Raw genomic sequence first — 57671 nt, 5'->3', positions numbered from 1 at the left:
GGTATCTGCTTTTCTCTTCATAACGGTTTGTTTGTTCAGGGGGATAGAGAAATCTGGGAGAGGAGAAGGATGGTGGCAATTACCAGTGTAATCAGGGTGACGATCGCGCCGGTTGCAATCCATTCAGCAAATTTGAGTGACTGACCGGTCGCTTTTTCATAAGCACCAACGGCGACCAGATTGGCACTGGAGCCAATCATCGTCAGGTTGCCGCCGTAGCAACCCCCAAGTAAGAGGCTCCACCAGAGGATTGAAGCGTGCGGCAGACCAATCTGCACCAGAGTTTTGACAATCGGTACAAGAGCCGCAACGATGGGCATATTGTCAACAAAACCGGAGCTAATACCGGAAAACCAAAGCATCAAAATAAGACTGGAACCGGTTAAACCCGAAGAGCCCAACCAGTGGGTTATGGGCAATTTTTCCGCAACTTTGAGGATGAGATAACCCAACTTGGTGGTGACTCCGGTGTGTTCAAGACAGGCGGCGTTGGCAAAGAGAAACATAAAGAAAAGGATTGTCCACCAGTCAACACCGCGTTCAATCAAAATTTTTCCTCGTTCCTGTTCAGTAAATAAGACAAAGGCAAGCGCGGCAAGCGGGGCGGCGATGAGCATTGTCCCTTCACCAAGGTGGAGCCAGGTTTCAATCCGCGCGTGCAGGACGATGAGCAGAATCACCGCTATGAAGACAAAGATGCCGAACCGCACCTCTGCCGGGTCCGCTTCAACGGTGAATGCTGAGGAGATACTCTCTTTGGGTTTAGACAAACGATGGCGGAAGAGTAAAAGACAGAGAACTATCGTTACGATGCCAGCGATTAAGGATACCGGCGTTGCCCAGCGCAGAAAGTTTTCAAATGTGAGGCCGCCAGCAAAGGCAATATAGACACCAATTGGATTGCCTACTAGGGTTAATGCCGAGCCGACATTGGTGGCAAAGACCAGGGCAAGCAGATATGGTAAAGGAGAACTTTTGGTGCGGCGCGCGATTTCCAGTGCCAGTCCAAAGGTTACAAGAATACCAGACACTTCCCCAGCAAATCCCGAAAGGACGATTGAGAAAAGCATTAGTACGATAAGCATCAGCGCCGGTGAGTTTCCGACATGCTGGGCAACACGAGCAACAACTGTTCGGAATACGCCGATATTTTCTAACCATTTTATTAAAGCCATCATCGCCATAATGAAGATGACGGTGGGAATGGACATATATTCCACCGCACTTTCAATGTCCATCACTTTCATTAACAGGAGCAATGCGATGCTTGTTGCCGCCAGTGCCACGCGGTAGCGCCAGAAGAATATCGTGCCGAGAATCATACCAAGGAAGATGGCGGCGGTGAGCGCCTCGCGCGTGAGCCAGGGTTCATAATTAAACCTGGTGTAACCCAGTTTTTCGTAAATGCCGGTTGCGGGTAGTGTTAGTGCGGGAAATAAAAACCGGCTAATAATGTAAGTGACGATAATCGCCCCCACAAGAATAAATGCGTTCTTGTATTGGGCAAAAAATCCCGGGGTCGGTTCCTGAAGAAGAAGTTTTATTAAATCCGGGACATCTCTTGCTTTGAGTAGTTTTTGGCGCAGGTGAGGTTGCGCAACAATGTGGCTGATTTCGGCAAGGAGTTTTAGATATTCGGGTCGCTGATTTTCTTGGGCAACGATAAGACAGATTAGTTTCACCGGCTGGGAGTCGATGGCGTGCCAGTTCACACCTTTGCGTACCCGGATGAAGGCAAAGAGTGGCGCTGATAAGTTACCCGGAATTATTGCATGGGGTAAGGCAACACCGTGACCGATGCCGGTTGAGCCTGCCTCTTCCCGCTGGGCAAGTGCCGAAATTGCTGTTGCCGGCTCGACACCAAATTTGGTTAGTTTCTCGGCGACAAAAGCGAATAGTTCAACCGGTGAATCGGCCCGCTCCAGGTCGAAAACAAGTTCCGGTTTCAGGTAACTGGCAATCAGGGACATTTTAAGGGTTGCTCATCAGCAGCAGAGGACAGGGTAGGTTAGGCAGGAGTTCTTCCGGTAATCTGTAGTCAAAGTTTTCGAGAATACTGGTAGGGAGAATAACAAGGTCGCAGCGGGTGGAGTTGGCAAGAAACTGAAGATTATCAAGTGTGCCCAGCTGGGCAACAACCGATGCTTTGATACCGGATTTTTTAAACTCATCTTCAAGACGGTAGATGTCCTGCCAGCAACGGCGTTCATGCTCTTCTTTTCGTACCGCCTGGCGGGTTTCTCCTTCATTACGCGGGGGCGGACATTCTGCGACCGGGCTGACCGCAGAAAGGAGTACGGTGCTTTGATGCTGGCGGGCGAGTTCCAGCACCGAATGTTTTTCTTCCTGTTTCTCACTGATGATGTAAAGAATCCGCTCAAACATTTTATTTTTCTCCTTTTTATTTATGGCGCCATTGGAATTTGGATAAAGAGAGCAACGGTTGCGACGAGGAGGGCAGCGACCGTAACGATTGCGCCGACCTTAATCCATTCGCCAAAACGGATATGCCGACCGCTTGCCCGTTCAAACGCACCAACCGCAACAAGGTTGGCGGTTGAACCAATTACCGTCAGATTGCCGCCGAAGCAGCCGCCAAACAGCAAAGCCCACCAGAGGATTGAGGCATGGGGTAGTCCGAATCGGGTCAGGTCTTTGACAACAGGGGCGAGGGCAGCAACGATGGGCAAATTGTCAACAAAACCGGAAGTGATTCCCGAAAACCAGAGGAGCAGGGCGACGCTCGGTACGGTCATTTCCCTACCCGGGACATTAGTGCCGGCGACCGATTCAGAAAAACGCAACACCAGATAACCCAATTTTGTTGTAACACCGGTATATTCGAGACAGGCAGCGGTGGCAAAGAGAAACATAAAATATAAAAGTGTCCACCAGTCAATCCCTCTTTCGACGAGAACCCTGCCCTTTTCTTGCTCGTAAAAAACCACAAAACCGGTCACTGCCAGCGCAACCGCAACCAGTGCGGTACCATCACCCAGTCCGAGCCAGATTTCGAGCCGACGGTGCAGGGCGATCAAAATAACGGTGACAATAAATGTGATGATACCGGTGCGGAGTTTTGCCCGGTCAATGGTGCCCGTTGACTTTTCCAGTTCTTCGGGGTCAATTTCATATCGGGTACCAAAGAAGTGGCGCCGATAGAGCAAGAGGCAGAGCAGGGCAACAATTACCGCGGTGATTGCCGAAACCGGCGTTGCCCACCGGAAAAAGTCTTCAAAACTTAATCCCCCGGCAAAGGCGATATAGACGCCAATCGGGTTACCAACCAGCGTTAACGCCGAACCAACATTGGTGGCAAAAACGAGAGAAAGGAGAAAGGGCACAAGCGGTGCGCGGGTGCGCCGGGAAATCTCCAGCGCCAGACCGAAGGTGACAAGGATTGCCGACACCTCATCGGCAAAACCGCCCAGCAGTACCGAAAAACCCATCAGTAATAGCAGTAAAAGCCATGGTACACCTTTGACCTTTTCCACCGCTTTGACAACAACAAAACGGAAGACACCGATATTCTGGAGCCAGCGGACAATTACCATCATTGCCATTATGAACAGAATGGTCGGAATCGACATAAACTTTACCGTGTGCTCCAGGTCCATAACTCCGACGATGAGTAAGATACCCAGTGCGGCGGCAGCAATTGCGACGCGGAAGCGCCAGAAAAGCAGTGTGCCAAAAATCATTGCCAGGAAAAGGGTGATGGTCAGTTTCTGCCGGAAGAGCCACTCGGGATTGTTGAAATGTAGATATCCCAGTTCCCGGTAAATGCCGGATTCAGGCAGGCGGATGAGAGGTAAAACAATGCTTGCGCCGATGAAGACGAGTGCCACCAACCCAAAGAAAAATAACAGGCGGCGGTTGCGTTTGAAAAACCCCTGATGGGGTGGCTGGGAAATAATCTGCGAAGCGGTCTGAGCATTTTTCGCTTTCAGAGCGGCGGCGCGGATGTGGGGGGTATTTAAGGAACGAGCGACCTCTGCCAGCAGGGCAAGGTAGAGATTGCGGTCTTTCTCGGGTGCAACCAAAAGGACGATTAACTGTACCGGTGCGTGGTCAATTGCCTGCCATTCAAGCGGATCCTCAAGACGAAATACAACTACCGCTGGTTTCAGTACATTGGAGCTGATGACATGGGGCAGGGCAATGCCGATGCCCACACCGGTTGAGCCGAGTGTTTCCCGCTCTTTTAGCTCCTGAACCAGAGCCGTGGCGTTGGCGACAACTCCGGCTTCAGCCAGCCGTGCGGCGGCAAGGCGGAAAATTTCGTCCTGGTTGGTGGTGCCGGTTATGTCCAGCGCCAGGTTGTGAAAGAAAAACCGCTTGAGGTTAATCACCTGTTATAGTCCTTTTAACTGTAAGAGATAAAATTTTAGAAAAAAATCTCAACAGCGTCAAATTCAGGAAGCGAGTTTCAGACAACATCAGGTAAGGGAAAATAGGATATTCTGTCTGTTCAGTTGGCCAGGTGGTTATTCAGCAGCAGCGACCAGAAGTTTTTGAAGGCGGGTCTGTAAGCCGGGTTCTGTACCCATAAAGGGTGACGGTCATTTATCTGGAACGCACGGTTGCCCGCCGTCTCAAGCGACCTACCCGGGAATCATCTGGACCGGGCCAGTCCGATTCCCAATTTGGTCTTGCACCAGACAGGGTTTACCCATCCGCTGTGTCACCACAACGGATAGTGCGCTCTTACCGCACTATTTCACCCTTACCCTGCATCAAAAGTGCAGGGCGGTGTCGTTTCTGTGGCACTCTCCGTCTCCAGCCGGTCACCCAACTGGAGCCTCGCGGTTAGCGAGTGTCCTGCCCTGCGGTGCCCGGACTTTCCTCTCCTGAAATCAGGAGCGACCGTCCGACCCGCCTTCATTTAATTATAATAAGAGCCGGGGAAGATTGCAATGGGTAGATAAAGATGAGTTAAGGGGCTGGACAGATGAAGTTTAGAGGATAAAATGTCTGGTGTGAAACGGGCTTTTTTGTCTCTGTTGTTTGCGGGTGTAGTTTTTGCTGAGCCGGTGCGGATTGGACTGGCGCTTTCCGGTGGCGCGGCTCTGGGGCTCGCTCATATCGGCGTATTGAAGGTCTTAGAAGAGGAAGGGATAGGGTTTGTTGGCATTGCCGGCAACAGTATGGGCTCTTTGGTTGGTGGGGTTTATGCGGCGGGTTACAGTGCCACACAGATTGAAAGTATTGCCTTGAACGCAGATTGGAACCGGCTTTTCTCTTCGCAGCCGAATTTTGGTGCCCTGTATCTACCGGAGCGGCAACAGGCGCAACGGTATGTGGTGCAGTTGCGGCAGCGGAATTTTGTGCCGTATTTGCCGAGCGGTCTGGTGCCTTTGCAAAATGTGGAGTTTCTGCTTAATCGGTTACTGGCGGACATTGAGTTCCATACCGGCTATGATTTTGACAGTCTGCCGATTCCCTATCGGGCGGTGGCGGTCGATTGGAAGGCGGGAAAGAAGGTAGTTTTGCGCCAGGGAAGACTGGAGCAGGCGATTCGAGCCAGTATTGCGATTCCGGGTGTTTTTGCACCGGAGGTGATTAACGGGGTAGAACTGGTTGATGGAGGTGTAATGGAGTATCTGCCGGTTGAGCCGGTGCTCGAGTTTAACCCGGATTTTGTAATTGCGGTATTGACGATGCGGCGCAGTGAGGCACAGGAGGCGTCGCTAATTGATGTGGCTTCAAAGAGTGTAGATTTAATGGGGTTCAGTCGGGTGGAGGAGGAGAAGAAACTTGCCGATGTGGTGATTGAGCCTGATGTTTCCAGGTTTTTGCACTCGGACTTTGCCCGGGCAAAAGAGTTGATTGCCGCGGGCGAATCCGCGGCGCGGGCGGCGCTGCCTTTGATAAGAGAGAAGTTGCAGGGGCGGACTCCGGTGGTGATGAAGCGGGCGGTTAAGGTTAAGGCGGTTCCTGTGGTAAAGGCGGTACGGTTTGAAGGGGTAAAACGGACCCGGGAGTCGCTTTTGCGCCGCGAAGTGCGGACCAGAGCGGGTATGCGGCTGGATTTCAACATCCTGCTTTCTGACCTGGAGCGGTTGTTTAACAGTTCGTTGTTTGAGGATGTAAATTACCGGCTGGAGTTTGCGGGTAGCGACAGTGTTGATGTGGTGTTCGAATTGAGCGAGAAGCCCTATGGGTTTTATCTGCTCGGTTTGCGGTACGACAGTTACGACAATGTGGTGGTAGGTGCCGAAGTGGGAGAGGGGAACCTGTGGGGGACAGGTGCGATGGCACGGGCAGCAGAGGTGCTGGGTAATCCTTATGAGTTGCGTCTGGGGTTAACCGGGACAAAGGTGTTTAATCTGCCTTTTGGCTATCGTTTTGACCTGTTTTTAGGCCGGGAGAGCCGCAACTGGTGGCAAGCCGGCACATTTTCTTCCAGTTATTTTGTTTACTACACTGGTGCAATTGTTACCGCGGGCTACATTCTGGGCCGAAACGGGTTTTTCAATTTTGGCTTCCAAGGAGAAAGGGTTGCTTACGCCGGGGCGGTTGTTGACAGTTTGAAACCGGAGCAGGTGATTGGTCCGACCTTTACCCTTGAGTTCAACAGTCAGGATGATATCTATCTACCGCGGCGCGGGCTCGCCTACAATTTGAATTTATTTTACAGTTATCCGCGGTTGAAAAGTAGCCGGGAGTATATCAGGCTTGATTGGAACGGTGAGCAGGTAGTGCCGATTTTTTCTTTTCTGGGATTACGGCTTTACGGCGGGCTGGGTTTTGCTCTGGGCGATATGGGGTTTGCCAGTTATTTTCGCAACCGGCCCGAACTGGTGGGTTTCGCACCGGATGAGTGGACAACCGAGCAAAGGCTGTATCTGGGGGGTGGTTTGCGATTTAAGTTGCTTGATTTTTCCCGACAGGGTAATTATCCCCTGTATCTGGAGCTTATGGCAAATGGCGCAACATTTTCTCCGCCTGAGACACTAATTTTGAGGAGAAAAGAGGTACTGGATATGTTGCACTGGGGAGCGGGTGTCGGGATACTGACCAATACGCCGCTCGGTCCGGCAAAGGCGATTATCGGGCTGGGTAATTTTCTGAAACCGACACCGCACCCGGGCGGTGTGCGAATTTTTGTCTCACTGGGTCGGGAGTTTCGTTATCAGCGATAGGTGTTCTGTCCGGGGCAGGCACGGACACACAGCCCACAGATAAACTGATGAACAAAGTGCTGGCGCTGGAACTCCTTTAACTTTTCAAAGCAGGCGCGGTGGTCAAACTCGGCGGGATTTTCCTTTATCGCCTGTGCCGGACAGACTTCTACACACCGGTAACAGCTGCCGCAATCCTGTTTCAATGGTGCACCAGGGTCAAGGGGCAGGTCGGTGAGAACGGTTACCAGTCTTACCTGCGCACCGAATTCGGGCGTAATTAGGAGGTTGTTTCTGCCCAGCCAGCCCAGGCCCGCAGCGAGCGCAACCCGTTTGTGAGAGAGATGAGCGCGCTGATTTTCCCAGTCAACAATCTGGGAGGCGGGTATGGGCAGGGCGTTGTAACCGGACTGTTGCAGACGCCAGACCAGTTCCAGTGCAATCCGGTCCAGGGCGAAGTTCAACTGCCGATAGTGGTGTTCGTAAAGAATGTTAGGATGGTCGGTTAAGGTTGCAAGAACTTCCGAAGATAGTGGGACCGCGAGGGATATGGCAAAAGGGAGACGGGTGAATGTTTCCGGTGTTAAGGCGACATCGCTGGTGTTGATATCTTTCATTTCCGCAACACCGAAGGCGACAACGCCCCGGTTGCGACAGAACGACTCCAGTTCGGTGCGGAGTTGGATTAGACTCATTTTTTCCCCCTTAGAAATACGGTTAAAGCAAAGATTGCTGCCGGGGTTATACCCGGAATAAGTTGCGCCTGTGCCAGTGATTGGGGACGGATGCGCGCCAGTTTTTCGCGCAGTTCTGTAGAAAGTCCTGGCACCGCGGAGTAGTCAAGATTAGCCGGAATTCGAACCTTCTCCAGTTCCTGAAACTCGGCGACCTGACGCCGGGTGCGGTTGATATACCCTTCATACTTCACCTCCAGTTCGACTAAATCCTGAACCGATTTTGCGATTGCCGGCGCTGCGGGCACGATGGTTTGCAGGTATTCATAGGTGATTTCCGGGCGGCGCAGCAGTTCAATTGCGCTGGTAGTTTCATTAAGCGGGCTGGTGCCCAGTTTTTTCAGACGCCGGTTAATTTCGGGTGACGGTTTGACCCGGGCGGTTTTCAGCCAGTTGATGGTGGTGTGAAACTGCTGGTTTTTTTCTTCAATGAGCCGGTAGCGCTCAGCCGGCAGCAAGCCCAGTTCAAACCCTTTGGGCCCGAGCCGTAAATCGGCATTGTCTTCCCGCAAAAGGAGCCGGTATTCAACCCGGGCGGTAAACATGCGGTACGGTTCATCGGTGCCCCGGGTTACAAGGTCGTCAATCAGAACGCCGATATAACCTTCGGAACGCGATATGGTAAATGGCGGTTTGTCTTTAACCCGCAAAGCGGCGTTGATACCGGCAATGAGCCCCTGAACCGCGGCTTCTTCATAACCGGTAGTGCCATTGATTTGACCCGCAAAGTAGAGGTTTTTAATCAAGCGAGTTTCGAGGGTCGGATACAACTGAGTCGGGTCCGCGTAGTCATGTTCAATCGCATAGCCCGGCCGCATCATCCGGCAATTTTCCAGTCCGGAAATGGAGTGAAGCATCTTTTCCTGAATTTCGACCGGCAGACTGGTGGAGATGCCATTGGGATAACATTCGATGGTGTTCACCCCTTCGGGTTCCAGAAAGATATGGTGCCGTTCCCGTTCTGGGAATTTTACAACCTTGTCTTCGATGGAAGGGCAGTAACGGACACCCTTGCCTTTGATGATGCCGGTGTAGAGCGGTGAATGCTTCAGCCCCGACTTCACGATGCGATGGGTTTTGGGTGTGGTGTAGGTGATGTAACAGGCGGCACGGTTTTTCAGCGGCTCATCAGTCCAGAAGGAAAATGGCTGTGGCGGTTCGTCGCCGGGTTGCTCTGGCAACTTCTTCAGGTTAACAGTGCGAATGTCGATACGCGGGGGTGTGCCGGTCTTAAATCGACCAAGGCGAAACCCGAGCTGACGCAGGTTTTCACTCAAAAGATTGGCGGGCGCTTCGCCCAGCCTACCCGCCGGGAAATGGGTTAAGCCGATGTGGACAAGGCCGGATAAAAATGTGCCGGGTGCGAGGATAACCGCTTTGCTGTAAAATTTTTCGCCGATTTCGGTTTCAACGCCGCAAACCGTTTTGCCCCGGGTGAGAATACGCTGTGCCATACCCTGACGAATGGTCAGTCCTTCGATTTTTTCCAGTTGAGCGCGCATCAACTGCCGGTACAACTGACGGTCAACCTGAACCCGTGAAGAGCGTACGGCCCTGCCTTTGCTCGTGTTCAACTGCCGGAAGTGGATTCCTGCCTGGTCGGTGATGAGTGCCATCTGCCCACCAAGGGCGTCAAGTTCCTTGACCAGCTGTCCTTTACCGATGCCACCGACCGCGGGATTGCACGACATCAACGCGACGGTGTCAAGGTTCTGGGTTAAAAGAAGGGTGTTACAGCCCATCCGGGCGCAGGCAAGCGCCGCTTCACAACCGGCATGACCACCACCAATAACAATTACATCAAAGCGCTCGGGTTTCATTTTGAAAAATTGTAAATCGGCGGGCGGTGATGTCAAAAGAAGAAGTGGCAAAATGCGGTGATTTTGCTATAATTAGATTGGTGAGGGAGAATTTACAGCTGCTGATTATTGTCGGCATCGCTTTACTGCTAATTTTGATGGCGGCGGAAGAGTCAAAGAGGGTGTTTCCTGAACCGGCATTTATCGCAGCGGCACGTGCCAAGATTGAGCAGCAGGTTGAAACTGTTGATACGATGGAACTTGATGAAGGTTGGGAAGAAGCCGAAGAAGAGCGGTTACTGGAAAACCTGCCCTCGGAACAGTTTAGTGAATGGGAGCAAATTTTCCCGGCAGATTCGCTTGTCAACATTTCCCGAATCCGGCGGATAATCGAACGGCTGTTCGCCACGCCCTAACGGCTGTTAACCCACCGCCAAAACGATGGTTAAGTTCTCTTAGCCACTCTGCTCTGTAATTCACCTTTGCTCTTACACTTCCCTTCAAGGGAGGGGAGCTTAATTACACATCCAATCAAATCTGAAGGCACCCTCGGGAACAGAACCGGAAACAGAATTCAGGACAGCACTAAAGACCGGTTAGCAGAATATTGGGTTAATTGTTAGTAAAAGGGTTAATTAGACGGTTTCAGGTAGAACCCTGTTGATTATCAATAAGATAGCACCAAAAGGTGCGAGTTCGGCTACCGCGCTATCAGGCTTCCGCGATATCACGCTATGTGCGATGAAAGGGGTGTATAAGACTATCCCAGGAATTACCCCCGGACTGTTGGGGGAACGGTTTTTTGTCACTTCTCCTTGTTTTTTCGTATATTAAAAATAGGGGCATTATCGCTGTGCCTGCACCGGCAAATACCGGCAACTTGACAGGACAGGTTTTTGATGTAATATTGTTGTGGCGTAAAACTATGATGACGAGCCTACTCTACTCTACTCTACTCTACTCTACTCGTTCTATCCTGTGATTTCTGGTTTTACAACAAATCCGGTGAGGTTATCGGTGGCAGGGTGCGCCTCCAGTCCAGAATTGGGCTGGAGGTTCAAATCAATTAATGCGGCAATTAGGGATAAACAAAGAAAGGAGGTTGAAAAATGAGAAACTTTAAAGCCGCATTAGCAACAGTTGCACTCTGCCTGTGCTTTGGAGGCATAGCAATAGCGGATGTTTACTATTATCTTTACGAATACACCATCAACACTGACAATGCCGCCATCATAATTGAGGTTGAAACCAACAATCCCTCTTCTCCAGGGGCAGAATTTACCGCAGTTACCGCCGAACAACTTCATCAGAAAGGATATCAAACTCCGAGCGAATATGAAGCGAGTGCTGATGTTATTGACAAGGATGGTTTCATCGACTGGACTGCAAGTTCCTGGATAAACAAAGGCTATAAAAATGGTAACGCTACCAAATGGGTTGTCTGCGGTTCGCGTACAGGAAGGAACTTTTTACAAGGTCCGGGCACATTATTTGTTGCCTGTTCAACTTTTTCTATCAGTTATTCTCCTCCTCCACCTCATAGGGCTCTTGCGTTTACAAAGGAACACCCCACTTACGGTTATTACACGAACCTCACATTCTACCATGAATATTCTGCTACAAAGGGATACGGCTGGGAACAAAAAGGGCGTCACCACATAGGAAACCCGAATGATATGAGGTACACACGAGCATACGTTTACTGGTGATGGCTCATTCGTAATTGGTATTGAAATCGTGGGCACTCGGTATTGTGCCGGGTGCCCACAGGAATAAAGGAGGAAAGATGATTAAAAGTTTTTGCAAAGGTTCGGGGTGGAGAAAGTTGTTTTCGCCGTGGTTATGGGGAGTGTTGGGATGGGTTTCTGTTTATAGCCAGGAAATTTTGTGGCTCAGAAGGTTTGACCGGGGGGCAGGAGTAGATGATTATTGCGGCAGGATGATTTTCGACCATGATAACAATTTGCTACTTACCGGTGGTTCCTGGAGTCTTGCTACTGGTTCGGATATGTTGCTTATCAAGTACACATCCAGCGGTGATACCATCTGGACACGCTACTATGACGGTGGTGAAAATGAACAAGGATATGACATCGCTTTAGACCACGATGGCAATATTATAGTTGCGGGTTATTGCAGTAATGACACAATTGAGTCACAGTGTCTATTGGTAAAATTTTCTCCTGAAGGTAATTTCCTCTGGGAGAGAAAGTACCGGCATTGGGATATGGACATGTATACTGGTGTTGTTATTGATGATGAAAATAATATCATAGTTTCTGTTTGGAGTTATACTTATTCGGGAGGTGGTCGTTACATCGGTTTAATCCAGAAGTACGATGCAATGGGAAGCCTTATCTGGAGCAGACCGTACAACTGGGTCTCCGATTTTTACGCCATAGCCAAATTGCCAGTAGGGGGTTTTATTGTTACCGGTACCGATACTACAAGGAGGCCAATGCTCACGGTGCGGTTGGATTCTTTGGGTGACACCATCTGGACGAGAAGAGACACCGTTAGTGGATTCAGTTTGGGTGCAGGGGGCGACATCGCCCTTGACTCTTCGGGCAACATTATTGTTGTGGGTTATCTTAGCCATGTGCTTGATTATAATCTGGCAGTTGTTAAATATACTCTAAATGGCGATACGGTCTGGACTAGAGAGTTAAACTTCACACCCAATGATTGGGCAGGCGGAGTGGCAACTGATGTGATAGGGAATATCTTTGTTTCGGGCAATAGTGGAATGGCTATGGATTCTATTGACGGCGTTTTAGTAAAATACACCGAAAGCGGTGACACCCTGTGGGCAACATTTTATGATGGAGGGTATGATGATAGGTTTTTCCCAGTGGTAGTGGATACCGATGGTAACCCTATTGTCAGTGGCTCCTCACATAACGGCACGGACTATGACATCGTAACGATTAAATATCAGAGTACACCAGGAATTAAAGAACTTTTTACTACCGGTGTTACACCACAATTAAATGTTTCACCCAACCCGGCAAAAGGAACGGTTAGCCTGAAATTACCTTATCCTGTGGCGGAGGTGCGGATTTACGATGTGTCCGGAAAGTTGCAGCGGGTGATTCCTTTAAGGGTATCAAAAGGTGCGGCTAATACGCAGAATGTAAAAATTTCCCTTAATGGACTCGCCACGGGCACATATTTCATCGAGGCGGGCGGCAAGACTGCAAAACTGGTGGTGAGAAAATAAGAGTGTTTGATGAATGAAAGGCAATAGATGGAATGGGTAATATCAAGACCCTTTTAATTCCCCTTGTTGTAATCCTGGGGTCATTAGTAGTTCCGTTTCATCTGCTGAACATGCAGAATATCTCGGTGCCGGAATTACCAAGAGCGGCGTAAGAATCTTTACAACAATTTCCGATTATCAAGGCGAGGTTCTGAGAATTACCCACAAGGACGATTACATCGGTCCGGATGTCGAGTTTCTTTATCAGCCATTAAACTGGCTGTATTTCCGGATTATGTTAGGCGAACTCCAATTCTTTACTGCCGGTGGTGGTGCTTTTGCCATTGCGGCGCAACCTGGGGTTGATATCTTTGTTGAGCCCCAGCCGCGCTGGCGATTCGCACCTTATCTTCTGGGTGGCATCTCCTTTACCGGTTACTGGGGAACGCAGGGAACACCTGACCCAAGGTTCAACGAATTTATGAAGATAACTCCGGTTTACGATATGTACAGCGGTTTTGGTCTTCGGTATAAACTCAACAAGCGGCTTAAAATTTTTCTTGAGGCGCACATATTAAATGCGTTCACTGTTTTCACCTACATCCCTGCCCGAAATGCACCACAAGCGCTGACTATTTCAGGCATCGGGCCTGTGCCGGCGCGGATTGGTGTTCGCTACAACCTGCGCGGAAAGTAGCAAAGAGGTACCTTAACTTTTTTAGCGCAGCGCCAAGGCTAACGCGATATTCTTTAATCAGCCCGATGCGTCCTCAAATAATATCTTCAGAACTTTAACTTGACTCAAAAATCAGGCGGTATAGAATGAATTTTAATGAAGGCAAATGTTGCGACGCTGGTCTTGGTTTGGGTTGTTCTTTTTTCTTCGGGGTATGCGATTTTTGAAGATGATGGTTCTGGGGTGCGTGCCGAAGGTATGGGGGGTGCTTTCTGGGCGCTGGCTGATGACATCAGTGCGATCGATTTTAATCCCGCGGGTCTGGCGCAGGTGAAGGAACGGCAGTTTCAGGGGTTTTATAAGTTGCTTTACAGCGGGGTTGATGTTGGTTTGCACACGGTTTACGCCGGCATTGGCATACCCATTAAACGGTTAGGAACTTTTGGTTTTCGGGTTCAGGAGACCGGTTTTTCCCTGCAATCACAGCGGTCAATAAAACTGGCGCACGGTTTTGAACTGGCAGAAGGAATCTTTTTTGGTTACGGGCTCAACGGTTACAACCTGTATCAAAAGGATTACGGTCAGGGCTGGACTGCAGGTCTGGATCTGGGGATGTTTGCCCGGGTGCACCGGTTCTGGAGCGCGGGTTTTTGTGTCCACAATATAAATTTACCCAAGATTGGCGAGTCGGAACTTCCCCGGGTTCTGGCGTTTGGACTGGGTTTTTCACCGACCCCAGGGATTCATTCAACCATCGGGTTTTCCAAAGAGCCGGGTATACGGACCAGGATTGCCTTAGGTCAGGAGTTTGAAATTATCCCCCAATATCTGACGCTGCGCGCCGGCGCCAGTACTGAGCCGGTTAGTTTTTCTTTCGGTCTGGGCAGTGGCGTGGAGCGGGTCCGGGTTGATTATGCGCTCAAGACCCATCCGGTTTTACCCTTGACGCACAACTTCGGGGTGCTGGTGAAATTTTAGCACTGATGGTCTGGGTTTTCATTGTCCTGATTGCTTCTTTTACGCCCGACCGGCAACTGGACATCAACAACGCCCGCCTTGACGAAATCCGGCAGTTACCGGTGGATTCAATTACGGCGCAAAAGATTTATGAGTATCTCCAGTTGTACGGGCGATTGAACAGCATTTATGACCTTTTGCAGATACCCGGCATCACACCCGAGAAATTGAAGGAGTTGAAACCTTTAATTTACATCAGCCGGCGCGACTGGGAAGAGCGTCAGGAGGAGAACCTGCTGCGCATTCAGCGCCGACTGGCAAGTGAGGATGGTCCGAGTAAAGCGGTTGTTGAAGACTGGCAGGACCTTTTGGTTGACCCGTTGAACATCAATCGGGCAACGGTTGACGACCTGTTGCGGCTGGAGAATGTGTCGCTCTTAGATGCGGTGGCGGTTGTTAAGTATTTAAAAGGGGGCGGTAAGATTGAGAGCCGGCGCGACCTTGCCAGCAGGGTTGATGGGTTGTCAACTTATGGTTATCGGGGGATGCGTAATTATGTAAGTTTTACTGACCGTGCGCCGCGTGACCGATGGGGTGGTAACTACCGGATAAAGTTTGCGACCGACCCGGGTCTGGATGGGATTGTTGAACCCGGCGACTTTGCCGCAGCGCTTAAAACACTTGCCACTGATACGGCAGTATTCCGGCAGGCGGGATATACTGATGAGGAGATGGAGTTTTTCCGGCAGCAACTCAATGTGGAAAGTTCCTATCGTTATCAAATGAGAAATGAGGCGACAGCAAGCCACCGGTTGCGGTTACGCCTGGGGGAGAAGTTGCGTCTGGCGGGTTGGCTGGGACAGAACTTTTATGAGCCCAAAGCGATAAGTGATGTGAAGGGTTATCTGACGGTTGATGGGTTAGGACCCCTGGAAAGGTTGATGGTTGGTGATTACCGGCTGGCACTGGGTCAGGGGATTTTGCTTGACAACAATTCCGAACTTTTACCCCGGGTTGCCAGTCGAACCGAAGGGCTTTTTGGTGATTTGAATGAAAATCGGGGTTTTGGTATGCGGGGCGTTGCGGGCAATGTTCGTCTGGGCAGAGCCGGGTTTCTGGGGTTTTTCTCCCGGGCAAACCGGGATGCGATTGTCAATCCGGATAGTACCGTGAACTGGTTCATTGTTTCCAATCCGCGCTACTCCACTTTTAAGGACGCTTTGCAGGAAACGAGCACCGGTGGTAGTTTCAGGTTCGATTTATCGGGATTGGGCTTTTTGCCAGTTGGAACAAGAATCGGTACATCGGTTCTGTCCAGCCGGATGAGCAGAAATTTTCAGCCTGCGGCACGATTCCTTGACCTGCCCGGTGATGCGGAAATACTTGATGACCCCAATTACCTGCGGCTGGATACGGGCAGAACAAGGCTGTTTTATGGCGCCGACTTCCGAACCGCGATTGAAAACTTCTCCCTTGAGGGCGAGTTTGCCCAACAACAGCGCGGGGGCAACGCTTATTTAATTAAGGCGCGCACCCAGTACGACTATCTTTATGTCAATGTCCTTTACCGTCGTTACGATGTGAACTATGTCAATCATTACAATCGCGGTTATTGCGAGGAGTTGCGGTTTGAAAATACAACACTGGAGAAGCCTTATCGGTTAATTGACCCGGCTTTTGCCGCTTTGCAGGACTTTCCGATGCCCAAGGCGGAAGAGGGTGTGATGGTTGAGACCCGGTATCAGATTTCGCGCGCGGTAACCATTACCCGGGCTTATCTTGACCTCTGGCGCAACCTTGCCTGGGGTAGTGACAACTGCCGGTTTCAAGCCGAGGTGGAGTATCGGCCGGTTTTCGGCGTGCGGCTGCGGTTTAAGCAGAAGGTCCAGTTACGGGAAAATCCGAAACAGGCGGTGCCAACCCATTCACTTTCCCTGGAGTCAACCCTGCGGGCGATGCTTGCGCTTTCCAACTGGGACTATCTGACAACCGAGGTGCGTTCGGGTCGAACGGTGCTAACGCCGAGTCTGGAGTACAACGATGAGGCGAGTATCAATGGCGACTTTATTGCGGTGCAGTGGGAGCACAACTTCTCTTCCAGTTTCAGCGGGGAACTGGGCGTTGCGACCTGGCGCAGTGCTGGAATGTCGGAGTGGCTGTTTGAGGACAATACCATTGAGTTTGTTGATGGGCAGGGGTTTAAGTGGTATCTGGCTCTGACCGACCAGATTTCTGAACACCTGCTCTTTTATCTGAAGTTCCGGCACAAAATCAGCGACTTTCCTCATACCGGACTTGCGAACAATGAGGGAGTTCATTATGGCGACGGCACGCCGGTTTCCGATTTTGTCAGCCGGGAAAGCCGGTTCAGTGTCAGTTTGCAGTTAGACTTTTTATGGTAGGGGGTGAAGATTGATGAAAATAAATCGTTGGCGCTGGTTTTTCGTTGCGGTTTCGGCAATGGTGCTGGTCGGTTTTGCCGCACCCTCAATTCCAGTGCGGGACTATTTTGGTGAATGGTTAAACCCGGTTCCTGAGGAAGTTTTCCAGAATCCGGCAGATTTAGCAGGGGTGGGTGAATTTTCTAACTACCGCCGGCTCAATGTCAACTGGGGTTTGAGGTGTGTGTCAGAGCAGCGGGTGCGCTATGTGTACGACCAGTTTGAGAATACGATTGGTGAGGCGGTGATTGCGGACAACATTGGTTTCAACTGGGTGCCGGGTCCAGTTTCGGTTGTTTATCCGTTTCAGCGGTTTGCGTTCGGTGCGGGAGTGGCACCGGTGCGCGACTTCCATTACACCTATCTGAAGGAGTACCGGGACGAGTTTTATGTTAAAATTGGTGAAGACCGACTGGAGCAGCGCGGGTTTCTCTACTCGGGTAATATTGCGGCGGCGGTTAGACCGGTAAAGTTTATCGCGCTCGGTGCGGGATTTTGCTATGCCTGGGGTGAACGGGAACTCAATTTTCAGATGGTCCAGGAGCCTGACACCTATGGTTTTGTCATCAAAAACGGATTGAGGAGTCCGGGCTGGAACGCTGGCTTAACCGTAGCGCCGCTGGCGCGGTTCAAAATTGGGTTGAGTTATCACAGCCGGTTGCGGTTCAACAGTCCGGACAGTTTTAGCCTTAAAGGCTATCCCTGGAGAGGGCAGATTGCGTTGCACTATCAGGCGCCAGCGCAACTGCCGTCCCGGGTGAAACTAATTGTCGGCACCGAAGCGTGGGCAGAAGTCGACAGCGGTTTACACAATGTGATTTATGTTCAGACAACGGTTGAGCACATTATGCTGAATTCGGTCCGGCTGCGTTACGGGTTTGGTTTGAATCCGCTATGCACCGACCCAGCGGTGCATCGGGTTGAGGCGTTGTTCGGACTGGGCTTTAATGCGGGCAGATACCGGATTAACCTTGACGGTAATTTGAACCGGGAGGCGCTCGATGCCAGCGATTTTGCCTTAGAGAATGAGGATGCGGATTTTCGGGCGTACGAGGCGAGGTTCAATTTGCGAACCGGTGTGGAGTATGAGTTTTAAGCGGCGCGCTGTTTTGCCTTGGACAGGGATTTTTTTAATTTTAGTTGCCTCTGGATTCAGCCAGGTTCAGCACATATTTATTGTCCACACAAACGACATTCATGGTGCGCTTTTACCCGGTGAGGCGTACTGGCTGGACAGAAATTTTCCACCACCCCTTGCCAATGCCAGTGGCGCGCTGACGATAATTCGAGAGTTGCGGGATTCGGCAATGCAGCACGGGTATGGGTTTTTGCTCGTAGATGGCGGTGATATATTCAAGGGCACACCGGTGGGCGACTTTACCCGGGGTCAGGCGGTGGTGGACTTTTTCCGGCGGGCAGGCTACGATGCGGTTGCACCCGGGAACCACGACTTTGATATGGGCTGGTGGGTTCTAAGAGAGCTGGTTGACAGTTCGCGTATCCCCTGGGTTGCGACGAATGTGCGCGTTAGTGGAACCGATACCGCACCCGGTTTTCTTGTGCGCAGCGCGATTTTTGAGCGGGGTGGGGTGAAGATTGGCCTTATGGGCGTTTTGACCAAGTACCTCTCCGGAACGGTCAACGACTCTTTGATTGGCAACCTGACGGTTTTGCCCTATTACGATGTTGCCCGGGAGGAGGTGAAACGGTTGCGGGAGCAGGGCGCGGATATTGTGGTTGCCCTGAATCACATCGGCTATACCCATGACCAGCGGTTTGCCGATTCAGTCCCGGGTGTTGACATCATCATCGGCGCGCATAGCCACACCGGGGTGGAACCGCCTTACGAGAGTCCAAAGAATCACACGATTATCCAGCAGGCGTATTCAAAGTTGAGTACGGTCGGGGTGCTGGACATCAGTTTTGACCTTAAAACCCGACAGATTGTTGGTTATCAGGGGAAACTGATTGACCTGTTAGGCGATGAGATTCCCCGGGATTTAAATTACGCCCGGCATCTTGACTCGGTGCGGGCGGTTGCAGAAAAGGGGTTTGACGAGGTTTTAGGATATTGTAAGCGGGAGTTGACCCGGGGTGGGTTTATTGAAACGCCAGCAGGCAATCTGATTACCGATGCGATGCGCGAGCGGTTCAATACCGATATCGCAATCCACAACTCCGCGGGCATCAGGGCAAATATTCCCGCCGGTCCGGTTACCTATCGGCACATCTATCAGGTTGATGTTTTTGGCAATACTGTTGTCACGGGCAAGTGGACCGGAAAGCAGGTGAAAGAGATGCTTGAGGTTTCGGTGAACGGGCACCATGCGATATTTCAGGTTTCCGGGATAAAGATGCGCTACACAAAGAAGAAACCGATTGGCGAACGGGTGGTCTCGGTGCTGGTTAATGGAGAACCTCTGGATAGTAATCGGGTTTACACTGTGGCAACCAACTCGTATCTTGCCGCAGGCAGCGGTGATTATCGGGTTTTTGCTGAGGGTCAGGATATTGAGGACAGTTATCTGCCGCTGCGCGATGTTATTGCCGATTACATTCGGCGCCATTCGCCGGTTGACGCCCAGGTTGAGGGCCGAATTGTGTTGATCGACCATTGAGCGCGGTGATGAGTAGCGCGGTCTGGTCCATTAAGCCGGTTGATGAGGAGCGGGTTAAGGCGCTTGTCCAGGAACTTGGGGTTTCAGAGCCTTTGGCTCGTTTGCTCGTGTTGCGGGGCGTAAAAGACCGAACCGGTGCTGAGGAGTGGCTCAATCCGAATTTTTCCCATCTCCACCCTCCTGAACTTTTGCCCGATTTTGAACTGGCACGGGACCGGATTTTTCAGGCGATAGAAAAGAGGGAGCCGGTTCTTATCTGGGGCCATGACGACCTTGATGGGATAACCGCGACAGTTGTGCTCTATCAGGTCTTGAACGGGCTTCAGGCAAAGGCAAGGTATTACATCCCGGTAAAAGGCAGAGACAAACACGGGCTTGACTATCGGTTTGTTGAGAGTGCCGAGGCGAGCGATGTCCGGTTGATAATTACGGTAGATTGCGGGATAACAAACTATCAGGATGTTGCCGCATTGAAGGCGCGCGGGGTTGATGTGGTGGTTACCGACCATCATGAGGTAATTGACCCGATGCCCGGTGCGGTTGCAGCGGTTGACCCGAAGCGTCCGGATTCCGATTACCCGTATCCGAATCTGACCGGGGTTGGCGTGGCGCTGAAGCTGGCGCTGGGTCTGGTGCAGGAGAGACTGGGTTTTTCGTCTGAAGAGTTCTTTTCGGTCTATCGGGATGCGCTGGTGTTGACAACGCTCGGGACAATTGCGGACCGGGCACCACTTACCGGTGAGAATCGGGTGCTCGTAACCCTGGGGTTGCGCCAGCTGGAGAAAACAAACATTCCGGCGGTGCGAGCGGTGCTCAAGTCGATAAACTTTCCGCCGCAGGGTTTTACGGTGAGCGGATTTCTTGCTGAACTTTTGCCCCTGTTTGCATCGGCGAATGGGGGCGAAGGGGTAAGACATTTCCTTGACCAGGACCCGGCGGTTGCTGAAGCGTGGGTTAAGGAACTGGTGGCGCGCAGTCAGGCGTGGCGCGAGGAGGCGGAGAAAACATTTGCCCTGGCAAGTGAAAATGTGCGGCTTGGCGACGGGATACTGTTTGTGCAACACCCGGGACTTTCTTTGCGGGCGTTAGGGTTCAGTGCTGCCCGGTTACGGGAAAGGTACGGTGTGCCGGCAATTGTTATTGGCTGCAGAGGTGATGCCTGGGTTGGTGAATGTCGCGGGATGGAGGGTGTTGATTTAATGGAGTTGTTGCGGGCGCTGCGTAACTACTTTATCGACTATGGCGGGCACAAGAAGGCGGCAGGATTTTCCATCAAGGAGGAGAATGTCGCTGAGTTCATCCGGGCGGCAGAGCGGTTTGCCCACACCAATTTTGCCCCGAAGATTGTTCGGGAGTCGATGCTGGTTGCCGATGGTTTTCTGCCCCTGAGTAAATTTGAGCGGGATGTGGTAAAACTGGCACCTTTTGGCGAAGGCAACCCGCAGCCGATGTTCGTTTCGGAACCGACAACATTTGTCTGGAGTGAAAAGGGGCTTGTTCCGGAAACCAATCCTGAGCTCGTGCTTTTGCCCGGGCGGTGCGACTGCCAGATAACGCCCGGTGTGCCTTATCGGGTGCTCTACACCGTTGATGACCTTGGACAGTTAGCGGTAGTTGCCTGTCATTCTGAACCGCAAAGTGCCCATTAAAACGGTCTACGCCGCGAGAAAGCGCAATCGCGCCGACCATCTCTGGATATTTTCCAATGAGATTACCCATGTTGATGGGAATCCGGGGATGGGTGATTTGGTAAAGGTTTTTGACCGGGGTAAGTTCATTGGCTGCGGGATGTATAATCCCCGTTCTCTGATTGCGGTTCGGCTTTACTCAACCCGGGATGAGGAGCTGGATGAAAACCTTTTACAGCGCCGGCTGGAGCGGGCATATCAGCTACGCAAGAGGAAACTTCCCGAGGAGAACGACTTCCGTCTGGTGTTTGGCGAAAGTGACTGGGTACCGGGGCTCGTGATTGACAAGTACGGTACGCACTTTGCAGTTCAGGTTTATGCCGCCGGTTTTGACAACCGATTGGATATGGTGACAAAGGTGCTCCTTGACCTGTTTGATGTGACGGCAATTTTCGAAAAGGACGATATCAAACTGCGTGAGCCGGAAGGGCTGGAGCGCCGCGAGCGTTTGCTATATGGCACGCCGCAACCCGATTTGATTATCTCGGAAAATGGTTTGCGGTTTTATGTCAACATCGCGGCCGGGCAGAAAACCGGTTACTTCTTTGACCATCGTCTGACCCGGCTCAAGGTGCGGAAACTGGCAAAAAACCGCCGGGTGCTGGATGTGTTCTGTTATACCGGTTCATTTGCCATTAATGCGGCGTGGGGTGGTGCCAAAGAGGTCAAGGCGGTTGACATTTCTCAGGAGGCTTGTGCTCTTGCCGAGCGCAATGCCCGGCTCAATGGCGTGGCGGAGAGGTGTGAATTTGTCGTGGCGGATGCGTTCGAATTTATGCGCGATTTACTGCGGAAAGGTGAGCGGTTTGAATTGATAAACCTGGACCCGCCCGCGTTCATCAAGGCGCAGAAGCAGAAAAAGAACGGTATTACCGGTTACCTGAAATTAAACCGCCTGGCAATGAAACTGTTGACGCCGGGTGGCATTCTGGTCTCGTCCTCCTGCTCCCATTACCTTTTCTGGCAGGACCTGCTGGATGTGGTTGCCGCAGCAGCCCAGGAGTTGAACAGGACATTTGTGATTCTTGACCGTTCGCAGCAGGGTCCAGACCATCCGGTTTTGCCCCAGATGCCGGAGTCGGAGTATTTGCGCTGCCTGATTGTTCAGGTGGATTAAGATATCGGGAAGATGTTAAGGTACGAAGGCGGGCAACAGGTCAAATCCGGCAAAACTGTAGGATGGGCATACTGAGAATGATGAAAGAGATGAACCATCAGGGGGTAATAATTTTTACAGGTTGCACTTTGCAATTTTATTCGTAAAGGCAGGAGTATCCTATAATAGGAGGCAATGTGAAAAATGGTCTGTCTTTGGTAATTTTGTTGATACTGAATCAGTTGCTGGGTGCGGTTGAAAATGAGACGGTTGGGGCGGGTAATCAAGCGATTTTTAGGGCGGAAACCAACGCACAGAGCGAGATTTCAGGGGATGCCTTCACCATCCCACGGCTCCTAAGTTATCAGGGGAAAATTACCGATAGTCTCGGGATACCTGTGCCCGACAGTGACTACTCTTTAACCTTTCGTCTGTACGCACAGGAAAGTGGTGGCACTCCGTGCTGGAATGAAACGCAGACCGTCGCGGTTAGGAATGGGCTGTTTTCGGTTTTATTAGGTGCGGTTAATCCGATAACAACGATTCCTAACAGTGGGGTCCTGTATCTCGGGATGCAAATTGGTGCAAACCCCGAACTGACGCCGCGCCAGCGTATTGTGAGCAGCGCTTATGCCTTTAAGGCGGATACCGCCAACTATGCGTTGATGACGGTCGGAAACGAAGAAAAGACCTGGATGCGTGGAACTCCGGACAGCGTCCTTTATACCGTACATCAACTTGGTATCAGTCGCGGCGGGTCCGATAATATGCTTTACGGGGACATTCGCTATTCCCATACGAATCTCGGGGTTGCCTGTACAACTGGCACTCCAGGTGCTAACTACGGTTATTGTACTGTGAGCGGAGGGTTTGCCAATAGGGCGAGTGATTTATGCGCCACAGTCGGTGGCGGTGGGGGTAACATTGCGACGGGAAGTTATGCCACCGTGGCGGGTGGTTCGGGTAATGAAGCAACCGGCTCGCGGTCGACGGTTGGTGGCGGGAGGCATAATATAGCGAGTGGTACCAATGCAACGGTCGCGGGCGGGAAGTATGCAGTGGCGAGCGGTTACTGTGCTTCGGTTATTGGAGGGGTGGACAATATTGCCAGTGGCGGTTACGCGACAGTTGCCGGTGGCAGCGGGAATATCGCAAGCGGTTACTGTGCGATGGTTACAGGAAGTCACAGTAGTGTTGCATCTGGGTCCTTTGCCGCGGTTCCGGGCGGTGTCATGAATTTTGCCGGGGGCACAGCGAGTTTGGCAGCCGGTTACAGTGCGCGGGCGAATCACAGCGGTTGTTTCGTATGGAGCGATACTGTGGGACTAGATATGGACACCGTATGCAGTACCGGACCGAATCAGTGGCGAGCGCGAGCAAGCGGCGGCGTCTGGTTTTTTAGTGACCGAACAATGAGCACCGGTGTATATCTGGCACCAGGTTCGAACTCATGGTCTTCAATTTCGGATGATAAAATGAGCGTGGCTCGTAGCACGGTAAACAACCAGGCTGTGCTGGAGCGCATTGCCACGCTGCGGGTGGAAGAGTACTCTTTCCCGGGTTCGGATAAAAAGGTAAGGCATATTGGGCCCAGGGCGCAGGAGTTTTATGCCACATTGGGTTATGGTGATACTGCCAGTGCGATCAACCTGGCGGATATGGATGGTGTCCTGATTGCGGCAATTCAAGCCCTTTATGAAGAGAATAAACGACTGCGCGCCGCAGTTGATACGATGAGGATTGAACTGGAAAACAGTAAGGCGATACACGAGAGGTGATGTACTGGGCAAGGTTTATTAAAGGAAAGATGGGTAAAAAGGTTGGGTTAAGGGTAATCCCCGTAACAGTTCCGGGGAATACCCCTGGTGCGCCGGGTGAATTTTTTCTAACTGTCCGCAAATCCGTTACCTAACACATACCGGTCAATTTTCATCGTTAATTTTTTCCTATTTCGGGGTCATAAAGATAGACCGAAGGCGGGCGTGAGGAGCGGTTTTGTAGCCCATCCGGACATCCGATTGACAAGTTCCTCCAAGAAGTTATACTGACTTGATGTTAAAAGAAAAGCCGGTATGGAAACTGGACACGATTGTCGGTGGTGAAACAACGGTCAAGGGTGATTTTCGGGTTGGCGGCGGGCTGCGGCTGGATGGTCAGATTGAGGGCCGGGTTGATGTTGCCGACACGTTTCTTACCGGTCCCCGTTCGTTCTTCAAGGGCGAGGTTCACTGCCAGAGTGCGGTTATCGCCGGCAGGGTGGAAGGAAATATCTTTGCCGGTGAGCGGGTGGAGTTGCAGAGTGGCGCCCAGGTCTTCGGTAATATTACCTGTCGAGAACTGGTGATTCAGCCCGGCTGTGTTTTTGAGGGCAGTTGCTCAATGGTGAGAGTCGAGTCCGAGAGTTAAATCGGTAACGGATGCGGTTTTTGCTGCTGGGAGTGCTGTTGGTCGGCGGCTTAGTAGCGATGCCGCCGATGCCGGGAAATACCGTTCTGCTTAAATTTCCCGGTCGGATGGAAAAACCGGAAAAGGTCAAACCGCTAACCGATGAGCCCCGCCGGTTTCTTGTTGTTTTGGTCGATTTCAGCGATAAGCCCCATCAACACAGTCAGGCAGAGTTTAAACAGCTTTTGTTTGGTACAGGCAGTCGTTCAATGCGGGACTACTTTCTTGAGGTGAGTTATGGCGGGTTGACGGTTACCGGTGAGGTTGTTGATTGGGTCCGTTTGAGTAATCCCTACTCATATTATCTTGGAGACTCATTTGGCATCTACGGCTCTTTTCCGAATAACAGTCAGGGTCTGGTGCGGGATGCGGTGCTTGCGGTTGACAATCAGGTTGACTTTTCCCGATACGATGGCGACAACGACGGGTTTGTTGATGGATTGATGTTAATCCATGCCGGTCCGGGTGCTGAGGAGACCGGTTCGCGCCAGGACATCTGGTCGCACAAGTGGCAGATGTCTGACCCGGTTTTTGGTTCGCCCGGTCCGGTACAGACTCAGGATGGGGTGCAGGTTGATGTCTTTTCGGTGCAGCCCGAGCGGTTTCAGGATGGTTCATTGATAACTATCGGGGTTTTCTGTCATGAGTTCGGGCACATTCTTGGCTTACCGGACCTTTATGACACAGACTATTCCAGTTCTGGTCTGGGGATTTTCTGTTTGATGGCTGGGGGCGGCTGGGCAAGGGCAGGTGAGTCTGAACCCTATGGCAGTTCACCGGTTCACATCTGCTCCTGGGGAAAGTATCTTCTGGGCTGGGTAAGACCGGATTCGGTCGAAGTGGGCGGAACCGATTCGCTGTTTGCCTCAATTGTTGCGGCGGGGCAGCAGGCTTGCTGTTTTCGGATTTTGAACAATCCCGGTGGGGTGGATTGGAGCTGGGGAGGTTCTGGTAGTGGCGAGTACTTTCTGGTGGAGAACCGGCAGCGCATCGGTTTTGACCAGGGTTTGCCTGGCAGTGGACTGTTGATTTTGCATATTGACGAGTCACAGCCCAATAACGATAACGAACAGCACCCTTTGGTCGGAATTCTGCGCGCGGACCGCTCACCCAGTTTTGCTATGGGACCAGATGACCGAGGTGGTGATGCGCAGTTGTGGAAGGCGAGCGACACCGGGGTCAGAAACTTTACGACCCCTTCAACCGCATTTTATGACGGGGTGCAGAGCGGGGTGGTGATTGAAAAAATATCACCATCCGGAGAAACGATGACCGCGCTGTTGCGAATCGCACCTCTGTTTTTAGGAAGGGTTTACTCTTTTCCCAATCCGGTGATTCCACCGAAGGGTAACAGTCAGGCAACGATTGTTTACACACCAACCGATAGCGCCCGACTGGCAAACAGATATCCGCCATTTAAGGTTAAGATTTACAATATTGCGGGCGAGCCGGTTCGGGTTCTTAACAAAGAGACCGAGATTAACCGAAGCCATCGTGCTGCCTACTGGGATTTAAAGAATGCCCGAGGGCAGCCGGTGACAAGCGGGATGTACTTTTATGTTGTGGAACTTGAAGATGAAGGGGTAAAGGAAGAGGGTATTGGAAGATTAACGGTTATCAGATAGGAGGTTTAAGTGAAAGTGGAGTTAAATGGTAAGGTGGCGGTTGTAACCGGTGCCGGTTCAGGTATCGGCCGGGCGATTGCTCTGGAATTAGGTAAAGCGGGTGCCCAGGTTGCGGTGTGCGACCTGTTTTTAGATGCGGCAGAGCGGGTAGCGGGCGAACTCAAGGAACAGGGCGTTCAGGCGGCAGCCTTTCAGGTTGATGTGGCTGATTTCAATCAGGCGGTTAAAACCTGTGAAGAGATTGAGCGGACATTTAACGGCTTGCACATTTTAGTTAATAACGCCGGTATTACCAGAGACAATCTGCTTTTGCGGATGAGTGAGGAGGATTTTGACCGGGTGATAGCGGTGAATCTGAAAGGGGCGTTCAACTGGACCAAAGCCGGCTGTCGGGCGATGATGAAGGCACGATGGGGTAGAATCATCAATATCAGTTCGGTTATCGGACAGATGGGCAATGCCGGGCAGGCGAACTATGCCGCGGCAAAGGCAGGTTTGATTGGATTTACGAAGTCAATCGCCAAGGAGCTGGCAGCAAGGAATATCACGGTGAATGCGATTGCTCCGGGGTTTATTGCAACCGCAATGACCGAAAAGCTGGACGAAGCAACAAAAGCACGGTACCTCGAGGTAATCCCGTTGAAACGGGCAGGCACACCGCAGGATGTTGCCGCGGTGTGCCTGTTCCTTGCCTCAGAAGAGGCGGGTTACATCACCGGTCAGGTTATTCGGGTTGATGGTGGGATGCTGATGTAGTCCATCCTGTTGGGCTTAATCAATCATCCTATCCCGGAGTTTGGTGACCAGATGTGATTACACGCCTGGCAATAGAAGTAAAGCGGTGGGTACTGGATGCCGTCGGTACAGCCTGGACAGGGCATTGATATTGGCCTGCCATCGGGCAGGACTTCGGCTTCCCGTTCCCAGACATGGGCTTTTGAGACACCAGGTCCCACAGAACTGACCTGATGCTCATAATGAGCCCAGGTGTTGTCATTACCGCACTGAGGGCAGGTTGGTCGTGCCATTTTTAACTCCTTTCCTTTGCTCTTACCTCCTGAAATAGCGGTGGTTTAATAACCGCTTCGCCTGAATTAGGTTAGTTTATTTTGCGGTGAAGTCAAATGATGCCGTGCTTGACAGAAATTGTTGGGTGTTTATGCTGAAAAAGAGAGTTAAGCGATGCCAAAGGATAACATCCAGACCCTGAAGAAGCAATTAAAAGAAGCGCAGGACGATAAAGAGCGACTTAACTGTTTAATTGCGCTGGGAGATGAGTTGCGTATCAGTGCGCCGATGGAGGCGAAACCACTGCTCGAGGAGGCGTTGAAAATCAGCCGGGATATTGGGGCAATGGAACAGGTGGCGCGAGTCAGTTTGCGGCTGGCTGAAGTGTGCCGGTTGTTAGGTGATGTGGAAATGAGCCGGCATTATGCCAGCGAAACTCTTAAATGGGCAAAAGAGCTGGGGCACGAACGGCTTCAGGGAAGCGGATTTTATCTGCTTGGGACGCTATACGAAAAGTCGGGTCAATATGAGGAGGCGTTGCAATGTACCCAGCAGGCACTGAAAATCTGGGAGAAAGATGGTTACGAAGAAGGTGTTTATGCCGCATTAAATCAAATGGGCAACCTTGCCGGTTTTCAGGGACGGTTTGAAGAGGCGCTGAAGTATTACCAAAGTTGTGGTGAAATGCTCTCGGACCAGTGCGATGACTCAGTCCGGGCAGTAAATTACTACAATCTTGGTTGGGTTTTGATTGAATTGGGTAACTGGGAGGAGGGGGCAGAAAATCTCTATCGCACGATTGCGCTTGCGGAGAGACGCGGGTACGATTATGTCCGCTGGAATGCGGTTAATGTCCTTGGGGAGTTAGCATTAAAGAAAAACCGTCTGGCCCGGGCGGTAGAACTGTTCAGCCAGGTGGTCAAGGCGGGTCGGGAAGGGCTTGAAGAGATATTACAGGAGGGGTTAATCAATCTCGGTGAAGCGGAGTTTCGCCAGCACAACTTAGCCGCGGCAAGCGCCGCTTATCAGGAGGCGCTTACGCTTTGTGAGCGTGCCCAGGACCGGCTTGGAATTACGGAAATTTACTGGCGAATGGCAGAACTGGAACTGGCACGAGGGGAAATGGAGCGATGTGCAGGCCTGTGTGCCCGGGCGATAGAGATGGCAAGGGAGTTGCAGGCGAACAAAGAGGAGGCTGAGGCGTTACGGGTTCGGGCTTTACTCGAAATTGAGATGGGTATGGAGGCGGCGGCAATCGCCTGTTTTGAAAAGGCACTGGAGTTACTGCGAGGAGCGCAAAACAGTTACGAATATGCCCGGGTGCAATTCCAATACGGTCGTTTTCTCTTGAAGCAGGGTCAGCAGGAACAGGGGGTGGCTTTACTGAAAAAAGCTGCTCAGGTGTTCAGAAATCTCGGGGTGGTTGCCGAGGCGGATGAGATTAACCGAACTCTTTTCGAACTGGACCTGAATGTCGACCGCGATATGGCGGTACTTTCCGCTGTGTCCGGGCTATCAACGATGGGGCTTGAGCCGGCAAATTTTTTAACCGAAACCTTCAAGAGGATGTGTGAAGCCTGGGGTTGTCGAGGAGGGTCGTTTTTGAGCGATAACGAGCCCATATTCGTTTTTGGTCAGGTCGATTTAGACGATGTGCGAAGGGCGGCGGCAAATGGCAAAAAACAGGTGAGCGAGGGGTCAATTGTCTGGTTTCCGGTTGCTGCCGGGGATTCTTTCTTCGGCGGTATCTATCTGGAGTTCGAGTCTAAGGCGATTCGGCGTTGTAATCCACTGGTTTTGAATACTATTGCCGCGCTGATTATGCCGGCGGTTCAACGGCTTAAAAGTTCCGGTATCTCTGTTGAGCCTGAAGAGGAGGAAATTCCGGGCTTGTGTTTTTCGGGCGTGATTGGAAATTCGCCGGTGATGCGGAAAAATCTTGAGATTGTGGCGCGGAGTGCCCATTCTTCGGTACCGGTTTTGATTCGGGGTGAGAGTGGAACTGGTAAAGAACTCGTGGCGCGAGCGCTGCACCTCTCAGGGCCGCGATGCGACAAACCGTTTATTCCGATTAATTGTGCCGCTGTACCTGAGACGCTTTTAGAAGCGGAGTTCTTCGGTGTGGAAAAGGGTGCGGCAACCGGTGTCGTGGCAAGAAAGGGAAAGTTTGAACTTGCCAATGGTGGAACCGTTTTCTTGGACGAGATTGGCGATATGAGTCCGGGTTTGCAGGCAAAACTGCTGCGGGTTCTTCAGGAGAAGGAGTTTGAGCGGATTGGTGGCGCAAAACCAATAAAGGTTGATGTGCGGGTGGTGGCAGCGACCAATCAGAACCTTGAATTGCTAATTAAGGAAGGGAAATTTCGGGAGGACCTGTATTACCGCCTTAATGGGGTTGAGATTTTTCTGCCGCCGCTCCGGGAAAGAAAGGAAGACATTGGCGAACTAATACGATACTTTATCGCCCGGGCAAATCAGGAGACAAATCGGCAGGTCAAAGGTGTTACCGAAGGGGTGTTGCGGTGCTTTCTCGCCTATCACTGGCCCGGCAACATCAGAGAGTTGCAACATGTAATCCAGCGCTGTGTTCTGCTTGCCCGGGGCGATGAGATAACTGTGTCGGACCTGCCGGTGCAGTTTCAAAAGTTAATTGAAGAGATACCCCAGGCGGAAACCGTTAATTTACGCATCAGCCGGCGCAGGGCACAGGAACAAGCCGCAGCAGAGGTGGAGAGAGAAACGCTCGTTCGTTGCCTTGAGCAGGCTGGAGGGAATGTCACCAGGGCGGCAAAAATCGCTGGCTATAGCCGGGCACAATTTTATCGGCTTTTAAAGAAACACAACATCTCACCGCAAAAGTAGACTGTCTCATCATTGTAGACAGTATTATTATACATATTTTCAATAAGTTATAAAATCACTCCGTCCCTTTCACCCTTTTAGATAAAGTCCTATTGTCTCATTCTTGTAGACACCATATTAAGAAAAATGGAGTTGTTGTATGCGATAATATATTGATATTATGATACTTATAACAATTTTTAGTTTGGTGGCACGGTTGGTGCTTTTTAATAAAGCGTATGAAGAAGCAGATAAGGTTAGTGAAACAAGCAGAAAAAAGGAGGAAATATGTTTGGTAAAGGAGTAGAGAAGGTAGCGATGTTTTTGATGGTTTGTGTGGTGCTGGTTGCCGGGCTCTTTGTGCTGCGGCTGAAGAATCTTGAAGTGGGAACGTTTACGATGCCGGTGAGCCCGAAAGAGGCGGTTGAGAACTATCAAGAGCGAATTCGCACCACCGAGCGGTTGCTGGTTCAGGAGCGTCTGTAAACAGATGGAGGTGAAGATGCCGGTCAAAAATTTGAAGATGCGCTGGTGGCTGGAGATGGGAATAGGAATTGGTTTGTGTCTTACCGCCCTGTTTGTGAACCAGATTGGTAGATTGAATGTAATGCCGAACTGTTTTTACGGGACGCCCACAGGATTGGAAATAGATTCAAACAAAATTGGAAGGGGGAGCGTTTTGGGGCAGGACGCTAAGTCCTGATGAGCCAGACCGCGCCAAACAACACTGGCAGCCCGGGCACGGGCTGCCAGTAGTTTTATAGAATACTCGTCGACCGGTTATCTAAGAATCAAGCACCTTTCGGTGATACTCGAATCGTTGGTTTGTAGTTTTAAGAAGTAAACACCGGGAACTAAGTTTCGCGGTTGCCAGGGAAATTGGTGAGTTCCTGCTGACTGATTTTCGCAACAAAAGAGGGTGGAGATTTTTCTTCCGGTGATGTCAATTACCGAAATACGCACCGGTGAGGTATGAGGCAGGGAATAGGAGATTAGAGCCCGATTGGTAATCGGGTTCGGTCGGAGCGAGAGGTTTAAAGAAAAAGGTGGAGCGGAGTTTTTTGCGTCCCCATCAACTCCGACACCGGTGTCAAACCAGTTCTGAACTGCGGTACAGGATGATAAGAAGTTCAGGGAGTCGTCCGCAGCAATAAAGGCAAAGGCGAGCCGCTGTCTGCCATTGTTGGGCGGAATGTTAAATGGACCGGTGGCGACCGCAAGCGACCAGTTATAGGGACGGTCGCTCGATTGAACGCCGAGATTTCCAAAAAGGGCGCGAAACTTCATATCATCGGTCATTCCGGAGTCGGGGTAAACATAACGGCTGTGGTCAATACAGGTTAGATTTGCCGGGTTACGCGGATAAAGCAGTTTAACTCCCACACAGGGAAATGGTGTGTTGACATTGCGCATCAGGGCGGCATTCTGTTCGGGCAGGGTGAAGGCAATATCGTGCAACCGGTCGGTAGGCAGGACATCAAAATCGGCAAGAATACCGGCATAAAGGTTGTTTACCGTATCAGAAGAGGTATTCCAGATGTCGTATACCAGAGCGATGGAATTTGCCAGTTCACTGTTGCTAAAACCCAGTGCCCGCTGGTCAACAACAAGCCCGCGACGGTTCGGGTGCCCCTGGTCGCTGAAACTGCTGAATAACGCCTCATTGCTACTCCAGATGGGGAGCGTAAGGCGTAGACTCTCCTGCAGGTGCCAGTCCCGGTCAAAACCGTTGTGTGTCTGGTTGTAGAATCGGTCAACAAGGTAGTCGCCGGAGTTGCCGAGCGCAAAACTGGCGATGTTCAAGCGGCTGGTGTCCGATTCTGGATATCGGAACCCCCTGCCCTTGCGGTCTGTTTCCGGGTCATAGCCGAATGTTCCCCGGGCGGTGATTGTCAGGGCACAAACGCCCGTGTCAATTTCAGCGATGGTTCTGCCTGCGTAGCCCAGTTCAACTGAGAACCAGAGCTCGGACTCGCCCTGGTCGGACCGAATCAAGGCAAGCATTTCTGCTGAAGAGCCGGGAATGGTAGCAGGTGCGGCAGTGATGGTCAGGCTTTCAGTGTGGACAGATTCACCAGCAGGAACGGTGCCGATTGCGGCGGTGGAGTCAAGAATGGAGATGTTAGGGTTTAAGGTGCGCAGGGTCAAATTGGTGTTGGTCGCCGCAGCCAAACCGATGTTACTGAGAACGATTTTCAGGTGTACGGTTTCGCCGGGTTCGAGCACGGCATTTTCATGAGGTTGTCCCTGGTCGTCAATTTCATATCGCTGATAGGTGAACGACGGTTCCAAATCGCCGGGTACTATCGGGATGGTTTTTGAGTCGGGCAGGTTGTTGTGCCGCCAGGCGGTGATTAAGAGTTGTCCGATGGTTGTGGGATGAATGGCTAAATTTACGACCCCGCTACTGTTTGTGGTACCGGTAGCAAGTATGGTGCCATCTTTATATGCGGTAACCGTTGCGTCTGAAACCGGATTACTTCCTTCCCGGACCGTAACAGTGAGGGTTTGGGAACCGGTCTGAATTGTATCCGGGGCTGTTAAAGATAGATTCAGGGGCGGTGCGGTCCAGATGTCAATTGTTGGGTCGCCAAGCAGGTTGAATTCGGTCATACACCAGCGCCAGAGTGGGTCGTAAATTGCCGCTGCCGCATACTCCTCGCGGGAGCGGTTGTGACAGGGTCCGGTTTGATATTGGGCATAGTTGAAAAGAAAGTCATAAAACCGGACGCACAGTTTTTCGGACGGACCCATCACCGGCGGTGTGCCCCAGCCGTAACGGGAGTTCATCATCACAGCGATGGCGCCGCCTTCCTGACAGTTCAGGGCAACTTCGGCAAGGCAGTCTTCGGCTTCAAAGTTGCCGGGATTGCAGGCAAGAGAGGTGATAATGGAAAAGCGGCGGTCGTTTTGCTGGCGGCTGGCAACACTGGTGGTGTAGATGGCACTACCGTTTTCGTCGTAAACACCGGATTCGTTGCCGTGTCCTGCCGGGTCAAAAATCAGAAATCCGTGGTCAAACGAGTCGGCGACAACGAGCGCACTGGGCGGGTTCTCCATTTTACGGTCGGTCCAGTCCGGCGGTGTTATTTCGGCGATGGAGTCATTGACAAACTTTCCGTGATAGTTAAGGGAGCGCCAGAGCCAGCCTGAGGGTAGAAGGCTGCGCTTTATATAATCGGGGATAGGGTTGTTTTCAAAAGTCTGGACTTTGTTAATGAAGTTCTCAACCTGTTGCCGGCTATCAACCGATGCCCGACCTACGAATACATCCGCATAAAGGTCAACTGAATCTTCCATTTCGCCGAAGCGATTGTTGTGATTGGAGTCCCAGGAGTAGTCAATGTCGCCATAGTAAAGGTCGGTTGGTATTGAACCGTGTTCATTTCCCACGCTGACCTCAATGTGCCGGCACGGCACCTGCGGATTGTCACCGGCGAGGAGAACATAAGAGATGCCCCGTGAGTGAAAGTAATCAATTATCAGGTTGCGAATTTTTTCGGCTAAATCCCGGCCCGGATAGTTATTTACCACCCATTCAACCGTTCGCAGTTCGGTTTTTAAACCGCGGCTTGTTTTGTACTGTATGTAAGGCTGAAACAGCGGGGCAAGTTCGGCGCTGGTGATTATCAGATAGTCCACCGCGGGTTGGTCGGTCTCTTTGAGGGGCGGAGCAAAACGGTTCAGGTCTTCGGGGTTTGAAATCAGCGGACGCAAACTCTGGTTGATGCGGTCGCGCTGCGAAAAAGTCAGGGCTATTGGGGTGGAGGCGTTCTCTTCGTAGTTAACGACAACCCGAATTCGGGTGTGCAGATACAGTTTTTTAGATGCCGGGTGGTACTCAAACGGGCAGAGGATGACATTCACCAGTTTGAACCCGGCAGCGCTACCGGTTGAATAGGAAAAAAGTGTCCTGTCGGGAAATGGGTTGTTTGAACTGTAAATCTCAGGGTCCGGTGCGACAAATGTGGCCGTAGTTTGAGCGGAGATGGGAACCGGTGGCTGGGCAGGAACGATGGTGTAATTACCGGGAATTTCTTCGCTGACAACCGGCTGTGCAGAAACGGCGCTGACACGGGCATCAGCCGGTATGAGCAGGGTTAAAGATGTGTAAGGCAGAAGCGGTTTGCCCGGATTGGGGATGAAAAAACCGCTTGCTAAATTGACAACATCATACCCAACGTACCGGTGTAAAGCGAGCCGGTCTGGGCTGATGTCAACGGTCTGGCTCACGGTGCCGGCAAAGAGCACCACAAAAAGAGCAAACAGCAAAACGACAGTCCTTTTCAATTGTCCTCCTGATTAGGTTAACATACTATTTTAGAAAAATTATTACCCCGGGCAACAAAATTATTCGGGTGGGACCTGGAATCTTTATCAGAATATTATTATACTGTGTCAGCCTTTACGAAGTGCTGATAGCGAGAATGGTCGAGGAGGTTGAACCCAACCAAAAGGGCGGCTATTAGAGCCGCCCCTTTATTTAATGTTTCCCTTTTTGCTACTTTCCGCGCAGGTTGTAGCGGACACCGATTCGCGCCGCCACCAATCCAATGCCAGAAATCATTTCCTCCTGTGGTACATTACGGGCAGGCATATAGGTGAAAATCGTGAACCAATTTAAAATGCGCGCCTCAAGGAAAATGTTAAGCCGCTTGTTGAGTTTATACCGAAGACCAAGACCGCTGTACATATCATAAACCGGTGTTATCGTCATAAATTCGTTGAACCTTGGGTCAGGTGTTCCCTGCGTTCCCAAGTAACCGGTAAAGGAGATGCCACCCAGAAGATAAGGTGCCAATCGCCAGCGCGGCTGGGGCTCAACAAGGATATCAACTCCAGGTTGCGCCGCAATGGCAAACGCACCACCACCGGCAGTAAAGAATTGGAGTTCGCCTAACATAATCCGGAAATACAGCCAGTTTAATGGCTGATAAAGAAACTCGACACCCGGACCGATGTAAGCGTCCTTGTGGGTAATTCTCAGAACCTCGCCTTGAGAATCGGCTATTGTTGTAAAGACTGTAACGCCACTCTTGGTAATTCCAACACCGAGATATTCTGCAGGTTCAGCAGATGAAATAGAAGTACCAGTGACCACAAAGATTACGAACAGAGGTATTAAAAGGCTCTTCATATCACCATGTTATCGAAAGATAGCCATAAATCCAGTCCCGTCCATAGTAATGGGTAGTTCTATTTTCAAAGAAGTGAGTTGAGCCATCTGTCCATTTGTATCGCCAGGTTTGTATTTTTACCGACCACCAGGGGTCGATCTGTATCGTAGCTGAACCGAGATACTGCCCGTCCTTGTAAAGTTCGGTCTTTGCATAAACTAATCCAGGAAGATACCAGGGGCGGGCAGAACCTGCACCAGATTGAATCCATTTAAGACCCCCTGAACCCGTACCCACTACAAACCATCGCGATTCCTTGGTTCCACCATCACTTTCAGCCTCCTGATAGTGCCCCTGTTGCTTTGCTATCATCTCATTTTCACTCGGCGACATTATTCCCATTGAGTGGAGTTGGTCAATAGTAACCGGCTTCCATTCGGGGTCCAAGGAAGGTGCTTGCGTCGGCGGATAGGCTGGTGCTATCAATTCAATAACTGCCGAGTCTGTGCGAATAAAATAAAAAGTGTCAGTTTTAGTAGGATTATTATCCCCTGCTGCGGGATTTTTTATCGCACTCACACAAAGGCAGAGCGCAACTATTGCTAATGCGGCTTTAAAGTTTCTCATTTTTCAACCTCCTTTCTTTGTTTATCCCTAATTGCCGCATTAATTGATTTGAACCTCCAGCCCAATTCTGGACCGGAGGCGCACCCTGCCACCAATTACCTCCCCGGACTTGTTGTAAAACTGGAAATCACAAGATAGGACGAGTAGAGTAGAGTAAGCTCGTCATCGCAGTTTTACTCTATAAAAATATACAACAAAAAAACTGTTCTGTCAAGGCGCCTCATCTTGTGTGTCTCCTCACCCTATATTTATATACGAAAAGATAAGGAAAAGTGACAAAAAACCGTACCCCCAACAGTCCGGGGGTAATTCCTGGGATAGTCTTATACACCCCTTTCATCGCACATTGCGTGATTGTGCGGAAGCCTGATAGCGCATAAGCCGGACTCGCACCCTTTGGTGCTATCTTATTGATAATCAACAGGGTTCTAACTGAAACCGTCTAATCCGCACTTTTATTACCAACTAACCTGATAATCTTCGCACCGCTCTTTGGTTCAGTCCTGAATTCTATCTCCCGGTCTGTTCCCGGCAATGTCGTCAGGTCAGAAAGGGTGAATACCTTCACTGCGGTCAGGTAAGGACCATCCTGTTCTAATCCTGACTTCGTTTGTATCAAACTACCAATTGGTGTTGCAAAGATGTTAATAAATGGGATTGCTTTGCCTTCGGCTCGCAATGACAGGGAAGGAATTGCTTAAAATGACCGTGAAGAACGGCTCGCAATGAAAAGGCAGGGATGGCTATGATAAAAGAAATCGAAAGTCAGAAATGTAGTGTTGTTAACACCGACGATGACGCTCGGTCAGAAACAGATGTTTCTCTTTCTACTCCTCTTGTTGCGGTTCCTGCTCCTTTTCCGGCTCTTTTTCTTCTTCACCTTCCTTGAACTCAATCTTTCCTTTGATTGTTCTTGTTTTTTCCCGGTTGAAGCCACCAAAGAGCACATTCAGGCTGACCCAGGGTGTACCTTTACTCATCTCGGGTCCACGGCTCAGAACACCGCGGTCGGCAAATGCCCATTTTGAGGTGAATGGTCCAAGGTTGTAGCCACCGCGGATGTCAATACCGATAAAGGAGATGGGAATGGTGATGGCGAGTTGCGGGTTGAGGCAGAAACCGGAAAAGGTGATGGTTGAAGTTCTGCCCGGGTTGCGCAGCAGGGTGTCAAAACTGGGTATGGTCTGGTTGTACGGTTCAAGGTTGATAGTGTAGCCGCCGCCGCCAATTCCGATTCCGGGCGTGATGAGCAGATACCGGGTGTCAAGAACGATATAACCGGCACGGAACTCGCCACCGCCGTAGTCAACCCGGCAGACGACATTCAAAGATTCGGATACCGATGTCTGAGTGCCGCCCCAGCCGGCACCGCCAATCATCGTGCGATTGGCAATTAAATAACCACCGCCGCCAAACATCCAGTGCCGGGAGGAAAGTTCCTCGAAACCGGCGTCGCGGAGTGAGCGGTTGACATCGGTGAAGTCAATCAAAGCGAGCGATGGACCAAAGGTCCCCATACCGCCGCTTGTTCCCCGCGCAAAGAGCAGGGCAGGGATAAGGATGATGGTAAAAAAGAACTTCCTCACATTGCCTCCTTTGTTATTTATGTTATAGTGCCTTATTAGATAGTTGATGTCAAGTTTTTTCGCAGAGATTGGTCTGAGATAACGGCGTTCCGTGAGCGACTATTCTTGACAGGGGCGCTTTCTCGCTTTATCTTGAGTTATGAATGAAAAAGGGAGTAAAGCCAGTATCTTTGCATTTATTTCGGGCCGGGTGCAGGGCGTTTTTTTCCGGATGTTCACCGTAAAGGAGGCAAAGGCGCTTGGACTTACGGGCCGGGTGCGAAACCTGCCGGATGGCAGGGTTGAGGTTTTTGCCGAAGGGGAGCGGGACCGGCTGGAGAAACTGATTGAGCGGTTGAAGGTTGGTCCACCGGGCGCAGTGGTTGAGAATGTCCAGGTTGACTGGGGCGAGTATCAGCACGAGTACGACGACTTTCAGATAGATTACCGGTAGGGTGATGGCAAATACAAAGTACAGACGATGGACCGCGGAGGATGAGCGTTTTATGCGTCGGGCGCTGGAGCTGGCGGCAAAGGGTTGTGGACTGGTGTCACCCAATCCAATGGTTGGTGCGGTACTGGTAAAAAACGGTAAGATTGTGGGCGAAGGGTTTCACCGGCGTTTTGGTGGTTTGCATGCTGAGGTTGAGGCGATTAAAGCCGCGGGTAAGGCGGCGCGGGGTGCTACGCTTTATGTGACGATGGAACCGTGTTGTTTTGAGGGTAAGACGCCGGCTTGTACCGCCGCGGTGCTGCAGGCGGGAATCAAACGGGTGATTGCGGCGATGATTGACCCGAATCCGCGGGTTCAGGGTAAAGGGGTGAAATGTCTGCGGCAGCAGGGCATTGTGGTCGAAACCGGGCTTTTGCGTGAAGAGGCGCAGCGGTTGAATGAGGCGTATGTTACATTTATGGAGGAGCATAGGCCATTTGTGATGCTGAAGGTGGCGATGAGTCTGGACGGGATGATGGCAACCGGTGAGGGTGAGTCACAGTGGATTACAGGCGAGCGGGCGCGCGCGGCAGGGCAGCAGTTGCGGTTGATTGCGGATGCGGTGGTCGTGGGTGTTAATACCGTCATCACCGACAATCCGCTTTTGACCTGCCGGATAAACAAAGAGAAGCGGTTGTTGCGCATCGTGCTTGACTCTGATTTGCGCTTGCCGCTCCGGAGCCGGCTTTTTGACGCGCCGGACAGGGTGCTGGTGTTCACGGCAAGCGGCAACGGTGCTAAGGCAAGGCGGCTGGGGCAAAAAGGTGCTGAGGTGGTGCGGGTGCGGATGGAACGCCGGGGCCGACTCAGGTGGCAGGATATCCTGGCTGAGCTTTACCGACGGCAGGTGATGAGCGTTCTGATTGAGGGCGGAGCCACGGTGGTGAGTTCGGCACTGGAAGCAGGGGTGGTTGATAAGGCGTACTTCTTTCAGGCACCCAAGGTTTTAGGTCCGGGTAAGAGTTTCAGCGTGGGAATGAGTCCGCGGTCGTTGAAAGGGGCATTGGTTTTGAAGGATGTGCGCCACATCGAGCTGGGAGAGGACATTCTGACCGAAGGTTATGTTTACCGGTTTAGTTGAAACCATCGGCAAGGTGGTTCGGGTCGTCCCGAAACAGGGTAACCGGCGCCTGGTGATTGAGGCAGATTTTGCCCAGGAGTTGCAACCGGGTGAAAGTGTAGCGGTTAACGGCTGCTGTTTAACGGTGGTGGGTGTGGCGCGGCGCCGATTTGAGGTTGAGGTTGTGGCGGAGACTTTGAAACGGACCAATCTAAGAGATTTGCGTTCCGGAACACCGGTTAATCTCGAACGGGCTTTGCGTTTTACGGACCGTCTCGGCGGACATTTTGTTTTGGGCCACATCGATGAGGTGGGCACGGTGCGGCGGCTCGAACACCGGAGCAACGAGCACCGGCTCTTTGTCGCGGTCAAAGAGGCGAGTTTTAACCTTTTGGTGGAAAAGGGGTCGGTGGCAATCGACGGTGTCAGTTTAACGGTCGCCGGGGTCAAGCGCGGGGAGTTCTGGGTCAATTTGATCCCCTTTACCTGGGAGCGGACAACCTTAAACCGATGCCGGGCTGGGACGCGGGTCAATCTTGAGTATGACATCCTTGTCAAGGCTGCCCAGCGGGGTCAGGGTCCGCACCCGCTTGTGCCGCACCGCGCTGAGTAAAAGCGGTCTGCCGGGCGCTGATTACTCAATTAACCCTTATTTTGGCTGTACCCACGCCTGTGTTTACTGTTATGCCAGTTTTATGCTCCGCTACTTCCCGGTTAGTGAACCCTGGGGTAGGTTTGTTGAGGCAAAGGTCAATCTGCCCGCGGTTTTACGCCAGGAGCGGAAAAAACCCGGCAGGGTTTACCTCGGCACGGTTTGCGACCCGTACCAGCCGGTTGAAGCCGAGTTTCGGTTGAGTCAAGCGGTGCTTGAGATTCTCGGTGGTGCCGGGTTTCCGGTGGAGGTTTTGACCAAGTCGGACCTGATTGTGCGGGATATCAATCTGTTGCAACGGTATCCGGGATTTAGCGTGGAACTGACCATCACCACCCTTGACGAACGAGTGCAGCGGCTCTTTGAGCCGGGTGCGGTAACACCGGAACGGCGGATTGCAGCAGCAAAACGGCTGGTAGAAGCGAGAGTGCCGGTGACCGTGTTTGTCGGTCCGGTTTTGCCTTATTTTAGCGACTCTTTTGAGACCCTTTTTGAGATTTTTCACCAGATTGCCCAGGTCGGAGTGCGGCGGGTTCTTGTTGACCGGTTAAACTATTTAGGCAGTAAGATGGGGGTGCTGAAGCCATTATTGCAAAAGGAGTGGCCTCAGGCACTACCGGCGTTTGAGCAAGCCTGCCGGGCACCAGAAGATTATGCAGAACGGTTGCGGGAACTGGTTCTCCGCGCACTGCACCAGGCAGGCTTGGAAGGCGGAGTTGTGTTCTGATGGGTTTTGATTGACGCCGCAAGGGTTTGAAATAGAATTAGCACAATGGATTTGAAGTTCTGCCGGGAGAATCCGGATGAGGCAAGGCGCATTTTACAGTTGCGCCGGAGTACGGTTTCCCTTGACCGGATTCTGGAGCAGGATGAGGTGCGGCGCAAACTGGTGGTAAGGCGGGATGAAGCCCGTCACGAGCAGCGCCAGGGTTCCGAAGCGATTGCCCGGGCAAAGCGGGAAAGAAAGGATGAACCCGAACTGCTGGAGCGGGCAAAAAGGCTGGCAGAGGAGGTTAAGGAGATTGAAGCCCGGTTAAAGGTGATTGAGGCGGAACAGGAAGAACTGGCAAAACTGCTGCCCAATCGGGTCCATTCTTCGGTCACCGCGGAAGAGGAGATAGTTGGCACTTACGGAACAGTACCGGCGTTTGATTTTCAACCCCTGGCGCACTGGGACTTGTGTGAGGCGCTGGGGATTGTTGATTTTGAGGCGGCGGCAAGGCTCGCGGGTTCAAGGTTTGTCCTTTTTAAGGGTGCCGGGGCAAAACTGGAGCGGGCGCTGATCAACTTTTTCCTTGATACCGCGGTACACCGTTACGGCTACACCGAGATTATGCCGCCGGTTCTTGCCAATCCTGCAACCCTCGAAACTGCGGGACAGTTACCCAATCTTGAGAGTGAGATGTATGCGATACCGGAGGACAACTTTTATCTGATTCCCACTGCTGAGCCACAACTGGTTGCCTATTTTCGGGAGAAGACGATTGATGCGGCAACACTGCCCCAGAAGTTAGTTGCCTATACCCCCTGTTTTCGGCGGGAGGCGGGTTCTTATGGCCGGGATGTGCGGGGAATGATTCGTATCCATCAGTTTGACAAGGTGGAACTGGTACGGATTACAACACCGGAGCGTTCTTATACCGATTTGGAGGAGATGCGGGCTGAGGCGGAAAGTCTGCTGCAGATGCTGGGCTTGCCCTATCGGGTGAAGCGGCTGGCAGCCTGGGACATTGCGTTCCAGTCGGCAAAGACTTACGACCTTGAGGTGTGGGCAGCAGGTGTGGGCAGATGGCTGGAGGTGTCGTCAATCTCCAACTGTGAAGATTTTCAGACCCGAAGGGGAAAGATTCGGGCGCGGGGTGCAGATGGCAAAACCTTTTATCCCCATGCCCTGAACGGTTCTGCGCTGGCTCTGCCCCGGACCTTTATCGCCATTGTTGAGAACTATCAACAGGCGGACGGCTCGGTTGTTGTCCCTGAGGTCCTCAGACCGTATATGAACGGTTTAGAGCGAATCGTTTAATTTGAATCCAAGCGGCAGGAGCTGTCGCAGCCGCAAGGTTAAAACCTTTTTGCGACTAACAAGGATAACGGTGGGATTCTTACTGAATTCATTGATGACCTGTAAACAGGCACCACAGGGTGGGGTTGGTTGTTCGGTAGCGGTGAAGATGGCGATGCCGGTTATCTCTGTTTCGCCCGCAAACACCGCTTTGAAGATGGCGACGCGCTCGGCGCACACGGTCAAGCCATAGGAGGCGTTTTCCACATTGGCGCCGGAGTAAATTTTACCGCGTGCGGTCAGAACTGCAGCACCGACCGGAAATTTTGAATAAGGGGCATAAGCCCTTTGGGCAGCAGCGCGGGCAGCCTTAATCAAACGGGCACGGGTTGACCTATCCATTTTGCGCTCCGGGTTTTATTATCTCATTGAGAAAGGACTTACCAGCCGGCGTTGGTTTGACCCTGAGGTATTGGGCGATGGTTTGCCCAAGGTCGGCAAATGTGGAACGGGTGCCAAGGTTCGTGCCGGCACGAACCGGTGCTCCATACACGAGAAGCGGCACATACTCCCGGGAGTGGTCAGTAGAAGGTGTTGTCGGGTCGCAGCCATGGTCCGCGGTGATAACCATAATGTCTTCGGGCTGGAGTTCGGCAATGAGTTCAGGCAGGCGCCGGTCAAACTCGGTCAAGCCGCGGGCAAAACCGGCCGGGTCGTTGCGATGTCCCCAGTCCATATCAAACTGGACCAGATTGGCGAAGATAAGTCCTGGTTTAGACTGTTTGAGTGCGGTTAGCGTGAAGTCGATGCACTCCTGATTGTTGACCGAATGGTAAACTTCGGTCAGCCCCTGATGGGCAAACAAATCGTCAATTTTGCCGATGCCGATTGATGCCAGTCCAGCCTCTTTGACATTGTCCAGAAGCGTTGGCTGCGAAGGCGGACAGGAGAAGTCTTTGCGTTCCGGGGTCCGGTAGAATGCGCCCGGTCTGCCGGCAAAGGGCCGGGCGATAACCCGGGCAACGCGATATTTGCCGGTGAGCATTGCGCGGGCGATAAGGCAGAACCGGTAAAGTTCATCCACCGGTACAACATCAACATGGCAGGCAATCTGAAACACGCTGTCCGCTGAGGTGTAAACAATAGGAAAACCGGTCTTCAGGTGCTCTTCACCCAGGCGATTGATGATTTCGGTGCCGGAGGCCGCAATGTTTCCGATAACCCTTCTGCCAATTCGGCGTTCAAACTCATTGAGCAGTTCCTGCGGAAACCCATTTGGAAAAACCGGAAACGGTTCGGTGGTGATGACACCGGCAATCTCCCAGTGTCCGGTTGTTGAGTCCTTGCCCGTGGACATTTCCGCCATTCTGCCATAGGCGGCTTGCGGTTCTTTTTCCGGTGGCACACCTGTTAGGTCTATGATGTTACCCAGACCAAGCAAGCCAAGATTGGGTAGGGAAATTCCGTTCAGTGTGCAGGCGAGGTTTTTTAAGGTGTTTGAGTCCTGGTCGCCAAAACGGTCCGCATCAGGCAGGGCACCACAGCCAACACCGTCCAGCACAATGATTAGGGCGCGACGCTGGGAAAGCGGTTTTTCCCGCACCGAGTTATCCTTTTACTCCGGAACCGGACCGGAATAAGGTCAATGCCGGGGACAGGATTTGAACCTGCACGCCGCAAAGCACATGGCCCTCAACCATGCGTGTCTGCCATTTCCACCACCCCGGCGTAAACATTAACTTTAATTGATTATAGAGCGCGATGGCGAATTGTCAACAATAGCGACCGATTCGGCAGCATCGGGGCAGGGTTTGACAGCAAACCGACGCCGGGTATGATAAAAAACAGCAAAATTAAAGGAGTTAAAGAATGAGAAGAATCGTGGAGTGTGTCCCCAATTTTTCTGAGGGCAGAAGGCCCGAGGTTATTGAGAAGATTGTTGGCGCTATCCGTTCGGTAACCGGTATCAGCGTGCTCGACCAGGAGATGAATGCGGACCACAACCGCGCAGTCATCAGTTTTGTTGGTGACCCGGAGGCGGTTCTTGAGGCGGCGTTTCGGGCGACCAAGATGGCGGCAGAGTTGATTGACTTAACCCAGCATCAGGGTGAACATCCGCGCATCGGTGCGACCGATGTTGTGCCGTTTGTGCCGATTTCCGGCGTTACCCAGGCGGAGTGCATTGAACTGGCAAAACGGCTGGGCAAGCGGATTGCCGATGAGTTAGGGATTCCGGTTTATCTCTACGAACTGGCAGCAACCCGGCCCGACCGTCAGGACCTGGCAAATATCCGTAAGGGTGAGTTTGAGGGTTTGCGTGAGGCGATTAAGACCGACCCGGAACGGGCACCGGACTTTGGTCGGCCCGAACTGCATCCGACCGCAGGTGCCACGGTGGTTGGGGTTCGGGCACCGCTTATCGCCTACAATATCAACTTAGGAACGAACGATGTTAAGATTGCCGAACGCATCGCCAAGGCGATTCGGTTCCGGGATGGCGGATTCCGTTATGTCAAGGCGCTCGGTTTTGAAATCAAGGAAAAGAACTGCGTCCAGGTGTCAATCAATATGACCGACTACACCAAGACCCCGCTTTACCGGGTGTTTGAGACGGTAAAGCGCGAGGCGCAGCGCTGGGGGGTTGGGGTCCTGGAGTCGGAGATTGTTGGGCTCGTGCCACAGGCGGCACTGGTTGCCTGTGCCCGGTTCTATCTGCAGTTGAACAGTTTCAAGAGCGACCAGATTCTTGAGAATCGGTTGATGCCGGCACAGGGTTTGCCCGACTTTCTCGCAGAACTGGCTTCGTCCGCACCGGTGCCCGGCGGCGGTTCTGCTGCGGCGCTCAACGGCGCAATCGGCACCGCTTTGATGACGATGGTGGCAAACCTGACGATTGGCAAGAAGGGGTACGAGGAGTTTGATGCTGAGATGACCGCGGTCAAGGAGAAACTGATTCCCCGGCGTGAGCGGTTTATCAGTTTGATTGAGGAGGATGCGGCGAGTTTCAAGCAGGTGATGGCGGCATACAAGATGCCAAAGATGACCGAACTGGAGCGGCAGGAAAGGGAAAAGGCGGTGAGCGAGGCGTTAAAGGTTGCCGCTGAGGTGCCATTCCGGACGATGCAACTGGCACTGGAGACCCTGAAGTTGTGCCGGCCTGTGGTTGAGTACGGGAACAAGAGTTCGATCAGTGATGCGGGCGTGGGAACGATGAACCTTGATGCCGCATTTCGCGGGGCACGGCTCAATGTGCTGATAAACCTTGCCGGGATTAAAGACAGCAGTTTTGTTGCCGAGAAGCGTGAGGCGTTAGACGAGATGGCAGCGGAGATGGAGGGGCTGGTCAAGGAGTATCTGGAACTCGTTACCAGAAGAATGGGATAGCAGGTGGCAAATCGTAGGGAAGATTTTGTTGACCTGCACACCCATACGATTTTCTCTGATGGTCTATTCACCCCTGAAGAGGTAATCATCCGGGCAGGTCAGCTCGGGTTTGCCGCAGTGGCGATTACCGACCACGACTCGGTTGATGGGATTGAACGGGCGCTGCAGGCGGCGCGCAGCCGAAGGATTGAGGTTGTGCCCGGAGCCGAGTTCAGTTGTAATGTCAATGGTACCGATGTTCACATCCTTGGTTATTACTTTGATTACCGGCGGAGCGAGGTCCAGGAGTTTTTCGCCCGGGTGCGGCAGCGCCGGCTGGAGCGGGCAGAGAAGATGGTGCAGAAACTGGCAGAAATGGGCGTTGTGGTTTCGTTTAGCCGGGTCCGGGAACTGGCGGGTGCCGGTGCGGTTGGCAGACCCCATCTGGCACAGGCGATGGTTGAGGCGGGTGCGGTGGCGAATTTGAGCGAGGCGTTTGAGCGTTACATCGGGTACCACGCGCCGGCGTACATCCCGAAGATGCGATTGACACCAGCGCAGGTGGTGAATTTTATCCATGAAAACGGCGGACTGGCGGTTGTTGCCCATCCGGCAACTTACGGCAATGACGATTTGCTCTATCCGGTAATTGCTGCCGGGGTTGATGGGATTGAGGTGTGGCATCCAGAGCACAACGACCGGGCGACTGCCCATTACCTTGAGATTGCGACTAAGAACCGGCTCCTTGTGACCGGGGGCAGTGACTGTCACGGCGGCAGAAAGTTTGGCAGAATTTACCTGGGAGATGTGCGGTTGCCTTACAAATATCTCGCAGCGCTCAAGGCACGGTTGAAAAGGTCCTGATTGATGGGCCTGCTGCTATTTATCTTAATCCTGCTGGGTCAGTTTCAAATCGCCCGGTTGAAATACGGTGGTGGGGGTGACTGGTACAACGACCCGGAACTGATTCCCAACCTGTGTCAGGAGATAAACCGGCGCACCAGCATCAAAATGAGTACGGACGAGGCACAGGTGAGCCTGATAGACGAAAAACTTTATCAGTACCCGTTTTTGTTTATGACCGGGCACGGTAATGTCAGTTTCAGTGACGAGGAGGTCAGGCGGTTGCGCCACTATCTTGAAGCAGGCGGTTTTCTTTATGCGGATGACGACTATGGAATGGACGAGTCGTTCCGCCGCGAGATGAAAAAGGTGTTTCCGAACTCGGACCTGGTTGAGTTACCTTTTGACCACCCGATTTACCATTCGTTTTACGACTTTCCTGAGGGTCCGCCGAAAATCCACGAGCATTATGAAGGACCACCCCGGGGTTATGGCATATTTGTCGGCGGCAGAATGGTGGTCTTTTACACCTACAACTCCAATGTGTCGGATGGCTGGACCGACCGTTACAACGACCCACCGGAAAAACGAGAACAGGCGCTGCGGATGGGTATCAACATCATCACCTGGTTTGTGACTAACTAACACAATTGGAGAGGCAGGGGAATCCCCAAAGTGGTTCGGAAATAGGGTAGAGGAAAAAACTGATAGGCACCAATAAAATCATACGGGAGGGCAGATAAACCACAATTTCCCTTACCATCCTGGAAACTACCCCGGGGTTGGGTAGGGAAAATTGGGGCGATACACATTAAATTGCTTAATTACAAATAGTTGGACAAAATCGCCCAGTTTTTGTCAGTATACTTTAAAGTATACTTACTCTACAACGGTTTTGGTTCGTGTTTCGCAGGATTTTTTCGGGTGGCGAACGGCAGATTTTCACCATTAAAACGGTTAGTCAGGCAGGGTTGTTGCTCACAGTTGACGGCGAGGAGTTGAGTAATAAATTGAGGTGATGAGCGGTGCCGGTAAGCGTTTGCCCTGGGGCAGAATAAGTCACGGTAAAGTTGAAACACCGGCGCTGGTGGCAGTGGTCACGAGGCGAAAGGACTGGCAGATTCTCCGGGAGCGGCACTGGTATCGGATTCCGGTGGAAAAGGCGCCCGAGGGATTAAACCGGGTTCAATTTCTCGCCTTTTATCAGACCGCAGTTTTTGGCGCCGAGAAATGGGCGGTGAACTACTATGCCAGAGTTAAGGGGATGAGGCGGGTGTTGCGAAGCGAGATTTTACCGGAAGAGAGCCGACATCCCCGGGCAAACCAGTTTTATTATCAGATAATGGTAAGTGACTTAATGCCTTTGCCCCGGTCTGTTCCCAGTAAACGGTGGCGCCGGATTGTGTTTATTCCGACAACTCTGGAGCGGTTGATGCGGGCAGAAGAGGTGAACGACCTTTACTGGCCAGCCCGATTGAGGACAAACTTTACCGGGCGTTGAAGCGTGCCGGGCTTGCGCCCGAGCGTCAGGTTTATGTGGGTGGGAAAACCAACGGCTACTTTCTTGACTTTGCACTGTTCTGTCGGGATGGTGCGTTAGATGTGGAGTGCGATGGCGCACTTTACCATTCCGGGGTGGCGCGCGCTGAGGCGGACCGGAATCGGGACAACTACCTGACGGTTACGGGCTGGCGGATTTTGCGGTTTAGCGGCAAAGAAATCAGACGGAATGCTGGTGGTTGCGTGGCGTTGATTAAGGAGATGGTGGCGAAGTTGGGCGGTCTGGACCAGGGCTATTCCGGTTCGTCAATTTCGTCCTGACCGGAAAACTTTTGCTGGTACCGGCGCCAGGCTTCGTCGCGGATGGTGTTCATCTGGCGCTCGGCTTTTTCCGCCTCTTCAATTCTACCCAGAAAGAGCAGGGCATCGGCGAGCACGGTGTAAGCCTCTTCTTCGTTGGGGTCAAGTTGTATCGCCCGCTGTGCCGCAGCAACCGCCTGGGTGTATTCGTTGCGCGCATAGTGCAGTTCGGCAAGAAGCGTCCAGAGTGCGGCACCTTCGGGTTCTTCAGCAATCGCCCGTTGCAGGGTGGTGATGGCGTCGTTTAATCGGCTGGTTTCCCGATAGGCGGTGGTAAGACGGACCAGGAGTTCAACATCGCGCGGGTTGTTTTTCAAAAGTTGCTCAAGCAGGGGGATGGCTTCGGTAAACATCCGGAAGTGTTCGTAAAAGCGGCTGATGATTTCGGGCTGGTGCGCAAAACGGCTGCGGATGGTTTCGTAAACATCGATGGCGTCGTCGAGCATCCCCAGCCGTTTGTAGCAGTCCATCAGATAGAAGTAGGCGGCAGGTTGTTCGGGTTCTTCGGTAATTGCCTGGGCAAATTCGTTTGCCGCTTCGTCAAACATCCCTTCGGCATAGTAGTCCCGGCCCAGGTGCTGATGCGGGTTTTCAACCGTTGGGTCAAGCCGTTTGGCGTACTGATACTGGGCAAGGGCATTGACATATTCGCCACTCAAGGCGTAACTGATGCCAAGGGAGATGCGGGCACGGATGTTGTCCGGGGCGTGTTCCAGAACCCGGAGGTAAATTGCGGCACTCTTTTCTTCGGCGCCCATCTGGTCGTAGAGGATACCAAGCCCGAGGTTCAGGTCGATGTCGTCGGGCAGGGAGCGCAGGGCAAGATTGAAAAGGTGTTCAGCACGTTCAAAGTTGGCAAAGAAGAGCGCCCGCACCGCCTCGCAGCCAACCACATAAGGATGGCGGGTTTTGTTTTTCCGTGCCTGGTGGTAAACATCTTCCAGTGTCTCCTCATCGGTCATAATGGCGGCACACAGCGCAGCAAGATAGTGAATGCGCAGGTTGTCGGGGTTTAGTTCGAGAACGCCGAGGAGGAGTTCGAGTGCGGTTTCGTCATCGGCCCGGTAAAAGGCGTCAAGGGCTTCTTTAAGCAGTTCTTGAGCAATACCCGGGGACCCATTTCCTTCTTTCGGAAGGCGGGTGGGTTCACTCTGGGGTTGGGAGGCGTTGTTCATCAACTCATTTTATCTGAAACCGGTCCGAATGCAAGTAATAACGGCAGATTTACAAACCAGAGCGCGGTTTGGGTGGGGTTGACCCTGAGGTCATTGGGTTTATACTTTATATTCGCGATGATGGACGATGTGATTTCGGTTCGGGGTGCGCGCGAGCATAACCTTAAGAGTATTGATATTGACATTCCCCGCAATAAACTGGTGGTGATTACCGGCATCTCCGGTTCGGGAAAGTCGTCGCTGGCGTTTGATACGATTTACGCTGAAGGTCAGCGCCGTTACATTGAGTCGCTCTCAACCTATGCCCGACAGTTTCTCGGGATGCTGGAGAAGCCGGATTGCGACCAGATTACCGGACTTTCGCCCGCGATTGCAATTGAGCAGCGGAGTAGCGCCCATAATCCGCGTTCAACCGTGGGTACAACAACCGAGATTTATGATTATTTAAGGCTGCTTTTTGCCCGGGTTGGGAAACCTTTCTGCCCGAAGTGTGATAAGCCAATCAGTTCTCAGACAACCGACCAGATTGTTGACAATCTGCTCAGCGAACCGGCAGGCACAGGTCTGGTTATTCTGGCGCCACTGGTGCGGGGCAGAAAGGGCGAGTATCGGGAACTGGTGAGTCAGGCAAAGCGAAGGGGTTATGTCCGGATGCGGGTTGACGGTGAAATATACGAGGTTGAGGAGGTGCCGGTTCTGGAGAAGTATAAGAAGCACAATATTGAACTGGTTGTTGACCGGGTGACGGTGCGAGCGGATGCCAGGAAGCGAATTGCCGATTCGGTTGAACTGGCTTTGAAGGAAGGGCAGGGAAAGTGCATCGTCTTAGTGCAAAAGGGCAAAGGGGAGCAAAGTGAGGAGCGCGTCTTTTCCGCCGCGTTTGCCTGTCCGGACTGCGGGTTTTCGTTTGAGGAGATTTCGCCCAGGCTTTTTTCGTTTAACTCGCCTTACGGTGCCTGTCCGGAGTGTCATGGTCTGGGTAGCAAAATGGAGGTGGACCCGGACCGGCTGGTTCTTGACCCGAATCGGTCAATTCTTGACGGTGCCATCGTGCCCTGGGGTGAAGCAAAGGAAAAGAGCGGCTGGTTTTTGAGTAAACTGGAGGCGCTTGCCCGGAAGTATCGGTTCCGGCTCGATACGCCTTGGAAAGATTTGCCGGCAACGGCACGGCGGGTGATTCTCTTTGGGACCGAGGAGGAGTTGCAGTATAAGTATGAGGATGAGCGCTGGGAGTACTCCTGGGAGGACCGTTTTGAGGGGCTGGTGCCTTTTCTGATGCGGGTTTATCGGGAGACCGAATCTGATGCCCGACGGGATTGGGTGGAGCGGTTTATGTCGGTTCTGCCCTGCCCGAAATGTAACGGGGCAAGGTTAAAACCGGAGGCGCTGGCGGTGAAGGTTGCGGGCTTGAATATCGCCGAAGTGAGCCGGTTTTCGGTGCAGGAGGCGAACCGGTTTTTCAACCAGTTGAAACTCAGTAAGAAGGATGAGGCGATTGCTCACGAGGTGGTGAAGGAGTTGCGGCGTCGGCTCGGATTTCTTGAGGCGGTTGGTCTTGGATATTTAACCCTGGACCGGACAACTGAAAGTTTAGGCGGTGGTGAGGCGCAACGGGTGCGATTGGCAACCCAGATTGGTTCAGGGTTGGTTGGGGTAGTGTATATTCTGGATGAGCCGTCAATCGGGCTGCATCAGCGGGACAACCGAAAACTGCTCGCAACATTGAAGAGTCTGCGCGACCTCGGGAATACGGTGATTGTGGTTGAGCACGATGAGGAGACGATTCTTGAGGCGGACTGGGTTATTGACCTTGGTCCTGGTGCCGGTGCCAATGGTGGCTGGGTGGTGGTACAGGGTCCACCCGCGGCGATAAAAGCCTGTCCGGAGTCTTTGACCGGTGCCTATCTTTCGGGCCGACGCCGGATTGATTTGCCCGAAACGCGGCGTAAACCGGCACAGGGCTGGCTAAGGATTGAGGGCTGTCGTGAGAACAATCTGAAGGACATTGATGTTGAGATTCCCCTCGGGTTGTTTGTTTGTGTCACCGGTGTTTCGGGCTCAGGGAAGAGTACTCTAATCTCGGACATCCTTTATCGGGCGCTGGCACGGTACTTCTATGGTTCACCAGAAAAGCCTGGCGCCCATCGCCGAATTGTTGGACTGGATAAGATTGATAAGGTTGTTAACATTGACCAGTCACCAATTGGCAGAACCCCCCGTTCCAACCCGGCAACCTATACCAATGCGTTTTCACCGATAAGGGAGCTTTTTGCCCGAACAACCGAGGCACGGATGCGCGGGTATAAACCGGGCCGATTTTCTTTTAATGTTCGGGGCGGAAGATGTGAAGCCTGCGCCGGCGATGGTATTATCCGGGTTGAGATGCATTTTCTGCCCGATGTTTATGTTTCCTGTGAGGTGTGTAAGGGAAAGCGTTACAATCGGGAGACGCTTGATGTGAAGTACAAGGGCAAGAACATCAGTGAGGTACTGGAGATGAGCGTTGATGAGGCATACGACTTTTTTGTCAATATCCCGCCGATTGAGCGGAAGTTGAAACTTTTGAAGGATGTAGGGCTGGGGTACATAAAATTGGGACAGCCGGCACCAACCCTTTCCGGCGGTGAGGCGCAACGTATCAAACTGGCACGGGAACTTTCCAAAATCGCCACGGGCCGGACTCTTTATCTACTTGATGAGCCGACAACCGGGCTGCATTTTGAGGATGTGCGACTGCTTTTGGGGGTTTTGAACCGGCTGGTGGCACGGGGCAATACGGTGGTGGTGATTGAGCACAACCTTGAGGTTGTCAAATGTGCCGACTGGATAATTGACCTTGGTCCGGAAGGTGGTGAAGAGGGCGGCAGAGTTGTTTGTGCCGGTCCACCTGAGGTAATAGCACGCTGTGCCCAATCCTGGACCGGCAGATTTCTCAAACCGCTTTTAAGCCGAACCGGTTAAAGGCCGATTGAGCCGCTCGATTTTTTGTGCCTGACCGGTTTCTGCATCGATGTCAATGACGACACCGCTAATCCGAATGTCGCCGGTTGCGGGCTGGAGACGCACCGGCACCAGTTCAATCAGGCGGCGCAGGGACGATTCTTTATCCATTCCGAGGATGGAGTCAAACGCACCGCACATTCCAGCATCGGCAATAAAAGCAGTACCGCGGGGCAGGATGCGTTCGTCCGCGGTTTGGATGTGGGTGTGCGTGCCGATGACCGCGGACACTCTGCCGTCAAGGAAATAGCCCAGCGCCTGTTTTTCCGCGGTCGCTTCAGCATGAAAGTCGACGATGGTAATGGCGTTAAGCGGCTCGATTTCTGTTAGCACCTGCTTTATCCGTTGAAATGGGCAGTCTGCCGGTTTCATAAACACTCTGCCCAAAAGGTTTATGACGACAACAGGACGATTATTATTGGGTAACTGATAGACGCCCCAGCCTCTGCCCGGTGCGGTTGAGGGCAGATTTAAGGGCCGGAGGATACGCGGTTCGGTGGACAGAAACTCCCAGGACTCCTTTCGGTCAAAGGCGTGGTCACCGGTGGTGAGGCAGTGGGCGCCAGCCGAGAAGAGTTCTTCGGCAAGGCGCCGGGTGATACCGTAGCCACCTGCCGCATTTTCCGCATTGATGACGATGAAATCAAGTTTCAGTTCGGAGCGCAGTGCAGGAAGCAGAAGTGATACGGCGTGGCGGCCTGGTTCACCGCACACATCGCCGAGAAATAGGATACGAATCAGCACGGTTTAATTCAGGTGTTAATGGGCATAGTCAACCGCTCGTGTTTCCCGGATGACCATTACTTTTATTTGGCCCGGATACTTCATTTCGGTCTCAATTTGTGCGGCAATCCGGGCGGCAAGTTCTGCCGCATCCTGGTCACCAACCTTGTCCGGTTCGACCAGGACCCGAATCTCACGCCCTGCCTGAACCGCATAAGCCTTTTCCACTCCAGGGAATGAGGCGGCAATCGCTTCCAGCCCTTCAATCCGTTTGATGTAGGTTTCAAAACTTTCCCTGCGGGCTCCAGGACGGGAACCGGAAACCGAATCGGCAGCCGCAACCAGGAAGGCATAAGGTGAGTCGAGTGTCGTTTCTTCGTGGTGCGCGGCTATAGCATTGATGACGAGCGGCTCTTCGCCGTAACGCCGGGCAAGTTCAGCACCGATGCGGGCATGGGTACCTTCCATTGTCTGGTCAGCGGCTTTACCGATGTCGTGCAGGAGTCCGGCACGTTTGGCGATTGCCGGGTCCAGGTCCAGTTCCTGAGCCATCAAGGAGGCAAGGTAGGCAACCTCCCTGCTGTGCAGAAGGACATTCTGCCCATAACTGGTGCGGTAGCGCAACCGACCCAGAAGCTTTACCAGTTCCGGATGGAGACCAACTATGCCCAGTTCCAGAATCGCCTCTTCACCGGTGTTTTTGATTATCTCTTCCATTTCCTGCTGGGTCCGTGCAACGACCTCTTCAATCCGTGCCGGGTGAATTCTGCCGTCCGAAACCAGCCGTTCCATTGCCCGACGGGCAACTTCGCGGCGGACCGGGTCAAAGCCCGAGATGATGATTGCGCCCGGGGTATCATCAATCATCACTTCAACTCCGGTGAGGGATTCAAATGTTCTGATGTTTCTTCCTTCCCGGCCAATGATTCTGCCCTTGAGTTCGTCTGAGGGCAGATTTACCACTGATACCGTGGTTTCCGCAACATGGGAGATGGCACAGCGCTGGATTGCCGCGGCGATGACCTCTCGTGCCTCGGCTTCAGCCCGCGCTTTCGCCTCTTCTTTTATCTCCCGCATCATCCGTGCGGCTTCAAGTCGGGCTTCGTTCTCAAGGTTACGGAGCAACTCGCGGCGTGCTTCCTCGGACGACATTCCTGCAATTCTTTCCAGACGGGTGTTTTGTTGCTCAATTAACTGGTCAAGTCGCTCCATTTTTGCCCGGGTGAGTTTTTCCCGGGCGGACAGTTCTCGGTCCTTACGAATCAGGTCAACCTCTTTCTGGGTGAGGATGCTTTCCCGACGGGCGAGAAAGGCTTCACGTTCGGTGATTTTGCTTTCCAGACGCTCCAGTTCCCGGCGTGTTGCCTGGGTCTGGGCTTCAAATTTAACCCGCTCTCGTTCCCAGCTCTCCTTGGCATCAATCTCAGCCCGTTGCCGGATTTCCTCTGCCTGGCGATGCGCTTGGGCGATTATTGCCGCAGCATCACTTTCCCGGGCAGCGAGAAAACGCCGCGCCGTTGCCCGATTGATAAGAAACCCAATCCAAAAACCGATAACTCCCAAAACCACCGGAATCCCGATGGTCAAAACGATATTCCAGTTCATATCTCCTCCTCAGACAAAACAAAACCCTGCGAGTGTCGTGTAGTGCAGTCTCTGAACCCATAAGACAGGGGGGAGCCTCAGAAAGGTTTCGCGCTGCCCGAGGGCGCACTCCACCTTTCTATCGTGGCACCCAGTCTACAGGTGTTGGCTCAAGACTCAGCCACTATCACGGGCACTGCAGGGAGCCTATAAATTTCAGACCACTTTTGCCAGTTTTTCAATGAGCGAACCTACCCGACGGCGCATCCACTCGGTTTCGGCTTCATTTTGGCGCAGGGATTCATCAACCAGGTTCATACATGCCAGCACCGCGGTGCGGACCGGAGTGGGCTGATGGTACTGGTGGCTGATTTCCCGCATTTTCTTGTCAACCACTTCAGCAACTTTCAAAACATATTCGCCGTCTCGGTCGGCTTTGATATTGTATTCACTGCCAAAGATAGTAACAACAAAGTTCTGCATAGGCTCCCAGTTTCTTAACTTTACAGCAGAGTATCTATTCTGTCAAGAATGTTGTTGATTTTTTCCCGGGCGACTTTTTGGAGATTTTCCAGTTCAATTATCTTTGCCCGCAGTTGCTCATTTTCTTTACGTAGTTGGTTGATGAGTTCGATTGCCGCATCGATTTTCTGTTCAAGGGCATCAAACTCCTTAACCAACCGTTTGTCGGGTTGAAAGTTAGTTTTCATTGCTGGGAGGCGTGGTAGATTAACCTCAGGTTTGGTATCAATTGAAACCAGGTTTCCACTTCCACAGTGGAATTGGCGGTGTTAACTTGTTTGACTTTAATCAGGGCGTAGTGGTGGTCAGCGGCGATATAACAGCCGAAAATTGCGGGAAGGGTTGATGGGATGGTGGTGTAAGTAAAGTAAAATGTGTCGGTTGTCACGGCGGCAGAAGGAAGCGGGTTGTTTTCATCAGTCAGGGGGTTGGTAAATCCATTGCGGCGCCAGGAGTCTGCTGGGACAACACCGGAAGGGTCAGATGGTCCCATATCCGGACTGGCGATGTGGAAAGGCAAGGTGGAACCGGTAGTAAAGTCGGTTATGTAGAAGTCTATCTTTTCAACATTTTCACGCTGACGGATTGAATAGGTCCTGCCGGTTCCTGAGTCCCGGTCCCAGCCAAACCCGGCATTGCCAACACCGTCCAGTTCCGCGATGGTCTTGGAGCCGGTGTAAACCGGAATGGTGCTAAGGATGATAGATGATTTGTACTCCTTGCCCGAAAAGATGGCGCTAATCTGGTATTTGCCAGTTAAACCCTGAGGGTTGTGGATGTAACCGGTTCCGGTGGTGTCGCCGATTACGGTGAAGAGTGACTCACCGGCAGGGCAAAAGTAGATGAGAAAACTGTCAGGCATCCCTTCTGCCGGTGTGGTCCACACAAGTTGTACAGTACTGTCGGTGGCAGCCGCGATTTGCGGATTTGCGGGTGGACCACCAATAACACCGCACCCGAAAAGCAGGGTACAAACAAGGGCGAAACTCGTTATAGGCAAAACCAGATACTTTTTCATAAATCCTCCTTTTACAAATCAGGCTAACGATAGAACGGGCACTTGTCAACAATAAAAAAGCCTCCGGTTGGTCCGGAGGCTTTTAGATTCTTTTCGGTGTTAGTGCTGGATTAACCGTAACCCTTTGACGAGCTGGAACCAGCCAGAAACTTGATAGGTTTTGTCACCGGAATTGAAGCCATCCAGTTTGGCGAGTGCGTAGTAACCATCCTGCGTGTAGATGGCAGCAAGGAATGGTGTCTGGGTGATGTCCTGGTAGTTAAAGTAGATGGTGCTACTGTGCGCGGGTAAGGGGTTTTGTTCGCTCGTCAAAGGACCGGCAATGGCGTTGACCCGCCATGAACCGGTAGGTACCACATTGCCCGGATCGCTTGGACCTTGGTCAGGGCTGGCTATGGAATAGGTAGTTGTCTGGAAGTCAGTGATGTAGAAGTCAACAAGCGCGGCATTTGCTGCCTGAGTCATTGAGTAAGAAGAGCCGGTACCACTGGTCCTATCCCAGCCGTAACCGGAGTTGCCCGTCGCGTTTAGTTCGGCAACGGTTACCGCTGATGTTGCTACCGGAACGGTTGAGACGGTCTGGGATTCGTACTCTTCAGAGCCGAACTTGGCAGCAACTTTGTATGTGCCGGTCTTGCCGCTGGGGTTGTGGACGAACTCAGTCGTGGTTACATTATTGGCAACCATTTCATAAGCGCTGGCATCAACCGCTTTGAAGTAGACGATGTACTTGTCCGGTGTTCCTTCAACCGGAGCGGTCCAGGTTAGTTTTACTGTACTGTCGGTCTCAGCAGCGGTCTTCAGATTGGTAGGTGTACCACCGATGATACTCGCGCAGTCCGAGCCAGCCGAGATAACGACTATCAGCACCCATAAAAGGGCGCTGAGAATCGGTAACAGTTTTTTCATATAACCTCCCTTTATTTTTATAAGCCTACCTTCCAACTTTTGTTGGCTTTCCTGAAGATGGCGAACCGGTCTGGGATTTAGGCGTGGTCGTGGTTTTCGCCGGTGCTTTCTTATGGAACTCGTCCATATGTTTGGTGAAGTCCGCAGTTAGTTGCTCAACTTTCGTTTCGAGCGTAGAGACCTTTTCTTCGAGGGTTTTTATCTGCGTGGCCATCTGTTCTCGCTGTGCCTTAACCTGGGCTGACTCCTGGCAGCCAATGACTAACAGGATTGAAGCAACCAGAAATAGGGCAGCGAGTTTCTTCATACGAAACCCTCCCTTTTAACGACCGGTCTTTGGAGGTTTACCAGTTGGCTCGGGTGTCGGTGCAGGTGCAGGCGCTGGAGTCGGTGCGGGTGTTGGCGCCACGGTTGATTCCGCGGGCGTCTGGGTTGCCGCACTCTCCGGTGCCGGTGCCTGCATCGTACTTTCCGCTGCAGTCGGTTTGGGTTTCTCTTCTGCCGGCTTGCTCGGGCAGCCGAGGACGAAGATTAACGCGACGATTGCACAAGCGGCTATCAGTTTTTTCACAGTATCCTCCTTTTTAGGTTTATTTTATTTTCCTATTTTTAAGATGACTCGCCGCTAAAGAGTCATCTTAAGTACTTTTCAAAACCAGACAAACCTCTTAGCCTGCTTTGGTGATAATTTTAAGCATCCAACCGCTGTTGTCAAGAAGTTTATTATCAGGGTTGAATGCCCAAATAAGAAGGGATGTGGGGTTAATTTGCCGTATGCATTATGGCAAGTCAATGTTGTAAAAGTTGTTTTCATTGACCCGACAGGTATGGGGAATATAATTTTTTCGATAACTTTCTCAGGAGGCGTTTATGAAAAAAGCAACGTTGTTGTTGGTAACGACTGTCA

At 52.1% G+C, this 57671-nt stretch carries 53 protein-coding genes, 1 tRNA gene and 1 other RNA gene (2 of these 55 running past the window's edge); 30 read left to right on the top strand and 25 right to left on the bottom strand.

All coding sequences use genetic code 11. From position 1 onward, the window contains the following. From HPY86_07440 to rnpB, 5 genes are all read right to left on the bottom strand, one after another. A protein-coding gene (locus HPY86_07440; protein ID NPV14748.1) for a tetratricopeptide repeat protein crosses the window boundary here: on the bottom strand, positions 1 to 21 show its start. Its footprint begins 1842 nt before the window's first position; 21 of the gene's 1863 nt are visible here — the first part of the coding sequence; its start codon is at positions 19 to 21; the stop codon falls past the left edge of the window. 14 nt (positions 22 to 35) lie between these two features. Next, on the bottom strand, positions 36 to 1970 hold the full coding sequence (locus tag HPY86_07435; protein NPV14747.1) for a PTS transporter subunit EIIA: 1935 nt from the start codon (positions 1968 to 1970) through the stop codon (positions 36 to 38). 1 nt (position 1971) lies between these two features. Beyond that, on the bottom strand, positions 1972 to 2385 hold the full coding sequence (locus HPY86_07430; GenBank protein NPV14746.1) for a hypothetical protein: 414 nt from the start codon (positions 2383 to 2385) through the stop codon (positions 1972 to 1974). A 20-nt stretch (positions 2386 to 2405) separates the two neighbouring features. Further along, entirely contained in the window at positions 2406 to 4352 is a 1947-nt protein-coding gene (locus HPY86_07425; GenBank protein NPV14745.1) for a PTS transporter subunit EIIA, read from the bottom strand. Between the two features lie 161 nt (positions 4353 to 4513). Further along, an RNA gene (gene rnpB / locus HPY86_07420) (RNase P RNA component class A) lies at positions 4514 to 4882 on the bottom strand. Between the two features lie 97 nt (positions 4883 to 4979). Between rnpB and HPY86_07415 the strand changes: the two genes are divergently transcribed. Further along, positions 4980 to 7145 carry a BamA/TamA family outer membrane protein gene (locus HPY86_07415; GenBank protein ID NPV14744.1) on the top strand — a complete coding sequence of 722 codons (2166 nt, stop codon included), beginning with the start codon at positions 4980 to 4982 and terminating at the stop codon, positions 7143 to 7145. Here HPY86_07415 and HPY86_07410 read toward each other — a convergent pair. Continuing rightward, entirely contained in the window at positions 7136 to 7819 is a 684-nt protein-coding gene (locus HPY86_07410; protein ID NPV14743.1) for an epoxyqueuosine reductase, read from the bottom strand. The two genes, HPY86_07415 and HPY86_07410, sit on opposite strands and share 10 nt — an antisense overlap. Beyond that, positions 7816 to 9678: a tRNA uridine-5-carboxymethylaminomethyl(34) synthesis enzyme MnmG gene (gene mnmG, locus HPY86_07405; GenBank protein NPV14742.1), complete on the bottom strand. Its 1863-nt coding sequence runs from the start codon at positions 9676 to 9678 to the stop codon at positions 7816 to 7818. Before mnmG ends, HPY86_07410 begins: the two co-directional genes overlap by 4 nt. A gap of 29 nt (positions 9679 to 9707) precedes the next feature. Between mnmG and HPY86_07400 the strand changes: the two genes are divergently transcribed. The 14 genes from HPY86_07400 (at position 9708) to fabG (ending at position 27158) form a co-directional block, all read left to right on the top strand. Then, complete coding sequence (locus HPY86_07400) at positions 9708 to 10073, top strand: hypothetical protein (GenBank protein ID NPV14741.1); 366 nt, start codon at positions 9708 to 9710, stop codon at positions 10071 to 10073. Between the two features lie 693 nt (positions 10074 to 10766). Then, positions 10767 to 11366: a hypothetical protein gene (locus HPY86_07395; protein NPV14740.1), complete on the top strand. Its 600-nt coding sequence runs from the start codon at positions 10767 to 10769 to the stop codon at positions 11364 to 11366. 230 nt (positions 11367 to 11596) lie between these two features. Then, entirely contained in the window at positions 11597 to 12877 is a 1281-nt protein-coding gene (locus HPY86_07390) for a T9SS type A sorting domain-containing protein (protein NPV14739.1), read from the top strand. 274 nt (positions 12878 to 13151) lie between these two features. Then, positions 13152 to 13553: a hypothetical protein gene (locus HPY86_07385; protein NPV14738.1), complete on the top strand. Its 402-nt coding sequence runs from the start codon at positions 13152 to 13154 to the stop codon at positions 13551 to 13553. Between the two features lie 135 nt (positions 13554 to 13688). Further along, positions 13689 to 14510 carry a hypothetical protein gene (locus HPY86_07380; GenBank protein ID NPV14737.1) on the top strand — a complete coding sequence of 274 codons (822 nt, stop codon included), beginning with the start codon at positions 13689 to 13691 and terminating at the stop codon, positions 14508 to 14510. A 5-nt stretch (positions 14511 to 14515) separates the two neighbouring features. Further along, complete coding sequence (locus tag HPY86_07375) at positions 14516 to 16891, top strand: hypothetical protein (protein ID NPV14736.1); 2376 nt, start codon at positions 14516 to 14518, stop codon at positions 16889 to 16891. Between the two features lie 13 nt (positions 16892 to 16904). Next, complete coding sequence (locus HPY86_07370) at positions 16905 to 18026, top strand: hypothetical protein (protein NPV14735.1); 1122 nt, start codon at positions 16905 to 16907, stop codon at positions 18024 to 18026. Beyond that, complete coding sequence (locus HPY86_07365) at positions 18016 to 19548, top strand: bifunctional metallophosphatase/5'-nucleotidase (GenBank protein ID NPV14734.1); 1533 nt, start codon at positions 18016 to 18018, stop codon at positions 19546 to 19548. The genes HPY86_07370 and HPY86_07365 overlap by 11 nt, the downstream gene beginning before the upstream one ends. 8 nt (positions 19549 to 19556) lie before the next feature. Beyond that, positions 19557 to 21197: a hypothetical protein gene (locus tag HPY86_07360; GenBank protein NPV14733.1), complete on the top strand. Its 1641-nt coding sequence runs from the start codon at positions 19557 to 19559 to the stop codon at positions 21195 to 21197. Then, positions 21187 to 22353 (top strand): class I SAM-dependent rRNA methyltransferase, encoded by a 1167-nt coding sequence (locus HPY86_07355; GenBank protein NPV14732.1) that lies wholly within the window; start codon positions 21187 to 21189, stop codon positions 22351 to 22353. The genes HPY86_07360 and HPY86_07355 overlap by 11 nt, the downstream gene beginning before the upstream one ends. 176 nt (positions 22354 to 22529) lie before the next feature. After that, the gene (locus HPY86_07350; protein NPV14731.1) at positions 22530 to 24110 is read left to right on the top strand and encodes a hypothetical protein; all 1581 of its coding nucleotides are present in this window, start codon (positions 22530 to 22532) and stop codon (positions 24108 to 24110) included. Between the two features lie 274 nt (positions 24111 to 24384). Continuing rightward, positions 24385 to 24738 carry a polymer-forming cytoskeletal protein gene (locus tag HPY86_07345; GenBank protein ID NPV14730.1) on the top strand — a complete coding sequence of 118 codons (354 nt, stop codon included), beginning with the start codon at positions 24385 to 24387 and terminating at the stop codon, positions 24736 to 24738. A gap of 11 nt (positions 24739 to 24749) precedes the next feature. Continuing rightward, complete coding sequence (locus tag HPY86_07340; GenBank protein ID NPV14729.1) at positions 24750 to 26402, top strand: M6 family metalloprotease domain-containing protein; 1653 nt, start codon at positions 24750 to 24752, stop codon at positions 26400 to 26402. A gap of 15 nt (positions 26403 to 26417) precedes the next feature. Next, entirely contained in the window at positions 26418 to 27158 is a 741-nt protein-coding gene (fabG, locus tag HPY86_07335; GenBank protein ID NPV14728.1) for a 3-oxoacyl-[acyl-carrier-protein] reductase, read from the top strand. A gap of 23 nt (positions 27159 to 27181) precedes the next feature. Here the strand turns inward: fabG and HPY86_07330 are convergent, their stop codons facing one another. Beyond that, positions 27182 to 27430 (bottom strand): hypothetical protein, encoded by a 249-nt coding sequence (locus HPY86_07330; GenBank protein NPV14727.1) that lies wholly within the window; start codon positions 27428 to 27430, stop codon positions 27182 to 27184. A 154-nt stretch (positions 27431 to 27584) separates the two neighbouring features. Between HPY86_07330 and HPY86_07325 the strand changes: the two genes are divergently transcribed. The 3 genes from HPY86_07325 to HPY86_07315 all read left to right on the top strand — a co-directional run bounded on the left by HPY86_07325 (position 27585) and on the right by HPY86_07315 (position 30954). Then, entirely contained in the window at positions 27585 to 30272 is a 2688-nt protein-coding gene (locus HPY86_07325) for a sigma 54-interacting transcriptional regulator (protein ID NPV14726.1), read from the top strand. A 267-nt stretch (positions 30273 to 30539) separates the two neighbouring features. Then, positions 30540 to 30737: a hypothetical protein gene (locus HPY86_07320; GenBank protein ID NPV14725.1), complete on the top strand. Its 198-nt coding sequence runs from the start codon at positions 30540 to 30542 to the stop codon at positions 30735 to 30737. A 4-nt stretch (positions 30738 to 30741) separates the two neighbouring features. Beyond that, entirely contained in the window at positions 30742 to 30954 is a 213-nt protein-coding gene (locus HPY86_07315) for a hypothetical protein (protein ID NPV14724.1), read from the top strand. 77 nt (positions 30955 to 31031) lie between these two features. Here HPY86_07315 and HPY86_07310 read toward each other — a convergent pair whose 3' ends face one another. The 5 genes from HPY86_07310 to HPY86_07290 all read right to left on the bottom strand — a co-directional run bounded on the left by HPY86_07310 (position 31032) and on the right by HPY86_07290 (position 37581). Beyond that, positions 31032 to 34541 (bottom strand): T9SS type A sorting domain-containing protein, encoded by a 3510-nt coding sequence (locus tag HPY86_07310; protein ID NPV14723.1) that lies wholly within the window; start codon positions 34539 to 34541, stop codon positions 31032 to 31034. A gap of 211 nt (positions 34542 to 34752) precedes the next feature. Beyond that, entirely contained in the window at positions 34753 to 35388 is a 636-nt protein-coding gene (locus tag HPY86_07305) for a hypothetical protein (protein NPV14722.1), read from the bottom strand. Between the two features lies 1 nt (position 35389). Beyond that, positions 35390 to 35995, bottom strand: coding sequence for a hypothetical protein (locus HPY86_07300; protein NPV14721.1), 606 nt, complete (start codon positions 35993 to 35995; stop codon positions 35390 to 35392). Positions 35996 to 36437: 442 nt separating this feature from the next. Further along, a complete protein-coding gene (locus tag HPY86_07295; GenBank protein NPV14720.1) occupies positions 36438 to 36674 on the bottom strand; it encodes a hypothetical protein in 237 nt (78 codons plus the stop codon). A 148-nt stretch (positions 36675 to 36822) separates the two neighbouring features. Then, entirely contained in the window at positions 36823 to 37581 is a 759-nt protein-coding gene (locus HPY86_07290; protein ID NPV14719.1) for a hypothetical protein, read from the bottom strand. Between the two features lie 139 nt (positions 37582 to 37720). Between HPY86_07290 and HPY86_07285 the strand changes: the two genes are divergently transcribed. The 5 genes from HPY86_07285 to serS are packed head-to-tail and all read left to right on the top strand — an operon-like array spanning position 37721 to position 41788. After that, positions 37721 to 38014 carry an acylphosphatase gene (locus HPY86_07285; GenBank protein ID NPV14718.1) on the top strand — a complete coding sequence of 98 codons (294 nt, stop codon included), beginning with the start codon at positions 37721 to 37723 and terminating at the stop codon, positions 38012 to 38014. 4 nt (positions 38015 to 38018) lie between these two features. Continuing rightward, entirely contained in the window at positions 38019 to 39134 is a 1116-nt protein-coding gene (gene ribD / locus HPY86_07280) for a bifunctional diaminohydroxyphosphoribosylaminopyrimidine deaminase/5-amino-6-(5-phosphoribosylamino)uracil reductase RibD (GenBank protein NPV14717.1), read from the top strand. Beyond that, positions 39115 to 39726 (top strand): riboflavin synthase, encoded by a 612-nt coding sequence (locus HPY86_07275; GenBank protein ID NPV14716.1) that lies wholly within the window; start codon positions 39115 to 39117, stop codon positions 39724 to 39726. Before ribD ends, HPY86_07275 begins: the two co-directional genes overlap by 20 nt. Then, entirely contained in the window at positions 39656 to 40492 is an 837-nt protein-coding gene (locus tag HPY86_07270) for a radical SAM protein (GenBank protein NPV14715.1), read from the top strand. Before HPY86_07275 ends, HPY86_07270 begins: the two co-directional genes overlap by 71 nt. A gap of 45 nt (positions 40493 to 40537) precedes the next feature. Continuing rightward, the gene (gene serS / locus HPY86_07265) at positions 40538 to 41788 is read left to right on the top strand and encodes a serine--tRNA ligase (protein ID NPV14714.1); all 1251 of its coding nucleotides are present in this window, start codon (positions 40538 to 40540) and stop codon (positions 41786 to 41788) included. Here the strand turns inward: serS and HPY86_07260 are convergent. The 3 genes from HPY86_07260 to HPY86_07250 form a co-directional block, all read right to left on the bottom strand. Then, complete coding sequence (locus HPY86_07260; GenBank protein NPV14713.1) at positions 41771 to 42169, bottom strand: cytidine deaminase; 399 nt, start codon at positions 42167 to 42169, stop codon at positions 41771 to 41773. The two genes, serS and HPY86_07260, sit on opposite strands and share 18 nt — an antisense overlap. After that, the gene (locus tag HPY86_07255) at positions 42162 to 43370 is read right to left on the bottom strand and encodes a phosphopentomutase (protein ID NPV14712.1); all 1209 of its coding nucleotides are present in this window, start codon (positions 43368 to 43370) and stop codon (positions 42162 to 42164) included. Before HPY86_07255 ends, HPY86_07260 begins: the two co-directional genes overlap by 8 nt. A 43-nt stretch (positions 43371 to 43413) precedes the next feature. Continuing rightward, positions 43414 to 43495, bottom strand: a tRNA-Leu gene (locus HPY86_07250). A gap of 141 nt (positions 43496 to 43636) precedes the next feature. Here HPY86_07250 and ftcD point away from each other — a divergent pair. The 5 genes from ftcD (at position 43637) to HPY86_07225 (ending at position 47794) form a co-directional block, all read left to right on the top strand. Continuing rightward, complete coding sequence (ftcD, locus tag HPY86_07245; GenBank protein ID NPV14711.1) at positions 43637 to 45151, top strand: glutamate formimidoyltransferase; 1515 nt, start codon at positions 43637 to 43639, stop codon at positions 45149 to 45151. Positions 45152 to 45154: 3 nt separating this feature from the next. After that, positions 45155 to 45994 (top strand): PHP domain-containing protein, encoded by an 840-nt coding sequence (locus HPY86_07240; GenBank protein ID NPV14710.1) that lies wholly within the window; start codon positions 45155 to 45157, stop codon positions 45992 to 45994. A gap of 3 nt (positions 45995 to 45997) precedes the next feature. Continuing rightward, a complete protein-coding gene (locus HPY86_07235; protein NPV14709.1) occupies positions 45998 to 46618 on the top strand; it encodes a DUF4159 domain-containing protein in 621 nt (206 codons plus the stop codon). Between the two features lie 373 nt (positions 46619 to 46991). Next, the gene (locus HPY86_07230; GenBank protein ID NPV14708.1) at positions 46992 to 47474 is read left to right on the top strand and encodes a hypothetical protein; all 483 of its coding nucleotides are present in this window, start codon (positions 46992 to 46994) and stop codon (positions 47472 to 47474) included. Then, entirely contained in the window at positions 47471 to 47794 is a 324-nt protein-coding gene (locus tag HPY86_07225; protein NPV14707.1) for a DUF559 domain-containing protein, read from the top strand. Before HPY86_07230 ends, HPY86_07225 begins: the two co-directional genes overlap by 4 nt. Here HPY86_07225 and HPY86_07220 read toward each other — a convergent pair. Further along, the gene (locus HPY86_07220; protein NPV14706.1) at positions 47767 to 49008 is read right to left on the bottom strand and encodes a tetratricopeptide repeat protein; all 1242 of its coding nucleotides are present in this window, start codon (positions 49006 to 49008) and stop codon (positions 47767 to 47769) included. The genes HPY86_07225 and HPY86_07220 overlap by 28 nt on opposite strands. Before the next feature lie 120 nt (positions 49009 to 49128). Between HPY86_07220 and uvrA the strand changes: the two genes are divergently transcribed. Then, entirely contained in the window at positions 49129 to 51969 is a 2841-nt protein-coding gene (gene uvrA / locus HPY86_07215; protein NPV14705.1) for an excinuclease ABC subunit UvrA, read from the top strand. Here the strand turns inward: uvrA and HPY86_07210 are convergent. The 8 genes from HPY86_07210 to HPY86_07175 all read right to left on the bottom strand — a co-directional run bounded on the left by HPY86_07210 (position 51952) and on the right by HPY86_07175 (position 57335). Then, positions 51952 to 52746, bottom strand: coding sequence for a TIGR00282 family metallophosphoesterase (locus HPY86_07210; protein ID NPV14704.1), 795 nt, complete (start codon positions 52744 to 52746; stop codon positions 51952 to 51954). The two genes, uvrA and HPY86_07210, sit on opposite strands and share 18 nt — an antisense overlap. A 21-nt stretch (positions 52747 to 52767) precedes the next feature. After that, positions 52768 to 54336: a ribonuclease Y gene (gene rny / locus HPY86_07205; GenBank protein NPV14703.1), complete on the bottom strand. Its 1569-nt coding sequence runs from the start codon at positions 54334 to 54336 to the stop codon at positions 52768 to 52770. A 195-nt stretch (positions 54337 to 54531) separates the two neighbouring features. After that, positions 54532 to 54798 carry a cell division protein ZapA gene (locus tag HPY86_07200; GenBank protein ID NPV14702.1) on the bottom strand — a complete coding sequence of 89 codons (267 nt, stop codon included), beginning with the start codon at positions 54796 to 54798 and terminating at the stop codon, positions 54532 to 54534. A 20-nt stretch (positions 54799 to 54818) separates the two neighbouring features. Further along, positions 54819 to 55025 carry a hypothetical protein gene (locus HPY86_07195; GenBank protein NPV14701.1) on the bottom strand — a complete coding sequence of 69 codons (207 nt, stop codon included), beginning with the start codon at positions 55023 to 55025 and terminating at the stop codon, positions 54819 to 54821. Continuing rightward, a complete protein-coding gene (locus tag HPY86_07190; protein ID NPV14700.1) occupies positions 55022 to 55855 on the bottom strand; it encodes a hypothetical protein in 834 nt (277 codons plus the stop codon). Before HPY86_07190 ends, HPY86_07195 begins: the two co-directional genes overlap by 4 nt. Positions 55856 to 55954: 99 nt before the next feature. Further along, positions 55955 to 56764, bottom strand: a complete 810-nt coding sequence (locus HPY86_07185; protein NPV14699.1) for a fibronectin type III domain-containing protein — start codon at positions 56762 to 56764, stop codon at positions 55955 to 55957. A gap of 25 nt (positions 56765 to 56789) precedes the next feature. Beyond that, complete coding sequence (locus tag HPY86_07180) at positions 56790 to 57071, bottom strand: hypothetical protein (protein ID NPV14698.1); 282 nt, start codon at positions 57069 to 57071, stop codon at positions 56790 to 56792. A 15-nt stretch (positions 57072 to 57086) separates the two neighbouring features. Further along, on the bottom strand, positions 57087 to 57335 hold the full coding sequence (locus HPY86_07175) for a hypothetical protein (GenBank protein ID NPV14697.1): 249 nt from the start codon (positions 57333 to 57335) through the stop codon (positions 57087 to 57089). A 299-nt stretch (positions 57336 to 57634) separates the two neighbouring features. Here HPY86_07175 and HPY86_07170 point away from each other — a divergent pair, with 299 nt between their 5' ends. Beyond that, positions 57635 to 57671, top strand: the 5' portion of a protein-coding gene (locus HPY86_07170) for a S8 family serine peptidase (GenBank protein NPV14696.1). It continues 2924 nt past the right edge of the window; 37 of the gene's 2961 nt are visible here — the first part of the coding sequence; its start codon is at positions 57635 to 57637; its stop codon lies beyond the right edge, outside the window.

The organism is candidate division WOR-3 bacterium (assembly GCA_013177935.1).
GTDB lineage: Bacteria > Hydrothermota > Tepidihabitantia > Tepidihabitantales > Tepidihabitantaceae > Tepidihabitans.
The sequence above is the reverse complement of the archived record's forward strand: the minus strand, read 5'-3'. Positions and strand labels throughout refer to the sequence as shown.

What these genes read in the sequence shown, in the direction of transcription:
- HPY86_07235 (NPV14709.1), top strand. Translation starts at nt 45,998, where the DNA reads ATGGGCCTGCTGCTATTTATCTTAATCCTGCTGGGTCAGTTTCAAATC.
- HPY86_07180 (NPV14698.1), bottom strand. Translation starts at nt 57,071, where the DNA reads ATGAAGAAACTCGCTGCCCTATTTCTGGTTGCTTCAATCCTGTTAGTC.
- rny (NPV14703.1), bottom strand. Translation starts at nt 54,336, where the DNA reads ATGAACTGGAATATCGTTTTGACCATCGGGATTCCGGTGGTTTTGGGA.
- serS (NPV14714.1), top strand. Translation starts at nt 40,538, where the DNA reads ATGGATTTGAAGTTCTGCCGGGAGAATCCGGATGAGGCAAGGCGCATT.
- HPY86_07200 (NPV14702.1), bottom strand. Translation starts at nt 54,798, where the DNA reads ATGCAGAACTTTGTTGTTACTATCTTTGGCAGTGAATACAATATCAAA.
- HPY86_07435 (NPV14747.1), bottom strand. Translation starts at nt 1,970, where the DNA reads ATGTCCCTGATTGCCAGTTACCTGAAACCGGAACTTGTTTTCGACCTG.
- HPY86_07220 (NPV14706.1), bottom strand. Translation starts at nt 49,008, where the DNA reads ATGAACAACGCCTCCCAACCCCAGAGTGAACCCACCCGCCTTCCGAAA.
- mnmG (NPV14742.1), bottom strand. Translation starts at nt 9,678, where the DNA reads ATGAAACCCGAGCGCTTTGATGTAATTGTTATTGGTGGTGGTCATGCC.
- HPY86_07365 (NPV14734.1), top strand. Translation starts at nt 18,016, where the DNA reads ATGAGTTTTAAGCGGCGCGCTGTTTTGCCTTGGACAGGGATTTTTTTA.
- HPY86_07410 (NPV14743.1), bottom strand. Translation starts at nt 7,819, where the DNA reads ATGAGTCTAATCCAACTCCGCACCGAACTGGAGTCGTTCTGTCGCAAC.
- HPY86_07370 (NPV14735.1), top strand. Translation starts at nt 16,905, where the DNA reads ATGAAAATAAATCGTTGGCGCTGGTTTTTCGTTGCGGTTTCGGCAATG.
- HPY86_07315 (NPV14724.1), top strand. Translation starts at nt 30,742, where the DNA reads ATGGAGGTGAAGATGCCGGTCAAAAATTTGAAGATGCGCTGGTGGCTG.
- uvrA (NPV14705.1), top strand. Translation starts at nt 49,129, where the DNA reads ATGGACGATGTGATTTCGGTTCGGGGTGCGCGCGAGCATAACCTTAAG.
- HPY86_07345 (NPV14730.1), top strand. Translation starts at nt 24,385, where the DNA reads ATGTTAAAAGAAAAGCCGGTATGGAAACTGGACACGATTGTCGGTGGT.
- HPY86_07285 (NPV14718.1), top strand. Translation starts at nt 37,721, where the DNA reads ATGAATGAAAAAGGGAGTAAAGCCAGTATCTTTGCATTTATTTCGGGC.
- HPY86_07390 (NPV14739.1), top strand. Translation starts at nt 11,597, where the DNA reads ATGATTTTCGACCATGATAACAATTTGCTACTTACCGGTGGTTCCTGG.
- HPY86_07395 (NPV14740.1), top strand. Translation starts at nt 10,767, where the DNA reads ATGAGAAACTTTAAAGCCGCATTAGCAACAGTTGCACTCTGCCTGTGC.
- ribD (NPV14717.1), top strand. Translation starts at nt 38,019, where the DNA reads ATGGCAAATACAAAGTACAGACGATGGACCGCGGAGGATGAGCGTTTT.
- HPY86_07190 (NPV14700.1), bottom strand. Translation starts at nt 55,855, where the DNA reads ATGAAAAAGTATCTGGTTTTGCCTATAACGAGTTTCGCCCTTGTTTGT.
- HPY86_07325 (NPV14726.1), top strand. Translation starts at nt 27,585, where the DNA reads ATGCCAAAGGATAACATCCAGACCCTGAAGAAGCAATTAAAAGAAGCG.
- HPY86_07360 (NPV14733.1), top strand. Translation starts at nt 19,557, where the DNA reads ATGAGTAGCGCGGTCTGGTCCATTAAGCCGGTTGATGAGGAGCGGGTT.
- HPY86_07330 (NPV14727.1), bottom strand. Translation starts at nt 27,430, where the DNA reads ATGGCACGACCAACCTGCCCTCAGTGCGGTAATGACAACACCTGGGCT.
- HPY86_07300 (NPV14721.1), bottom strand. Translation starts at nt 35,995, where the DNA reads ATGAGAAACTTTAAAGCCGCATTAGCAATAGTTGCGCTCTGCCTTTGT.
- HPY86_07385 (NPV14738.1), top strand. Translation starts at nt 13,152, where the DNA reads ATGTTAGGCGAACTCCAATTCTTTACTGCCGGTGGTGGTGCTTTTGCC.
- HPY86_07400 (NPV14741.1), top strand. Translation starts at nt 9,708, where the DNA reads ATGTCAAAAGAAGAAGTGGCAAAATGCGGTGATTTTGCTATAATTAGA.
- HPY86_07185 (NPV14699.1), bottom strand. Translation starts at nt 56,764, where the DNA reads ATGAAAAAACTGTTACCGATTCTCAGCGCCCTTTTATGGGTGCTGATA.
- HPY86_07195 (NPV14701.1), bottom strand. Translation starts at nt 55,025, where the DNA reads ATGAAAACTAACTTTCAACCCGACAAACGGTTGGTTAAGGAGTTTGAT.
- HPY86_07375 (NPV14736.1), top strand. Translation starts at nt 14,516, where the DNA reads ATGGTCTGGGTTTTCATTGTCCTGATTGCTTCTTTTACGCCCGACCGG.
- ftcD (NPV14711.1), top strand. Translation starts at nt 43,637, where the DNA reads ATGAGAAGAATCGTGGAGTGTGTCCCCAATTTTTCTGAGGGCAGAAGG.
- HPY86_07270 (NPV14715.1), top strand. Translation starts at nt 39,656, where the DNA reads ATGACATCCTTGTCAAGGCTGCCCAGCGGGGTCAGGGTCCGCACCCGC.
- HPY86_07320 (NPV14725.1), top strand. Translation starts at nt 30,540, where the DNA reads ATGTTTGGTAAAGGAGTAGAGAAGGTAGCGATGTTTTTGATGGTTTGT.
- HPY86_07275 (NPV14716.1), top strand. Translation starts at nt 39,115, where the DNA reads ATGTTTACCGGTTTAGTTGAAACCATCGGCAAGGTGGTTCGGGTCGTC.
- HPY86_07340 (NPV14729.1), top strand. Translation starts at nt 24,750, where the DNA reads ATGCGGTTTTTGCTGCTGGGAGTGCTGTTGGTCGGCGGCTTAGTAGCG.
- HPY86_07430 (NPV14746.1), bottom strand. Translation starts at nt 2,385, where the DNA reads ATGTTTGAGCGGATTCTTTACATCATCAGTGAGAAACAGGAAGAAAAA.
- HPY86_07260 (NPV14713.1), bottom strand. Translation starts at nt 42,169, where the DNA reads ATGGATAGGTCAACCCGTGCCCGTTTGATTAAGGCTGCCCGCGCTGCT.
- HPY86_07380 (NPV14737.1), top strand. Translation starts at nt 13,689, where the DNA reads ATGAAGGCAAATGTTGCGACGCTGGTCTTGGTTTGGGTTGTTCTTTTT.
- HPY86_07230 (NPV14708.1), top strand. Translation starts at nt 46,992, where the DNA reads ATGAGCGGTGCCGGTAAGCGTTTGCCCTGGGGCAGAATAAGTCACGGT.
- HPY86_07305 (NPV14722.1), bottom strand. Translation starts at nt 35,388, where the DNA reads ATGAAGAGCCTTTTAATACCTCTGTTCGTAATCTTTGTGGTCACTGGT.